General features: G+C 71.6%; 49 protein-coding genes and 3 pseudogenes (1 of these 52 running past the window's edge). 22 read left to right on the top strand and 30 right to left on the bottom strand.

Translation table 11 applies throughout. The features are described from left to right. Window positions 1–181 precede the first annotated feature (181 nt). The 3 genes from ACFVWW_RS12255 to ACFVWW_RS12265 form a co-directional block, all read right to left on the bottom strand. The gene (locus ACFVWW_RS12255; protein WP_384182212.1) at window positions 182–1,834 is read right to left on the bottom strand and encodes a phospho-sugar mutase; all 1,653 of its coding nucleotides are present in this window, start codon (window positions 1,832–1,834) and stop codon (window positions 182–184) included. Window positions 1,835–1,945: 111 nt separating this feature from the next. Then, complete coding sequence (locus tag ACFVWW_RS12260) at window positions 1,946–2,782, bottom strand: purine-nucleoside phosphorylase (RefSeq protein ID WP_384182462.1); 837 nt, start codon at window positions 2,780–2,782, stop codon at window positions 1,946–1,948. 106 nt (window positions 2,783–2,888) lie between these two features. Continuing rightward, window positions 2,889–3,326, bottom strand: a complete 438-nt coding sequence (locus ACFVWW_RS12265) for a gamma-glutamylcyclotransferase (RefSeq protein WP_319684561.1) — start codon at window positions 3,324–3,326, stop codon at window positions 2,889–2,891. A gap of 201 nt (window positions 3,327–3,527) precedes the next feature. On the opposite strand from ACFVWW_RS12265, the gene ACFVWW_RS12270 reads away from it, so the two are divergent. Both ACFVWW_RS12270 and ACFVWW_RS12275 read left to right on the top strand, forming a co-directional pair. Beyond that, window positions 3,528–4,967 carry an NAD(P)H-quinone dehydrogenase gene (locus ACFVWW_RS12270; RefSeq protein WP_384182209.1) on the top strand — a complete coding sequence of 480 codons (1,440 nt, stop codon included), beginning with the start codon at window positions 3,528–3,530 and terminating at the stop codon, window positions 4,965–4,967. A 123-nt stretch (window positions 4,968–5,090) separates the two neighbouring features. Beyond that, window positions 5,091–6,053, top strand: a complete 963-nt coding sequence (locus tag ACFVWW_RS12275; RefSeq protein WP_386879495.1) for a DeoR/GlpR family DNA-binding transcription regulator — start codon at window positions 5,091–5,093, stop codon at window positions 6,051–6,053. Window positions 6,054–6,114: 61 nt separating this feature from the next. On the opposite strand, the gene ACFVWW_RS12280 is transcribed toward ACFVWW_RS12275, so the two are convergent. Then, the gene (locus ACFVWW_RS12280) at window positions 6,115–6,705 is read right to left on the bottom strand and encodes a TetR/AcrR family transcriptional regulator (protein WP_384182203.1); all 591 of its coding nucleotides are present in this window, start codon (window positions 6,703–6,705) and stop codon (window positions 6,115–6,117) included. Window positions 6,706–6,818: 113 nt separating this feature from the next. Then, the gene (locus tag ACFVWW_RS12285) at window positions 6,819–8,573 is read right to left on the bottom strand and encodes an acetyl/propionyl/methylcrotonyl-CoA carboxylase subunit alpha (RefSeq protein ID WP_384182200.1); all 1,755 of its coding nucleotides are present in this window, start codon (window positions 8,571–8,573) and stop codon (window positions 6,819–6,821) included. Between the two features lie 348 nt (window positions 8,574–8,921). Here ACFVWW_RS12285 and ACFVWW_RS12290 point away from each other — a divergent pair, with 348 nt between their 5' ends. Then, window positions 8,922–9,365, top strand: coding sequence for a hypothetical protein (locus ACFVWW_RS12290; RefSeq protein ID WP_384182197.1), 444 nt, complete (start codon window positions 8,922–8,924; stop codon window positions 9,363–9,365). A gap of 28 nt (window positions 9,366–9,393) precedes the next feature. On the opposite strand, the gene ACFVWW_RS12295 is transcribed toward ACFVWW_RS12290, so the two are convergent. The 4 genes from ACFVWW_RS12295 to ACFVWW_RS12310 form a co-directional block, all read right to left on the bottom strand. Beyond that, window positions 9,394–10,008, bottom strand: a complete 615-nt coding sequence (locus tag ACFVWW_RS12295; protein WP_386879494.1) for a Maf family protein — start codon at window positions 10,006–10,008, stop codon at window positions 9,394–9,396. 41 nt (window positions 10,009–10,049) lie between these two features. Then, a complete protein-coding gene (gene mmpB / locus ACFVWW_RS12300) occupies window positions 10,050–10,178 on the bottom strand; it encodes a morphogenic membrane protein MmpB (RefSeq protein ID WP_384182191.1) in 129 nt (42 codons plus the stop codon). A 75-nt stretch (window positions 10,179–10,253) separates the two neighbouring features. Beyond that, the gene (locus ACFVWW_RS12305) at window positions 10,254–10,460 is read right to left on the bottom strand and encodes an acyl-CoA carboxylase epsilon subunit (RefSeq protein WP_384182188.1); all 207 of its coding nucleotides are present in this window, start codon (window positions 10,458–10,460) and stop codon (window positions 10,254–10,256) included. A 35-nt stretch (window positions 10,461–10,495) separates the two neighbouring features. Then, window positions 10,496–12,112, bottom strand: coding sequence for an acyl-CoA carboxylase subunit beta (locus ACFVWW_RS12310; RefSeq protein ID WP_386879493.1), 1,617 nt, complete (start codon window positions 12,110–12,112; stop codon window positions 10,496–10,498). Window positions 12,113–12,252: 140 nt separating this feature from the next. Here ACFVWW_RS12310 and ACFVWW_RS12315 point away from each other — a divergent pair, with 140 nt between their 5' ends. The 5 genes from ACFVWW_RS12315 to hutH all read left to right on the top strand — a co-directional run bounded on the left by ACFVWW_RS12315 (window position 12,253) and on the right by hutH (window position 19,060). Beyond that, the gene (locus ACFVWW_RS12315) at window positions 12,253–13,110 is read left to right on the top strand and encodes a biotin--[acetyl-CoA-carboxylase] ligase (RefSeq protein ID WP_386879492.1); all 858 of its coding nucleotides are present in this window, start codon (window positions 12,253–12,255) and stop codon (window positions 13,108–13,110) included. Window positions 13,111–13,735: 625 nt separating this feature from the next. Then, window positions 13,736–14,887 (top strand): adenylate/guanylate cyclase domain-containing protein, encoded by a 1,152-nt coding sequence (locus ACFVWW_RS12320; protein WP_384182179.1) that lies wholly within the window; start codon window positions 13,736–13,738, stop codon window positions 14,885–14,887. 43 nt (window positions 14,888–14,930) lie between these two features. Continuing rightward, window positions 14,931–15,740: an enoyl-CoA hydratase/isomerase family protein gene (locus ACFVWW_RS12325; protein WP_386878489.1), complete on the top strand. Its 810-nt coding sequence runs from the start codon at window positions 14,931–14,933 to the stop codon at window positions 15,738–15,740. 50 nt (window positions 15,741–15,790) lie between these two features. Then, window positions 15,791–16,930, top strand: a complete 1,140-nt coding sequence (locus ACFVWW_RS12330) for a diguanylate cyclase domain-containing protein (RefSeq protein WP_384337689.1) — start codon at window positions 15,791–15,793, stop codon at window positions 16,928–16,930. 582 nt (window positions 16,931–17,512) lie between these two features. Further along, complete coding sequence (hutH, locus tag ACFVWW_RS12335) at window positions 17,513–19,060, top strand: histidine ammonia-lyase (RefSeq protein ID WP_386878488.1); 1,548 nt, start codon at window positions 17,513–17,515, stop codon at window positions 19,058–19,060. A gap of 75 nt (window positions 19,061–19,135) precedes the next feature. Here hutH and ACFVWW_RS12340 read toward each other — a convergent pair whose 3' ends face one another. Further along, window positions 19,136–19,426 carry a hypothetical protein gene (locus ACFVWW_RS12340; RefSeq protein ID WP_384337801.1) on the bottom strand — a complete coding sequence of 97 codons (291 nt, stop codon included), beginning with the start codon at window positions 19,424–19,426 and terminating at the stop codon, window positions 19,136–19,138. Between the two features lie 109 nt (window positions 19,427–19,535). On the opposite strand from ACFVWW_RS12340, the gene ACFVWW_RS12345 reads away from it, so the two are divergent. The 5 genes from ACFVWW_RS12345 (at window position 19,536) to ACFVWW_RS12365 (ending at window position 25,029) form a co-directional block, all read left to right on the top strand. Continuing rightward, on the top strand, window positions 19,536–19,925 hold the full coding sequence (locus tag ACFVWW_RS12345) for a hypothetical protein (protein ID WP_384180888.1): 390 nt from the start codon (window positions 19,536–19,538) through the stop codon (window positions 19,923–19,925). Between the two features lie 164 nt (window positions 19,926–20,089). Further along, window positions 20,090–21,361, top strand: a complete 1,272-nt coding sequence (locus ACFVWW_RS12350; protein ID WP_384181183.1) for an Ig-like domain-containing protein — start codon at window positions 20,090–20,092, stop codon at window positions 21,359–21,361. A gap of 218 nt (window positions 21,362–21,579) precedes the next feature. Further along, window positions 21,580–23,052, top strand: coding sequence for an ABC transporter permease (locus tag ACFVWW_RS12355; protein ID WP_386878487.1), 1,473 nt, complete (start codon window positions 21,580–21,582; stop codon window positions 23,050–23,052). 57 nt (window positions 23,053–23,109) lie between these two features. Beyond that, window positions 23,110–23,793: an ABC transporter ATP-binding protein gene (locus ACFVWW_RS12360; protein WP_384180892.1), complete on the top strand. Its 684-nt coding sequence runs from the start codon at window positions 23,110–23,112 to the stop codon at window positions 23,791–23,793. A 252-nt stretch (window positions 23,794–24,045) separates the two neighbouring features. Beyond that, window positions 24,046–25,029, top strand: a complete 984-nt coding sequence (locus tag ACFVWW_RS12365) for a GNAT family N-acetyltransferase (RefSeq protein WP_386878486.1) — start codon at window positions 24,046–24,048, stop codon at window positions 25,027–25,029. 84 nt (window positions 25,030–25,113) lie between these two features. On the opposite strand, the gene abc-f is transcribed toward ACFVWW_RS12365, so the two are convergent. The 7 genes from abc-f to ACFVWW_RS12400 form a co-directional block, all read right to left on the bottom strand. Continuing rightward, entirely contained in the window at window positions 25,114–26,790 is a 1,677-nt protein-coding gene (gene abc-f, locus ACFVWW_RS12370) for a ribosomal protection-like ABC-F family protein (protein WP_386878485.1), read from the bottom strand. A gap of 169 nt (window positions 26,791–26,959) precedes the next feature. Further along, window positions 26,960–28,393, bottom strand: coding sequence for a ParB/Srx family N-terminal domain-containing protein (locus ACFVWW_RS12375; protein WP_386878484.1), 1,434 nt, complete (start codon window positions 28,391–28,393; stop codon window positions 26,960–26,962). Between the two features lie 254 nt (window positions 28,394–28,647). Continuing rightward, the gene (locus ACFVWW_RS12380) at window positions 28,648–29,217 is read right to left on the bottom strand and encodes a hypothetical protein (RefSeq protein ID WP_384336130.1); all 570 of its coding nucleotides are present in this window, start codon (window positions 29,215–29,217) and stop codon (window positions 28,648–28,650) included. Continuing rightward, window positions 29,214–30,671 carry a hypothetical protein gene (locus ACFVWW_RS12385; RefSeq protein WP_384180902.1) on the bottom strand — a complete coding sequence of 486 codons (1,458 nt, stop codon included), beginning with the start codon at window positions 30,669–30,671 and terminating at the stop codon, window positions 29,214–29,216. Before ACFVWW_RS12385 ends, ACFVWW_RS12380 begins: the two co-directional genes overlap by 4 nt. A gap of 5 nt (window positions 30,672–30,676) precedes the next feature. Further along, window positions 30,677–31,486 carry an ABC transporter ATP-binding protein gene (locus tag ACFVWW_RS12390; protein ID WP_384180904.1) on the bottom strand — a complete coding sequence of 270 codons (810 nt, stop codon included), beginning with the start codon at window positions 31,484–31,486 and terminating at the stop codon, window positions 30,677–30,679. A 116-nt stretch (window positions 31,487–31,602) separates the two neighbouring features. Beyond that, a complete protein-coding gene (locus tag ACFVWW_RS12395; protein ID WP_386878483.1) occupies window positions 31,603–32,436 on the bottom strand; it encodes a zf-HC2 domain-containing protein in 834 nt (277 codons plus the stop codon). Continuing rightward, window positions 32,433–32,939, bottom strand: a complete 507-nt coding sequence (locus ACFVWW_RS12400; RefSeq protein ID WP_386878506.1) for an RNA polymerase sigma factor — start codon at window positions 32,937–32,939, stop codon at window positions 32,433–32,435. The genes ACFVWW_RS12395 and ACFVWW_RS12400 overlap by 4 nt, the downstream gene beginning before the upstream one ends. Window positions 32,940–33,679: 740 nt before the next feature. Between ACFVWW_RS12400 and ACFVWW_RS12405 the strand changes: the two genes are divergently transcribed. Continuing rightward, on the top strand, window positions 33,680–35,593 hold the full coding sequence (locus ACFVWW_RS12405) for a glycosyl hydrolase family 28-related protein (RefSeq protein ID WP_386878482.1): 1,914 nt from the start codon (window positions 33,680–33,682) through the stop codon (window positions 35,591–35,593). A gap of 679 nt (window positions 35,594–36,272) precedes the next feature. Further along, window positions 36,273–36,605: pseudogene (locus ACFVWW_RS12410) on the top strand (ABC transporter permease); the annotation flags it as partial. A gap of 111 nt (window positions 36,606–36,716) precedes the next feature. Here ACFVWW_RS12410 and msrA read toward each other — a convergent pair. From msrA to ACFVWW_RS12435, 5 genes and pseudogenes are all read right to left on the bottom strand, one after another. Continuing rightward, complete coding sequence (gene msrA, locus ACFVWW_RS12415) at window positions 36,717–37,379, bottom strand: peptide-methionine (S)-S-oxide reductase MsrA (RefSeq protein WP_384336145.1); 663 nt, start codon at window positions 37,377–37,379, stop codon at window positions 36,717–36,719. Window positions 37,380–37,459: 80 nt separating this feature from the next. Next, entirely contained in the window at window positions 37,460–38,521 is a 1,062-nt protein-coding gene (locus ACFVWW_RS12420; RefSeq protein ID WP_386878481.1) for a hypothetical protein, read from the bottom strand. 100 nt (window positions 38,522–38,621) lie between these two features. Continuing rightward, a pseudogene (locus ACFVWW_RS12425) lies at window positions 38,622–38,675 on the bottom strand (hypothetical protein); the annotation flags it as partial. 21 nt (window positions 38,676–38,696) lie between these two features. Further along, complete coding sequence (locus ACFVWW_RS12430; protein WP_386878480.1) at window positions 38,697–40,283, bottom strand: M48 family metallopeptidase; 1,587 nt, start codon at window positions 40,281–40,283, stop codon at window positions 38,697–38,699. A 123-nt stretch (window positions 40,284–40,406) separates the two neighbouring features. Further along, complete coding sequence (locus ACFVWW_RS12435) at window positions 40,407–41,510, bottom strand: hypothetical protein (RefSeq protein WP_386878479.1); 1,104 nt, start codon at window positions 41,508–41,510, stop codon at window positions 40,407–40,409. Between the two features lie 79 nt (window positions 41,511–41,589). On the opposite strand from ACFVWW_RS12435, the gene ACFVWW_RS12440 reads away from it, so the two are divergent. Then, window positions 41,590–42,750, top strand: coding sequence for a cystathionine gamma-synthase (locus ACFVWW_RS12440; RefSeq protein ID WP_386878478.1), 1,161 nt, complete (start codon window positions 41,590–41,592; stop codon window positions 42,748–42,750). A gap of 49 nt (window positions 42,751–42,799) precedes the next feature. Here ACFVWW_RS12440 and ACFVWW_RS12445 read toward each other — a convergent pair whose 3' ends face one another. The 3 genes and pseudogenes from ACFVWW_RS12445 to ACFVWW_RS12455 form a co-directional block, all read right to left on the bottom strand. Continuing rightward, on the bottom strand, window positions 42,800–43,051 hold the full coding sequence (locus tag ACFVWW_RS12445) for a hypothetical protein (protein ID WP_386878477.1): 252 nt from the start codon (window positions 43,049–43,051) through the stop codon (window positions 42,800–42,802). Beyond that, entirely contained in the window at window positions 43,044–43,562 is a 519-nt protein-coding gene (locus tag ACFVWW_RS12450) for a sigma factor-like helix-turn-helix DNA-binding protein (protein ID WP_386878476.1), read from the bottom strand. Before ACFVWW_RS12450 ends, ACFVWW_RS12445 begins: the two co-directional genes overlap by 8 nt. 164 nt (window positions 43,563–43,726) lie before the next feature. After that, window positions 43,727–44,236 (bottom strand): annotated as a pseudogene (locus ACFVWW_RS12455) (MarR family winged helix-turn-helix transcriptional regulator); the annotation flags it as partial. A gap of 145 nt (window positions 44,237–44,381) precedes the next feature. Between ACFVWW_RS12455 and ilvA the strand changes: the two are divergent. The 3 genes from ilvA (at window position 44,382) to ACFVWW_RS12470 (ending at window position 47,617) form a co-directional block, all read left to right on the top strand. Beyond that, complete coding sequence (gene ilvA, locus ACFVWW_RS12460; protein ID WP_386878475.1) at window positions 44,382–45,611, top strand: threonine ammonia-lyase; 1,230 nt, start codon at window positions 44,382–44,384, stop codon at window positions 45,609–45,611. A 186-nt stretch (window positions 45,612–45,797) separates the two neighbouring features. Next, window positions 45,798–46,772 carry an ATP-binding cassette domain-containing protein gene (locus tag ACFVWW_RS12465; protein ID WP_386878474.1) on the top strand — a complete coding sequence of 325 codons (975 nt, stop codon included), beginning with the start codon at window positions 45,798–45,800 and terminating at the stop codon, window positions 46,770–46,772. Beyond that, a complete protein-coding gene (locus ACFVWW_RS12470) occupies window positions 46,769–47,617 on the top strand; it encodes an ABC transporter permease (protein WP_384180928.1) in 849 nt (282 codons plus the stop codon). Before ACFVWW_RS12465 ends, ACFVWW_RS12470 begins: the two co-directional genes overlap by 4 nt. 89 nt (window positions 47,618–47,706) lie before the next feature. On the opposite strand, the gene greA is transcribed toward ACFVWW_RS12470, so the two are convergent. Then, on the bottom strand, window positions 47,707–48,204 hold the full coding sequence (greA, locus tag ACFVWW_RS12475) for a transcription elongation factor GreA (RefSeq protein ID WP_384180929.1): 498 nt from the start codon (window positions 48,202–48,204) through the stop codon (window positions 47,707–47,709). Window positions 48,205–48,453: 249 nt separating this feature from the next. Next, window positions 48,454–48,855 carry a DUF4307 domain-containing protein gene (locus tag ACFVWW_RS12480; RefSeq protein WP_386878473.1) on the bottom strand — a complete coding sequence of 134 codons (402 nt, stop codon included), beginning with the start codon at window positions 48,853–48,855 and terminating at the stop codon, window positions 48,454–48,456. A 98-nt stretch (window positions 48,856–48,953) separates the two neighbouring features. Between ACFVWW_RS12480 and mca the strand changes: the two genes are divergently transcribed. Together mca and ACFVWW_RS12490 are read left to right on the top strand one after the other, a co-directional pair. Beyond that, entirely contained in the window at window positions 48,954–49,835 is an 882-nt protein-coding gene (gene mca, locus ACFVWW_RS12485) for a mycothiol conjugate amidase Mca (protein WP_386878472.1), read from the top strand. Between the two features lies 1 nt (window position 49,836). Next, entirely contained in the window at window positions 49,837–50,070 is a 234-nt protein-coding gene (locus ACFVWW_RS12490; protein WP_384180935.1) for a hypothetical protein, read from the top strand. 77 nt (window positions 50,071–50,147) lie between these two features. Here the strand turns inward: ACFVWW_RS12490 and ACFVWW_RS12495 are convergent, their stop codons facing one another. After that, window positions 50,148–53,396 (bottom strand): tetratricopeptide repeat protein, encoded by a 3,249-nt coding sequence (locus ACFVWW_RS12495; RefSeq protein WP_386878471.1) that lies wholly within the window; start codon window positions 53,394–53,396, stop codon window positions 50,148–50,150. Window positions 53,397–53,620: 224 nt separating this feature from the next. Between ACFVWW_RS12495 and ACFVWW_RS12500 the strand changes: the two genes are divergently transcribed. After that, the gene (locus ACFVWW_RS12500) at window positions 53,621–55,297 is read left to right on the top strand and encodes a phosphodiester glycosidase family protein (RefSeq protein WP_386878470.1); all 1,677 of its coding nucleotides are present in this window, start codon (window positions 53,621–53,623) and stop codon (window positions 55,295–55,297) included. 34 nt (window positions 55,298–55,331) lie between these two features. Here ACFVWW_RS12500 and ACFVWW_RS12505 read toward each other — a convergent pair whose 3' ends face one another. Further along, complete coding sequence (locus ACFVWW_RS12505; RefSeq protein WP_384336163.1) at window positions 55,332–55,691, bottom strand: hypothetical protein; 360 nt, start codon at window positions 55,689–55,691, stop codon at window positions 55,332–55,334. Window positions 55,692–55,782: 91 nt separating this feature from the next. Next, window positions 55,783–56,054, bottom strand: the end of a protein-coding gene (locus tag ACFVWW_RS12510) for a Uma2 family endonuclease (RefSeq protein ID WP_386878469.1). It continues 295 nt past the right edge of the window; the window shows 272 of its 567 coding nt (coding positions 296–567); its start codon lies off the right edge, out of view; the stop codon is at window positions 55,783–55,785.

Here is a 56,054-nt window from a genome sequence, read left to right on the forward strand (position 1 = left end):
CAAACCCGCACCCGGGATCCGGTCCGCACGCGCCGTAAATCATGCAGTCCAGGACACCACCCCTGCCCGGCACCCGGCGACAACCCGCACCCGAACACCGGCCCCCGCCCAAGACCACCCGTACCCGGCCAACCGCCGGACGGCGAAACGCCGGACGGCGGCCCCGGCCAAGACAACGGGTTCAGATGCCCGCCGCGACCGACAAGTCTCGCTTCAGTGCCGCCAGTACCTCCGTGCCGGCCGCGCGCGCCGTGGACAGGGCCGTCGCGTCCGCCACCGGGATCACGACCTCCAGGTAGCACTTGAGCTTGGGCTCCGTGCCGCTCGGGCGGACGATGACGCGGGCGCCGTACGCGCCCTCCAGGCGGTAGCGCAGGCCGTCCGTCGGCGGGAGGGCGTCCGTGCCCCGCGTCAGGTCCTCCGCGGAGGTGACGGTCAGACCGGCCAGCACCGTCGGCGGGTGCGCGCGCAGCCGGTGCATCGCGTCCGCGATCAGCGACAGGTCCTTGACGCGGACCGAGAGCTGGTCCGTGGCGTGCAGGCCGTGGGTGACGGCGAGATCGTCGAGGAGGTCGGTGAGCGTACGGTCGTGCGCCTTCAGCTCCGAGGCCAGTTCGGCGACGAGCAGCGCGGCCGTGATGCCGTCCTTGTCGCGTACGCCGTCCGGGTCGACGCAGTAGCCGAGCGCCTCCTCGTACCCGTACCGCAGACCCTCGACGCGGGCGATCCACTTGAAGCCGGTCAGCGTCTCCTCGTAGCCCAGCTCCGCCGCCTCGGCGATCCGGCCCAGCAGCGAGGACGAGACGATCGACTCGGCGAAGGTGCCCGTCGCGCCCTTGTGGACGAGGTGGGCGGCGAGCAGCGCGCCGACCTCGTCGCCGCGCAGCATCCGCCAGCCGCCGTCGGCCGCGTCGTCGGGGACGGCCACCGCGCAGCGGTCGGCGTCCGGGTCGTTGGCGATGATGAGGTCGGGCTGGACGCGCCGGGCCGTGGCGAAGGCGAGATCCATCGCGCCCGGCTCCTCCGGGTTGGGGAACGCGACCGTCGGGAAGGCCGGATCGGGCTCAGCCTGCTCCGCCACCAGGACGGGCGCGGGGAAGCCGGCCCGTGCGAAGGCCGCGGTGAGGGTTTCCGTGCCGACGCCGTGCAGGGCGGTGTGGACGACCCGCGCGGTCCGCGGCGTACCGGGTGTCAGGACGGTGTCCGTACGCTCCAGATAGGCGGCCAGGACCTCGTCCCCGAGGATCTCCCAGCCGTCGTCGGGGCGCTCCACGGTCTTCAGCGGGCCGATCGCGTCGATCGCGGCCGCGATCTCGCCGTCGGCGGGCGGCACGATCTGCGAGCCGCCGCCGAGATAGACCTTGTAGCCGTTGTCCCGGGGCGGGTTGTGGCTGGCGGTGACCTCGACGCCGGCGACGGCGCCCAGATGCCGGATGGCGAAGGCCAGTACGGGCGTGGGCAGGGGCCGTGGCAGCACGGCGGCGCGCAGTCCCGCGCCGGTCATCACGGCCGCGGTGTCCCGGGCGAAGTCCGCGGACTTGTAGCGGGCGTCGTATCCGATGACGACCAGGCCGTCGCCGTCGCCCTGGGCCTTCAGATACGCGGCGAGACCCGCCGCCGCCCGGATGACCACGGCGCGGTTCATCCGCATGGGGCCGGGGCCCAGCTCCCCGCGCAGTCCGGCCGTGCCGAACTGCAGCGTGCCGGAGAACATCTCGGCGAGGGTGCCGGGATCCCCGGCATCGATGATCTTGCCGAGTTCTTCGCGGGTGTCGCTGTCGGGGTCCTCGGCCAGCCAGGCCTTGGCTCGCGCGACGATGTCCTGCTGCTGCACGGTGGGGGGCACCTCCTCGCGCCGATGCCGGCGCCGCTCGGGATTGCTCGATCAGTGGTTGCCGCGGTACCGGGTCAGGGTGGAGTGCCCGGGCCTGATGTCATTCCCGGCTCAGATGCGCTCAAGCACCTGAGCCAGCAGGGCACCCATCTGCGTCGCCGAGTCGCGGCCGGCCTGGAGGACCTCCTCGTGGTTGAGGGGTTCGCCCGACAGGCCCGCGGCGAGGTTGGTGACCAGCGAGATGCCGAGCACCTCGGCGCCGGCCTCGCGGGCCGCGATGGCTTCCAGGACCGTGGACATGCCGACCAGGTCGCCGCCCATGACGCGGACCATGTTGATCTCGGCCGGGGTCTCGTAGTGCGGGCCGGGGAACTGGACGTACACGCCCTCTTCGAGGGCCGGGTCGATCTCCTTGCACAGCGCGCGCAGCCGCGGCGAGTACAGGTCCGTCAGGTCCACGAAGTTCGCGCCCACGATCGGGGAGACGGCCGTCAGATTGATGTGGTCGCTGATCAGCACGGGCTGGCCGGGGCGCATGCCCTGGCGCAGTCCGCCGCAGCCGTTGGTCAGGACGATGGTCTTGCAGCCGGCGGCGACCGCGGTACGTACGCCGTGGGCGACGGCGGCGACGCCGCGGCCCTCGTAATAGTGCGTACGGCCCAGGAAGACCAGCGCGCGCTTTTCGGCGATCTTGTACGAGCGGATCCGGCCGCCGTGGCCGGGCACGGCGGCCGGCGGGAACCCGGGGAGCTCGGTCACCGCGAACTCCGCCTCGGGGGCACCGAGGGCGTCGACGGCGGGAGCCCACCCTGAGCCCATCACAATAGCGACGTCGTGGGACTCGGAGCCGGTGAGCTCGCGCAGGCGAGCCGCGGCGGCGTCGGCGGCGGCAAGGGGGTCGGCGGATCCGTCGGCGTTGGCCGGGATAACAGATGCGTTCACGCGGATGAGGGTAGCCGGTAATGCCCTACGCGCGTAGATGATGTGCATACACGCTTGACATCGTTGTGCTGTCGTTTCCGACGAAACGCCCGGTCCGAGGGGCGGGTGCGGCTCAGCAGGGGCGCTTGCGCAGTTCCATCACATAGTCGTGCGGGGCGCCGGCCGATTCCGCCGCGTCGGCCAGCTCGCCCAGGTAGCGGGCGGAGGGCAGACCGCCCTCGTAACCGTTCAGGACATACATCCAGGCCGGCTCCTCGCCGTCCAGGGTGTGCACCCGGACGCGCATCCGGCGGTAGATGTCGAGCCCGACGCCTTCCCAGCGGTCCATGGAGTCCTCGTCCATCGGAGCGATGTCGTACAGCGCGACGAAGACCTGCGAGCGCGGGGCCTCCACGACCGTGGCCAGCGCGCCCTCCCAGCCCATCTGCTCTCCGCCGAAGGTGAGCCGCCAGCCGTTGAGCCAGCCGGTGCCGCGCAACGGGGAGTGCGGGGCGCGGCGGGTCATCAGCCGCGCGTCGAGGTTGCCGGCGTACGCGGCGTAGAGCGACATGAGGTCGAGGGTACGGGAGGTGCGGGCGTGGCCGCCGGTGCACCGGCCCGTACCTACGGCTTCCCTCGGGGAGGGCCCCGGGGCGAAGCTGCTTGAAGCGTGCGGGACAATGGAGTACGTACTGCATCCCCCGGGGGACACCCCGGAACCCCGGCCGGGGTGGCAGACGGGCCGGGTTGACAACGCGAGGCGGACTTTTTCGTGACCCGGATCGTGATCATCGGTGGCGGACCCGGCGGCTACGAGGCTGCCCTGGTGGGCGCCCAGCTCGGCGCGGAGGTGACCGTCGTCGACTGCGACGGCCTCGGCGGCGCGTCGGTGCTCACCGACTGCGTGCCGTCGAAGACCCTCATCGCGACGGCCGAGGTGATGACCACCTTCGACTCCTCGTACGAGGAGCTGGGCATCATCGTCGCCGACGACACCCCGCCCCTCGAACAGGCGGCCCGCGTCGTCGGTGTCGATCTGGGCAAGGTCAACCGACGGGTGAAGCGGCTCGCCCTCGCCCAGTCCCACGACATCACCGCCTCCGTCACCCGGGCCGGCGCCCGCGTCATGCGCGGCCGCGCCCGGCTCCACGGGCAGCAGGCCATGGACGGCTCCCGCCAGGTGATCGTGACCACGGCGGACGGCAGCGAGGAGTCGCTCACCGCCGACGCCGTACTGATCGCCACCGGCGCGCACCCGCGCGAGATCCCGGACGCGCTGCCGGACGGCGAGCGCATCCTCAACTGGACCCAGGTGTACGACCTCACCGAGCTCCCCGAGGAGCTGATCGTGGTCGGCTCCGGTGTCACCGGTGCCGAGTTCGCCGGCGCGTACCAGGCACTGGGCTCGCGGGTCACGCTCGTCTCCTCGCGTGACCGGGTGCTGCCCGGCGAGGACCCGGACGCCGCCGCCGTGCTGGAGGACGTCTTCCGGCGCCGCGGCATGAACGTGATGTCGCGCTCCCGCGCCGAGGCCGCCAAGCGGGTGGACGACCGGGTCGAGGTCACCCTCTCCGACGGCCGGGTCATCACCGGTACGCACTGTCTGATGGCGGTCGGCGCGATCCCGAACACCGCGGGCATGGGCCTGGAGGAGGCCGGCGTCCTGGTCAAGGACTCGGGCCACATCAAGACCGACCGGGTCTCCCGTACCTCCGCGCCCGGCGTCTACGCCGCGGGCGACGTCACCGGGATCTTCGCGCTCGCCTCGGTCGCGGCCATGCAGGGCCGGATCGCGATGTACCACTTCCTGGGCGACGCGGTGGCGCCGCTCAATCTCAAGACCGTCTCGTCGAACGTCTTCACCGACCCGGAGATCGCCACCGTCGGCTTCAGCCAGGCGGATGTCGACGGCGGCAAGATCGACGCCCGCGTCGTCAAGCTGCCGCTGCTGCGTAACCCGCGCGCCAAGATGCAGGGCATCAGGGACGGCTTCGTCAAGATCTTCGCCCGTCCGGGTACCGGCATCGTGGTCGGCGGAGTGGTCGTCGCGCCGCGCGCGAGTGAGCTGATCCATCCGATCTCGCTCGCGGTCGACAACAATCTGACGGTCGAGCAGATCGCCAACGCCTTTACGGTGTACCCGTCCCTGTCGGGCTCGATCGCCGAGGTGGCACGGCAGTTGCACACCCGCAAGACGGCCGACGAGAGCTGACCAACCGGCCCGGATGACCGGTGAGATCGTTCTATACCACTTGGGACGCTCGTCTGTGTACAACTTCTGTTATTCGGCGCAAACTGCTGAAAGCAGACGGTCGTTGGGGTTACTGTCAGTTTCGTGTTCGCTGCAGAACGTCGCCAATTGATCCTCGAAATGGTGCGCGCCAACGGGGCCGTGTCGCTCCGTGAGCTCGCCCGCGTCGTCCAGACCTCCGAAGTGACCGTACGGCGGGACGTGCGGGCGCTGGAGGCAGAAGGACTCCTCGACCGCCGGCACGGCGGTGCGGTACTGCCGGGCGGATTCACGCGAGAATCCGGCTTTCCGCAAAAGTCCCATCTCGCAACGGCGGAGAAGACGGCCATCGCCGACCTCGCCGCGAGCTTCGTCGAAGAGGGCGATGCCGTGGTCGTCGGCGCCGGTACGACCACGCAGGAGCTGGCCCGCCGGCTCGCGCGGATCCCCGGGCTGACCGTCGTCACCAACTCGCTGCTGGTCGCACAGGCGCTGGCGCACGCCAACCGGGTCGAAGTCGTCATGACGGGCGGCACGCTGCGTGGCTCGAACTACGCGCTGGTCGGCAGCGGGGCCGAGCAGTCCCTCCAGGGGCTGCGGGTCACCCGTGCGTTCCTCTCCGGGAGCGGGCTCACGGCCGAGCGTGGGCTGTCCACGTCCAACATGCTCTCGGCGAGCGTCGACCGGGCGCTGGTGCAGGCCGCGGCGGAGGTCGTGGTGCTGGCCGACCACACCAAGCTCGGCACCGACACGATGTTCCAGACGGTGCCGACGGACCTGATCAGCCGGCTGGTCACCGACGAGCCGCCCGCGCACGACGACCGTGCGGCGACCGAGCTTCAGGCGCTCGCGGACCAAGGGGTGCAGATCGCGGTGGCGGGCGCGGCGGCCGGTTCCGGCGGCGACGCCGTTCCGCCCGGGCGCCAGGCCCGCCGGGATGTCCCGCTCCCGGGACAGCGCCGTACGCACGCGGCGGGTCCGGGGCCGACGCTGCGGAGCGCGGGGACACCGCTCGCCCCGCAGGAGCCGGGCGAGCGGGCGCGCGTGGCGGACCTGCGTCGCCGCTGACCGCGCCGCGGGCGGCTGCGGGGGGCTCAGGCCAAGGAGGGAGCTCGGCCGACGGGGGAGCTCAGGCCGACGGGGCTCGGAGGCCCGTCAGGGTCAGCGTCAGGAGGCGGTCGGCCAACTGCGGGTCGTCCGGTGTCTGTTCCGCGGCCAGGGCAATGGCGTTCGTGAGCTGCATCAGGTCGTCGATGGAGACGTCCGGCCGTACGTTGCCCGCCCGCTGCGCGCGTACGAGCAGCCGCTCGCCCGCCTCACGCATCGGCACGCTGCACTGCGACAGCGCCGAACTCGCGTCGTGCGAGGCCGACATGAGCGCCCGCGAGAGCCCGCGGTACTCACCCGCATGGGTGATGATGGCGCGCAGCCACTCCACCAGCGCGCCGCAAGGCCGGTCCGCCCCCGCGAGCTCGTGTGACCGCTCCAGCAGGGATGTGAGCGCCTCCTGGAAGACCGCGTTCATCAGCGCGTGCCGGTTGGGGAAGTGCCGGTAGAGCGTGCCGATGCCCACGCCCGCGCGCCGCGCCACGTCCTCCAGCGAGGCGTCCGTGCCGTGCTCCGCGAAGCTGATGCGGGCCTCGGTGAGCAGCCGCTCATAGTTGCGGCGTGCGTCGGCGCGCATGGGCCGCGGCGGTGCCTGTGCCGTACTCCTCGCCATGGCGCGGTCCCTTCTGTCTCCACCCGTGGCGTCAAGGATGCCATCGCGCGGCACGGCCGAGGCCCCGCCCGGATCAGACCGGGCGGGGCCTCGACGTACGGACGGCAGGGGTGTCAGTCCTTGATCTCGCAGATGGTGGCGCCGGAGGTGACGGACTCGCCGACGGCGGCGGCCAGGCCCTTGACGGTGCCGGAGCGGTGCGCGTTCAGCGGCTGTTCCATCTTCATGGCTTCCAGGACGACGACCAGATCGCCTTCCTTGACCTCCTGGCCCTCCTCGACGGCGACCTTGACGATCGTGCCCTGCATCGGGGAGGCGAGGGTGTCGCCGGAGGCCGCGGAGGCGGACTTCTTGGCGGCGCGGCGCTTGGGCTTGGCGCCGGCGGCGAGGCCGGTGCGGGCCAGCGACATGCCCAGGCTGATCGGCAGGGAGACCTCGAGGCGCTTGCCGCCGACCTCGACCACCACCGTCTCGCGGCCCGGCTCGTCGTCCGTGTCCACGTCGGTGGGGACGGCGAAGGCCGGGATGTCGTTGACGAACTCGGTCTCGATCCAGCGGGTGTGGATCTGGAACGGGTCGCTGGTGAACGCCGGGTCGGCAACCACCTTGCGGTGGAAGGGGATCGCGGTGGCCATGCCCTCGACGTCGAACTCCGCCAGCGCGCGGGCCGCGCGCTGCAGCGCCTGCTCGCGGGTCGCGCCGGTGACGATCAGCTTGGCGAGCAGGGAGTCCCACGCGGGGCCGATGACCGAGCCGGACTCGACGCCCGCGTCCAGCCGGACGCCGGGGCCGCTGGGCGGCGCGAAGGTGGTGACCGTACCGGGGGCGGGCAGGAAGCCGCGGCCCGGGTCCTCGCCGTTGATACGGAACTCGAAGGAGTGCCCGCGCACGGCCGGGTCGTCGTAGCCGAGCTGCTCGCCGTCGGCGATCCGGAACATCTCACGGACCAGGTCGAGGCCGGTGACCTCTTCGGTGACCGGGTGTTCCACCTGAAGGCGGGTGTTGACCTCCAGGAAGGAGATCGTGCCGTCCGTGCCGACGAGGAACTCGACGGTGCCGGCGCCGACGTAGCCGGCCTCCTTGAGGATCGCCTTCGACGCCGCGTACAGCTCGGCGTTCTGCGCCTCGGAGAGGAACGGCGCGGGGGCCTCCTCGACCAGCTTCTGGTGGCGGCGCTGGAGCGAGCAGTCACGCGTCGATACGACGACGACATTGCCGTGCGAGTCGGCCAGGCACTGGGTCTCCACGTGCCGGGGCCTGTCGAGGTAGCGCTCGACGAAGCACTCACCGCGGCCGAAGGCGGCCACGGCCTCGCGGACGGCGGAGTCGTAGAGCTCGGGGATCTCCTCCATCGTGCGGGCGACCTTGAGGCCGCGGCCGCCACCGCCGAAGGCGGCCTTGATGGCGATCGGCAGGCCGTGCTCCTGAGCGAACGTCACCACCTCGTCCGAGCCGGAGACCGGGTCGGGGGTGCCGGCGACGAGCGGGGCGCCGGCGCGCTGGGCGATATGGCGGGCGGCGACCTTGTCGCCCAGGTCGCGGATGGCCTGCGGGGGCGGGCCGATCCAGGTCAGGTCCGCGTCCAGGACGGCCTGGGCGAAGTCGGCGTTCTCCGAGAGGAAGCCGTATCCGGGATGGATGGCGTCCGCACCCGAATCCTTCGCGGCCTGAAGCACCTTGGCCATGTCCAGATAGCTGGCAGCCGGGGTGTCACCGCCCAGAGCGAATGCCTCGTCGGCCGCGCGGACATGCAGGGCATCCCGGTCCGGGTCGGCGTAGACGGCTACGCTCGCGATCCCGGCATCCCGGCAGGCACGGGCAACGCGGACAGCGATTTCGCCACGGTTGGCGATGAGCACCTTGCGCACGATGGCTCCCTCCTTGAGACAAGCTGAGTTTAGGGACTGCCGACACGCCCGCTCGACCCGTCCCGAGTGGTGAGCTTGCCCACACAGAGAGTGATCCGAGGCTCGCTCAGGTCGCGAAATCCCTTGTGACACCACGGTACGCCGGGATCCCCCGTCGCACAGTAGCGGTCGGATGTGGTCCAGCTCTCTGTCCGAGTGCCCCTCGGCCGATCGTGTTTCTTTGTCGAGTCCCTACGAATGGCCCAATGATTCTTTGCCCCTGCCCGGGCTCTTGTCCGCCGGTTTACCGATTAGTAGCGTGCGCGATGTCGTCTGTACTACCGGTAACAGGGGAAGAGGGTGGGTGCCGTGGCGCGCAGACCGGTGGCCTGGTTGGCCGCGATCGTGCTGCTGGTGGAAGGGCTGGGCATCGTCCTTGTCAACGGCGTGCTGGCCACGGTCGTGGACAATCAGCGGATGTCCCTGGCCGGGCTCGACCCTGATGCCATGTCGATCGGCACGTGGGTGATGGGCGGCGTCTTCGGTGTCTACCTCGCGCTGTGCGCGGGGATTCTGGTGCGTACGGCCGTCAAGGACCGCGCCCCGGGCCGCTTCGGCAGGATCGTGCTGATCGCCTGCGCGGTCGTGCACGGGGTGCTGGGCGCGGTGACGGTGGGCCTGGTGGGCTGGTCGGCCTTCGCGTTCATGATGGTAGTGGTGGGGCTGATCGTGCTGGTGCTGCTGGCGTACGGAAGCGAGCCGCAGCGCCGGGACACGGAGCCGGCGCCCGCGAACGGCCCGGCCGCCGCCTGAGCCCAACCATCCTGCGCGCAGGGCAGGTTCAGACCCACAGATCGGTGATCGCGACCCCCTGCTCGGCGAGCAGCCGGCGCAGCAGGGGCAGCGAGAGGCCGATGACATTGCCGTGATTGCCGTCGATCGACTCGACGAAGGGCGCGGAGCGGCCGTCCAGGGTGAAGGCGCCCGCGACATGGAGGGGTTCGCCGGACGCGACATAGGCGGCGATCTCGGCGTCCGTCGGGCTCCCGAAGGTGACCGTGGTCGAGGCGGTCTCGGAGGCGCGCTGGCCGGTCGCGGTGTCGATCACGCAGTGGCCCGTCCGCAGAATGCCCGCGCGGCCGCTCATCGACTTCCAGCGGGCGGTGGCCTCCTCGGCGTCGGCGGGCTTGCCGAACGCCTCGCCGTCGAGTTCGAGGACGGAGTCGCAGCCGACGACCAGAGCGCCGGCCGCGTCGGGCCGGCCGGCCACCGCGACGGCCTTGGCCTCGGCGAGAACACGCGCCAGTTCGGCGGGGGTCGGGGCGGACAGCGCGTCCTCGTCGACGCCGCTGACGATCACCTCGGGGGCGAGCCCGGCCTGCCGGAGCAGTCCGAGGCGGGCGGGGGAGGCGGAGGCGAGGACGAGCCGGCGGCGCTGATCAGTCATGCGGGACATCGTAGGTCGCGGGGTGGAGGCGGGGCCCCGGGTGGTTCCTCTCAGCGCAGGCCGAGCACGATCATCGCCAGAAAAACCGCGAGGGCGAGCAGGACGCCGGCGCGACGCATCATCGACTGCGTCTCGCGCAGTTCCTCGGGCGGTTCGTTCTCGGGCTCGGACCACAGCATGCAACCGATCCTCCGGCCGACGCGCCCGGAGCGCCTGAGTACCTGTACTCAGGCGCCGCGGCACGCACCAGGTCGTTATCCGGGCCAGTACGTACGCGCCCACGCCCGTGGCCCCGGGCGAGGGGTTCGATGCCGGGCGATCCGGGTGGGGGCCGACCACTCGGGGGGAGGCTCGGCCGCGCCCGACGGCGAGTTGGCCACCGCCGCCGCGCGGGCCTGGACCACCGCCAGTGCGGCGGCCAGTTCCTCCCGGGTCGGGTTTCCTCGTACGACCTTGATCATCGCCAGGTCCCTTCCTAGAAGCTGGGAACTACGGGCTAGAGAGGGATGTTGCCGTGCTTCTTGGGAGGCAGGCTCTCCCGCTTCGTACGCAGCTGGCGCAGGCCCTTCACGATGTGCCCCCGGGTGTCCGACGGCATGATCACCGCGTCGACGTAGCCGCGCTCCGCCGCCACATACGGGTTGAGCAGCGCGTCCTCGTACTCCTGGATCAGCGCGGCACGCGCCGCCTCCTGCGCCGCCTCGTCCCCGGCGGCGGCGATCGTACGGCGGTGCAGGATGTTCACCGCGCCCTGCGCGCCCATCACCGCGATCTGCGCGGTCGGCCACGCCACATTGAGGTCGGCGCCCAGGTGCTTGGAGCCCATGACGTCGTACGCGCCGCCGAAGGCCTTGCGGGTGATCACCGTGATCAGCGGGACGGTGGCCTCGGCGTACGCGTAGATCAGCTTCGCGCCGCGCCGGATGATGCCGCCGTACTCCTGGTCGACGCCCGGCAGGAAGCCCGGGACGTCCACGAACGTCAGCACCGGGACATTGAAGGCGTCGCACGTACGGACGAAACGCGCGGCCTTCTCCGAGGCGTTGATGTCCAGACAGCCCGCGAACTGCATCGGCTGGTTGGCGACGACACCGACCGGAAAGCCCTCGACCCGGCCGAAGCCGGTGATGATGTTGGGCGCGAACAGCGCCTGCGTCTCCAGGAATTCACCGTCGTCCAGCACATGCTCGATCGCCGTGTGCATGTCGTACGGCTGGTTCGCGGAGTCCGGGATCAGGGTGTCCAGCTCGCGGTCCTCGTCCGTCGGCTCCAGCAGGGCCTCCTCGGGGAAGGCGGGCGGCTCGGAGAGATTGTTCGACGGCAGGTACGACAGCAGGGACTTGACGTACTCGATGGCGTCCTTCTCGTCACCCGCCATGTGGTGCGCGACGCCCGAGGTGGTGTTGTGGGTACGCGCGCCGCCCAGCTCCTCGAAGCCCACGTCCTCGCCGGTCACCGTCTTGATGACGTCAGGGCCCGTGATGAACATGTGCGAGGTCTGGTCGACCATCACCGTGAAGTCGGTGATCGCCGGGGAGTAGACCGCGCCGCCCGCGCACGGGCCGACGATCAGGCTGATCTGCGGCACGACACCCGAGGCGTGCACATTGCGGCGGAAGATCTCGGCGAAGAGACCGAGGGCGGCCACGCCCTCCTGGATACGGGCGCCACCGCCGTCGTTGATGCCGACGATCGGGCAGCCCGTCTTGAGCGCGAAGTCCATGACCTTGACGATCTTCTCGCCGTAGACCTCGCCCAGCGAGCCGCCGAAGATCGTGAAGTCCTGGGAGTAGACGCAGACCGGGCGGCCGTCGACCGTGCCGTAACCGGTGACGACCCCGTCTCCGTACGGGCGGTTCTTCTCGATGCCGAAATTGGTGGAGCGGTGCCGGGCGAACTCGTCCAGCTCGACGAAGGACCCCTCGTCGAGCAGCAGGTCGATCCGCTCCCTGGCGGTCAGCTTGCCCTTCGCGTGCTGCTTCTCCACGGCGCGCGCGGACCCCGCGTGCGTGGCTTCCTCGATACGGCGCCGGAGATCCGCGATCTTGCCCGCGGTGGTGTGGCTGGCTTCGGCGCCGTGGGCGGTTCCGTGGGCGATTTCCGGCTCGGACATCGGGATGCGGCTCCCTGCGGGGTCACGGATGCGGGTTCAGGTGCGGGCTGGGACGTGAGGGGCGGTTGCTACTGATCCGTAGGGTATCGGCGCGGATACCGTTCGGCAGTGCGGTGTTTGCCACACCTAGGGTGGCTTGCATGACGGAGCCGAATGACCCTTCAAGCCGCTGGTCCGACCTCGAACGCCCCCCGCTGAACGTGCGCGCGCTGCGCCACGGGCTGATCCGGCCCGGCGGTCTGTGGACCTCGCTCGACGTGGTCACCGCCACCGGATCCACCAATTCCGATCTGGCGGCCCGGGCCGCGGCCGGAGTGGCCGAGGGCGCGGTGCTGGTCGCCGAGGAGCAGACGGCGGGGCGCGGACGGCTGGACCGGCGGTGGTCGGCGCCGGCGCGCTCGGGGCTCTTCTTCTCCGTACTGCTGCGGCCGGGGGCCGACGTGCCGGTGCACCGCCTCGGCTGGCTGCCGCTGCTGACCGGGGTGGCCGTCGCGACGGGGCTGGCGCGGGCGGCCGGCGTGGACACGTCCCTCAAATGGCCCAACGACCTGCTGGTGACCGTGGACGGTGAGGAGCGCAAGGCGGGCGGGATCCTCGCGGAGCGCGCGGGGGACGACGCGGTCGTCGTCGGCATCGGCCTGAACGTGTCCCTCCGGACCCCGGAGCTGCCGGTCCCGACGGCGGGCTCACTGGTGCTGGCGGACGCGGTGTCCCTGGACCGCGACACGCTGCTGCGGGCGGTGCTGCGGTCGCTGGAGCGGTGGTACGGGGAGTGGCGGGCGGCGGGGGGCGACCCGGGGGCGTCCGGGCTGCAGGAGGCGTACGCGGCGGGCTGCGCGACGCTGGGGCGCGTGGTGCGGGCGGAGCTGCCGGGGGACCGGGAGCTGGTGGGCGAGGCGGTGGCGATCGACGGGGACGGCCGTCTGGTGCTGAGGACGCCGGACGGCGAGAGGCACGGGGTGGGCGCGGGCGACATCGTGCACGTGCGGGGCGCGTAACGCCGTCCGGCGGGGGTGCGGTGGTCTTGGCCGGGGGCCGGTGTTCGGGTGCGGGTTGTCGCCGGGTGCGGTTCGCCGTCCGGCGGGGGTGCGGCTCGTCTTGGGCGGAGGCCGGTGTCCGTGTGCGGGTTGTCGCCGGGTGCCGGGTAGGGGTGGTGTCCTGGACTGCATGATTTACGGCGCGTGCGGACCGGATCCCGGGTGCGGGTTTGTCGAGCGCCACAAATCACGCTTTACGTCCTGGACACCACCCCTACCCGTCCCCCTTCACCTCCCGCACAGACCCCCGGGCCCCAGGCCCACGAGCCGCTTGGCGCGGGCCCACCGGCGGGAGGGGGTCGGGGGTGCAGGAGGTGCGTGTCCGGACGTAGAGCGTGATTTGTGGCGCGCGACGGCCCGCACCGTTCAACCGGTCCGCAGGGCGCCGTAAATCATGCAGTCCGGACACGCGCCTCCGGAACCCCCGGCACCCGCACCACGACGTACGGCCCGCACCCCCCGCCGGAAGGCGAAGCGCGCATACGCTGGTGGGTGGGACGTGAGCCAGGGCACATCTGCCGTATCGTTGAGGCGATCCACGACAGATCGGCAGGGCAGTGCGCAGGGAACGGGCAGGAGGCGGCTGGTGACCGTCGACGATTCGACTTCCGGCGAGGACGCGCAGCCGCCGTCGGACTCCTCCGGTTACCCGACCCCGCACCACGTCGTCGACCACACGGTAGAGCCGACCGACGACCCGCTCGCCATCCGCCTCGAACAGCTGATCCTCGGTGCGGAGCGCCGCTACACGCCCTTCCAGGCGGCCCGTACCGCCGGCGTCTCGATGGAGCTCGCCTCCCGCTTCTGGCGGGCCATGGGCTTCGCCGACATCGGCCAGGCCAAGGCCCTCACGGAGGCGGACGTCCTCGCGCTGCGGCGGCTGGCCGGTCTGGTGGAGGCCGGGCTGCTCAGTGAGCCGATGGCCGTGCAGGTCGCCCGGTCGACCGGGCAGACCACGGCCCGGTTGGCGGAGTGGCAGATCGACTCGTTCCTGGAGGGGCTGACCGAGCCGCCCGAGCCGGGAATGACCCGTACCGAAGTCACGTACCCCCTGGTGGAGCTGCTCCTGCCCGAGCTGGAGGAGTTCATCGTCTACGTCTGGCGGCGCCAGCTCGCCGCCGCGACCGGCCGTGTCGTGCAGGCCGCCGACGACGAGGAGATGGTCGACCGGCGGCTGGCCGTCGGCTTCGCCGACCTCGTCGGGTTCACCCGGCTGACCCGCCGGCTGGAGGAGGAGGAGCTCGGCGAGCTGGTCGAGTCGTTCGAGACGACCTGCGCCGACCTGGTCGCCGCTCACGGCGGCCGGCTGATCAAGACGCTCGGTGACGAAGTCCTGTTCGCGGCGGACGACGCCGGTACGGCCGCGGAGATAGCGCTGCGTCTCATAGAGACGATGACCCATGACGAGTCGATGCCGGCGCTGCGCGTCGGCATCGCCTTCGGCACGGTCACCACGCGGATGGGCGACGTGTTCGGTACGACGGTGAACCTCGCGAGCCGGCTCACGTCTATAGCCCCGAAGGACACGGTCCTGGTCGACGGCGCGTTCGCGGAGGACCTGATCCGTTCGGGCGAGGCCCCGGCCTCCGAGGCCCAGGCGTCGGAGGCAGCCGCGAAGGCGGAGAAGGAGGGCGAGGCGCCGCCCTCGTACCGCTTCGGGCTCCAGCCGATGTGGCAGCGGCCGGTGCGTGGTCTGGGCGTCGTGGAGCCATGGCTTCTGGCCCGCCGTACGACTTAGGATCGGCTCCCGGTGAACCATCGTTAACCGGGAGGGTGTGGTCATGGCCGAGGCCGAAGAGACTGAGCAGCGGTTCGGGGAGTTCGTTGTCGTACGGCGGCACGGTTTTGTCGCGGAGCTGGTCCTCGACCGCCCCAAGGCCATGAACGCCGTGTCCACGGAAATGGCCCGGTCCCTCGGGGCCGCGTGCGCGGCACTCGGCGCCGATCAGGGCGTACGGGTCACCGTGCTGACCTCCACCCATGCGCGGGCCTTCTGCGTCGGCGCGGACCTCAAGGAGCGGAACTCCTTCAGCGACGCCGAGCTGGTACGGCAGCGGCCGACCGCGCGGGGCGCGTACACCGGCGTACTGGAACTGCCGATGCCGACCATCGCCGCGGTGCACGGCTTCGCGCTGGGCGGCGGCTTCGAACTCGCGCTCGCCTGCGATCTGATCGTCGCCGACAGCACGGCGGTCGTCGGACTGCCGGAGGTGTCGGTCGGCGTGATCCCCGGCGGCGGCGGTACGCAGCTGCTGCCGCGCCGGGTCGGCGCCGCGCGCGCCGCCGAGCTGGTCTTCACCGCGCGGCGGGTGGCGGCCGCCGAGGCGCGGGAGCTGGGTCTCGTCGACCAGCTGGTGGACGAGGGCGCCGACCGGGAGGAGGCCCTCGCCCTGGCGGACCGTATCGCCGCGAACTCGCCCGTCGGCCTGCGGGCCGCCAAGCGCGCGCTGCGGCTCGGCCACGGACTCGACCTGCGCGCCGGTCTCGAGGTCGAGGACGCGGCCTGGCGCTCCGTCGCTTTCTCCGGCGACCGGGCCGAAGGTGTGGCCGCCTTCAACGAGAAGCGGAAGCCGGAGTGGCCCGGCGAGTAAACGCGGCATGATCGTGATCAAACCATCCCAATCCGCCCTAAGCTGGGGCAATGGGAGTGGATGGTCGACTGCGATCCGTGGTGGCACTGGCGCAGGCGATGGCGTCGGCCCACACACCACGTGATTCCTGGCGGGCCGCGGCGCAGGGCGCGTGCGAGGCGCTCGCGGGGAGCTTCGCGGCGCTGTCGGTGTGGGAGCGGGACGTCGGACGGCTCAAAGTGCTCGTGAACGCGGGGGAGCGGGCCGAAGGGGAGGACGAGTTCCCCGAGGACGAGGCGTACCCCGTCCACCAGTTCCCCGAGATCGCGGAGTTCCTCCATGAGCGGTGGGCGGGGGGCGGCGGCCCGAACGCCTGGGTCGAGACGGCGGCGGGCCCCGCCTCCGGGGATCCCGGCTACTGCCAGCAGCGCGTCGCCGCGCTGCGCCGGCGCGGCCGCGGCTGCTGCGTCGTCGCCCCGATCGTGCTGCACGGCCGGGCCTGGGGCGAGCTGTATGTGGCCCGGCGCCGGGGGGCGCCGGTCTTCGGCGCGGACGACGCGGACTTCGCGACCGTCGTCGCGTCCGTGGTGGCGTCCGGGATCGCCCAGACCGAGCGGCTCGAAGAGGTACGCCGCCTCGCCTTCACCGACCCGCTGACCGGGCTCGCGAACCGGCGCGCGGTCGATATGCGGCTCGACGAGGCGGTGGGGCGGCATCGGGAGGACGGGGCCGTCGTCAGCCTCGTCGTCTGCGATCTGAACGGCCTCAAGCGGGTCAACGACACGCATGGGCACGCGGTGGGTGACCGGCTGCTGGAACGGTTCGGCTCGGTGCTCTCGGTGTGCGGCGCGCGGCTTCCCGGCGCACTCGCGGCGCGGCTGGGCGGGGACGAGTTCTGTCTGCTGACGCTCGGGCCGACGGCGGACGAGGTGATCGCGGTGGCGGGCGAACTGTGCACGCGGGCGGCGGAGCTGGACCTGGGGGAGGGGGTGGCGTGCGGGATCGCCTCGACGGGGGATCCGATCGGGGAGGTCAGGTCGGCGCGGCGGCTGTTCCGGCTGGCGGACGCGGCCCAGTACCGGGCGAAGGCGGCGCGTTCACGGGAGCCGGTGGTGGCGGGGCGGGACGGCGCGGTGCTGCGGCTGGCGGACTCCCCGCCCCCCAGAACGGGCGACCGCCGACGCTTCCGCGACGCGCCCCCGTCGACGTGAGGCCGGCGGGCGGTGCGGGTCGCCGTCCGGCGGGGGGTGCGGGTCGCCTCCGGCGGGGGTGCGGGCTGTTCGTCGTGGTGCGGGTGCCGGGGGTTCCGGAGGCGCGTGTCCGGACTGCATGATTTACGGCGCCGTGCGGGTGCGTTGTCGGGTGACGGCTGATCGTGCGCCACAAATCACGCTTTACGTCCGGACACGCACCTCCTGCACCCCCGACCCCCTCCCGCCGGTGGGCCCGCGCCAGGCGGGTCGTGGGCTTGGGGCCGGGGGGTCTGTGCGGGTGGTGGAGGGGGACGGGTAGGGGTGGTGTCCAGGACGTAGAGCGTGATTTGTGGCGCTCGACAACCGGTCACGTGACTTCCGGTCCGCACGCGCCGTAAATCATGCAGTCCAGGACACCACCCCTACCCGGCCCCCGGCGACAACCCGCACCCGGACAACCGGCCCCCGCCGAAAACAACCCGCACCCCGCCGGACGGCGACCCGCAGCCGAAGACCGGCCCCCGCCCAAGACAACCCGCACCCCCGCCGGACGGCGACCCGGTAGTGACAGGTTGAGATTCAATCCGTACGCTCCTGAATATGGATATGCACACTGTCGTGGTGGGGACGTCCGGGACGACCGCCGAGGACGTCATCGCCGTGGCCCGCCGCCGCGCCCGGGTCGAGCTTTCCGCCGAGGCCGTCGCCGCGCTCGCCGCCTCGCGGGAGGTCGTGGAGGCGCTGGCCGCCAAGCCCGAGCCCGTGTACGGCGTCTCCACCGGGTTCGGCGCACTCGCGACCCGGCACATCGGCCAGGACCTCCGGGCCCAGCTGCAGCGCAACATCGTGCGGTCGCACGCCGCCGGCATGGGCCCGCACGTCGAGCGGGACGTCGTCCGCGCGCTGATGTTCCTGCGGCTCAAGACCGTCGCCTCCGGGCGCACCGGCGTACGCCCGCAGGTCGCGCAGACCATGGCCGACGTGCTGAACGCCGGGATCACGCCGGTCGTGCACGAGTTCGGCTCGCTCGGCTGCTCGGGCGACCTCGCGCCGCTCTCGCACTGCGCGCTGACTCTCATGGGCGAGGGCGACGCCGAGGGCCCCGACGGCGTCGTGCGGCCCGCCGGTGAGCTTCTCGCCGCGCACGGCATCGCCCCCGTCGAGCTGCGCGAGAAGGAGGGCCTCGCGCTGCTCAACGGCACCGACGGCATGCTCGGCATGCTGGTCATGGCCCTCGCCGACCTGCACCGCCTCTACACCTCCGCCGACATCACCGCCGCGCTGAGCCTGGAGGCCCTGCTCGGCACCGCCAAGGTCCTCGCGCCCGAGCTGCACGCGATCCGCCCGCACCCCGGCCAGGGCGCCAGCGCCGACAACATGCTGCGGGTGCTCGCCGGGTCCGGTCTCACCGGCCACTACCAGGAGGACGCCGCTCCCCGCGTCCAGGACGCGTACTCCGTACGCTGCGCCCCGCAGGTCGCCGGCGCGGGCCGGGACACGCTCGCGTACGCCAGGATCGTCGCCGACCGCGAGCTGGCCTCCGCCGTCGACAACCCCGTGGTCCTGCCCGACGGCCGCGTGGAGTCCAACGGCAACTTCCACGGCGCCCCCGTGGCGTACGTCCTGGACTTCCTGGCCATCGCCGCCGCCGACCTCGGCTCCATCGCGGAGCGCCGTACGGACCGGCTCCTCGACAAGAACCGGTCGCACGGGCTGCCGCCCTTCCTCGCCGACGACGCCGGTGTCGACTCGGGCCTGATGATCGCCCAGTACACCCAGGCCGCTCTGGTCAGCGAGATGAAGCGGCTGGCCGTGCCGGCCTCCGTCGACTCGATCCCGTCCTCCGCGATGCAGGAGGACCATGTCTCCATGGGCTGGTCGGCCGCGCGCAAGCTCAGGACGGCCGTCGACAACCTGACCCGCATCATCGCGGTGGAGCTGTACGCGGCGACGCGCGCGATCGAGCTGCGGGCCGGTCTGACGCCCGCGCCCGCCTCGCGGGCCGCCATCGACGCGCTGCGCGCCGCGGGCGTCCAGGGCCCGGGCCCCGACCGCTTCCTCGCCCCCGACCTGGCGGCGGCGGACGCGTTCGTACGCGCGGGCGGTCTGGTCGCGGCGGTGGAGCCGGTGACGGGACCGCTGGCCTGATGCGTACGGGAACGTGCGGAAGGGGCCGTCCGGCGTGCCGGACGGCCCCTTCCGTAGGGTCGGAGCGTGTGCGGGTCAGAGCGTGTGCGCACCTCTGCGGACCGAGTACGCGACGAATGCCGCGCCGAGCGCGAGGAAGGTGCTTCCGCCGATCAGATACGGCGTGGTGTCCACGCTGCCCGTCTCGGCAAGGGCCGGCTGTGCGCCGTCCGGCCCCTCGGTGGTGAAGCTCTGAGCGGATGCCGCTGGCTGCTGCCCCGGACCGCCCTGCTCGACGGTGGCGTTCGCGGACGGAACGAACCACAGTGCGCAGAGCAGTGTCCCGGCGGCGGTGGCTGTCAGCAGTGGCCGGCGTACGACGGACACGGAATCGATCCCCCTTGTGACGACGCCGAATTGGCTGGGTGGGCTGATGCTAGTGAAAGCAGCGGGTCGCAGGAAAGTCGAGAGGGTCCGGAGCCCTACGCTCCGTCGTATGACCACTTCAGAGACATCACGGTATGTACGGCTACGGGTGGAATTGGTGCTGGAGATCGACGACCCCGGAAAACTGGGCGGCGCGGCCCTCGCGCGCATCGTCGCGGACGAATCCCTGCCGGACGACGAGCGCGCGCTTGCCGAGTCGACGGTGCGGGAAGACGAGGCGGAGGCCCTCGCGTATCTCGTGGAACCGTTCGACCTGGTCAGAGAGGTTCCGGGGGTGGAGCTCGCGCAGGCCTCCTGGACCAGTGAGCAGATCGAGTACGACCCCGACGCGATGGAGTGGGACCTCGATGACGACGACGAGGACGACGCGTACGACGGCGACGAGGACGGCGAGAGCAGCGGTGAGAGCGGTGGTGGGGTCCGCGCTGGTCGGGTATAGCGAGCGAGCGTGACACTCTGGTAAGCCCCGGACCGCCGCAGCCGACGGGCCGGGGCTTACCCACGTGCAGTGGCTAGTGGTATGCACCACATCTTCGGCTGATGTGGAACCGGACGAACCAGTACGGGTGTTCTTAAAGGTTATCGGCAGGGTAATCGGCGATGATGGAGAAGCGTGTGATGACGGACAGCAAGCGGCGCAGGGGCCTCGTGGCCGCGTCCGCACTGCTCGGCGGCGTACTGGTGCTCACGGCTTGTTCGGAGGGCCAGGCCACCGACGGCGGTGGCGCCGACAGCTCGAAGAAACCGTCGTCGCAGGCCCAGGTCGATGAAGCGGCCGCCAAGGAGACCTCCGAGGCCCAGATAGCCATCGCGCCGAAGAACGGCGCGACGAATGTGGGCATCAACAACGACGCCAAGGTCTCGGTCACCAAGGGCAGCCTCACCAGCGTCACCATGACCACCGCGGACGGCACCGCCGTCCAGGGAACCCTGGCCGCCGACGCCAAGAGCTGGCAGCCCGACGGTCAGCTCCAGCGCTCCACCACGTACAAGATCGCCGCGACGGCGAAGGACACCAAGGGCCGCGAGGCCCATGAGAACGGCTCCTTCACCACCGTCTCGCCCACCAACAGCTTCATCGGGAATTTCACCCCCGAGGACGGCTCCACGGTCGGCGTCGGAATGCCGGTCTCGATCAACTTCGACAAGGCGATAACCAACCAGAAGGCCGTGCAGGACGGCATCACGGTCACGTCGAGCAGCGGCCAGCAGGTCGTCGGCCACTGGTTCAGCGGGCAGCGTCTCGACTTCCGTCCCGAGCAGTACTGGCAGGGCGGCTCGACGGTCACCCTCAAGCTGAACCTCGACGGGGTCGAGGGCGCCGGCGGCGTCTTCGGTGTCCAGCAGAAGACGGTCACGTTCAAGATCGGCCGCAACCAGGTCAGCACGGTGGACACCAAGGCCCACACCATGACCGTGGCGCAGGACGGCAAGACGATCAAGACCATCCCGATCTCCGCCGGTTCGCCCGACAACCCGACGTACAACGGTCAGATGGTGATCTCCGAGAAGTTCAAGGAGACCCGGATGAACGGTGCGACGGTCGGCTTCACGGACGACGACGGCAAGGGCGAGTACGACATCAAGGACGTCCCGCACGCCATGCGGCTGTCCACGTCGGGCACCTTCATCCACGGCAGCTACTGGGGCGGCTCGGCCTTCGGCAACACCAACACCAGCCACGGCTGTGTCGGCCTGCAGGACGTGAAGGGCGCGGGCGACCCCAACCAGCCGGCCGCGTGGTTCTACAACAACTCGCTCATCGGTGACGTGGTCGTCGTCAAGAACTCCCCCGACAAGACCATCAAGCCCGACAACGGTCTCAACGGCTGGAACCTGAACTGGGCCGACTGGCAGGCCGGCTCCGCCGTCTGACTCCGGCCCGCCCCACCCGATGTCGATACGGGTGCGGGGAGCGGTAACGGCCGCGGAAGCGGGTTGAGCCGAGCCGATTCGGCTCTCTCCCGCCCCGGCCCGTCCGATGCGTACGCGAACGGCGGCGGCACCCTCACGGTGCCGCCGCCGTTCGCGTTCTCATGCGGCTCTCACCGCAGCCTCAACTCCTCATCACGAGCGGTGCCTAGCTTCACCTCATGTTCTTCACCTACCTCCGGCGCGAGCTGCGCCGTCGCAGAAAGGCGGCGCTCGTCGTCGCCTCTGGGCTCGCCCTGGGCATCGCGCTGGTGATCGTCGTCAGCTCGGTCTCCGCCGGTATGAGCCAAGCGCAGGACAAGGTCCTGCAATCGTTGTACGGCCTCGGCACGGACATGACCGTCACCAAGGCCGCTGCCCCGCCCGGCGAAGGCGACACGACCCGCCGGCCCCGCTTCGAGTTCGACGCCAAGGGCGACGGCGACGCCGAACAGAGCAGTGACCGGGTGCTGGTGCAGGGCTTCCAGACCCTGGCCTCCTCGACCGTCACGAAGGTCGGCGACCAGAGCGGGGTCGCCGCCGCGGTCGGCGGGCTCAGCCTGAACGTGCTGAAGGTCAACGGCGAGTTCAAGCCCGGCGAGTTCACCCCGCCCGAGGGCGGCGCACGGACCGGCCAGGGCGGCGGTACGGGCGGCGGCGGAGGCGAAGTCCGGGGCGGCGGAGCCGCGTTCGACGTCAACTCCTACTCGGTGTACGGCACCGATGTCACCGCGCCCGCGCTCGGCCCGCTGACCTCCTCCAAGATCACCGACGGCCGTACGTTCGAGAGCACCGAGACCGACGCGGCGGTGGCGGTCGTGGACAGCGCGTACGCCAAGGAGAAGAGCCTCGCGGTCGGCAAGACCGTCACCATCTCCGGGACGAAGTTCAGCATCGTCGGGGTCGCCACCGCGGACAGCGGGGACTCCGCCGCCAACCTCTACATCCCGCTGAAGCGGGCCCAGACCCTGGCCGACTCCAAGGACAAGGTCACCACGGTCTACGTCAAGGCCGCCGACTCGCAGCGGATCGACAGCGTCAAGTCCGCCATCCAGAAGAACATCTCGGGCACGACGGTCACCACCTCGGCGGATCTCGCGGACACCGTCTCCGGCTCCCTGTCCACCGCGTCCGACCTCGCCGCGAACGTCGGCAAGTGGCTGTCCATCGCCGTGCTGATCGCCGCCTTCCTGGTGGCCGGCCTGCTCACCTCCTCCGCGGTCAGCCGCCGGGTACGGGAGTTCGGCACCCTCAAGGCGCTCGGCTGGAAGAGCGGCCGGGTCACCCGCCAGGTGGTCGGCGAGGCGCTGGTGAACGGACTGCTCGGCGGCGTACTCGGTATCGCGCTGGGCCTCGGCGGCGCCTATCTGGTCACGGCCATCAGCCCGACCCTCACGGCGCAGCTCGGCTCCACGGGCGGCGGCGGTGGCGGGGGTGGCGGCGGTGGCGGTTTCGCCGGGGCCATGGGAGGCGGCGGGCCGGCGCGGCAGACCGCGTCCAAGGGGCTCGACATCGCCCTCACCGCGCCCGTCTCCCTCACCACCATCGGCATCGCCGTGGCGCTCGCCGTCGCGGGTGGCCTGATCGCGGGCGGCTTCGGCGGCTGGCGCGCCTCCCGGCTGCGCCCCGCGGACGCGCTGCGCCGTGTCGAGTAGGACCGCCGGTCCATCTCGCGCGACCTCACCATCCTTGTGCACAGCAGGAGTTGAACCATGTACCAGCTCAGCGGCGTCACCAAGCGCTATATGCGCGGCAAGAAGACAGTCAACGCGCTCGCCGGGGTCGATCTGACCATCGAGGACGGCGGCAGGCTCGTCATCCAGGGCCCCACCGGCGGCGGAAAGTCCACCCTTCTCCAGATGCTCGGCGGCCTCGACCGGCCGACCGAGGGCAGTATCGAATTCGACGGGGTGGACCTGGCGAAGCTGCCCGAGGCCCGGCTCACCAAGGTCAGGGCCGAGAGCATCGGCTTCGTCTTCCAGAGCTTCAACCTCATCCCCACGCTGACCGCCCAGGAGAACGTCGAGACGGCGCTCGTGCCGCTCGGCCTCAAGGGCGCCGCCCGGCGCGCACGGGCGGCGGAGGCGCTGGACTCGGTCGGTCTCGGCGAGCGGCTCGGCCATGTGCCGGGTGAGCTCTCCGGTGGCCAGCAGCAGCGCGTCGCCATCGCCCGCGCCCTGGTGAAGCAGCCGAAGGTGCTGCTCGCCGATGAACCCACGGGAAACCTCGACGAGTCGATGCGTGACGAGATCATGGAGCTGCTGGAGGGCCTCTGGAAAGAGCACGGCCTGACCTTCATCATGGTCACGCACGACAGCTCGATCGCCCGCCGCGCCCCACGGCTCGCCACGATCCGGAAGGGACGGGTCACGGTCACCGAGAACGCGGCCGCCTGAGGCGCACCGCCGGCACGGGCCGCGCTGCCCGTCACACCTCGGTCGTAAGGGGTGCTTGTGCTCCGCGGGGCGTCTGTGGCTCCAGGGAGTCCGTGTGGCGCCCGGGAGCCCTAGTGGTACCCGGGAGTCTGCGTGGCGCCCGGGAGCCCGTGTGGCGCCTGGGGCGCAAGCATCCGGCCCGGTCCCGTCCGGCCGTCCGGACGTCCCCGTAACTCGGGGGCGTCACCACCCTCGTACGCGTAGGTTCGGTCCATGCTGATCACTCTGGGAAGCCCGCCCTCGGACGCCGAGACAGACGCCTGGCACGCGGTGATCATCGCGGCGCATGTGCTCGATCTGCCGGCCTCGGTGCCCGAGCCCGGCAAGGCGGAGACCGTGGGGAAGCTGCGGGTGCCGCCGGCCCACGGGAGAAACGTTCATCTCGCGGCCACGGCGCCGGACGGCTCGTACCAGGGCGTCGCCTCGCTGCTCCTCTCCACCGACGAGGAGAACCGGCACACGGCCTTCCTGGACGCCCTGGTGGTGCATCCCGACTTCCGGCGGCACGGCGTCGGCGCCGCGCTCTGGACCGCGATACGCCGCGAACTCGCGGCGCAGGGCCGGGCCTCGGTCTCGACGGTGCTCGAACTCGGCGGCGCGGGAGAGGCGTTCGTCGACAGTCTCGGCTTCTCGAACGTGCTTCAGCTCGGCTGGTACGTGCAGCGCGTCCGGCAGGCGATGGATGAGATCCCGCAGCCCGCGCTGCCCGACGGCCTCCGCTTCGTCCACTGGTCGGGCGTCGTCCCCGACGAATCCGCCGAGGCGCTCGCCGTGGCGCACGAGGCGATGCGGGACGCGCCGACCGGCGACATGGACGAGCGGCCGCCACGCTGGGACGCGCAGAGAATCCGGGCCGCGGCCCGGCTGATCGAGGACCGCGGCGGGGTGCTCCTGACCTCCGCGGTGCTCGACACCACGGACGGCGACGCCGTCGTCGCGTACACCGAGGTCGTCCTGCGCGACCCCGCGGACACCCGCGCGCTCCAGTACGACACGGTGGTCGTCCCCGCTCACCGGGGCCGCGGGCTGGGGCGCGCGGTCAAACGCCATCTGCTCGGGAGACTGAGCGAACTGCGTCCCGGCGTACGGGAGATCAGCACGACCGTCGCCGACGACAACACGGCGATGCTGGCCGTGAACGAAGGCCTGGGCTACCGGCGCGAACGCCCGGCCGGGGTCTTCCAGGTAAAGCTTTAGGGCGCGGCGGGGATCAGCCCTGGCTGCAGCCGTTCGTGTCCCGTGGTGTGTCCCGCCCGGGCGTCGGGCGGGACACACCGGGCCTTACCGGAGCCGCTGCCCCGCGTCGGTCGCGTCGGTCGTTTCGGGGACGACGTGGCCGGACCGCAGTTCCAGCCGGGCGCCGCGGAAGCCGGCGCGGAAGCGGCGGTCGTGGGAGACCACCACCACCGCTCCCTCGTACCCGGTCAGCGCCTCCTCCAGCTCCTCCACGAGGCTGAGCGCCACATGGTTCGTCGGCTCGTCGAGGACGAGCAGATCAGCGGGGCGGGTCACCAGCCTGGCCAGCTCCAGCCTGCGCCGCTGGCCGGCCGAGAGCGCCGCGACCGGTACGGCCAGGTCGTCCTGGCGGAAGAGGCCGAGGCCCAGCAGTTCGTCCGCGTACTCCTCCGGCAGGCCGGGACGCCCCGCCGCGAACGCCCGCAGCAGCGGGAGCCCGGACGGTGCGGCGGGCAGCTCCTGCGGCAGATAGCCGGTCAGGGCCGGACGGCGCACCGAGCCGCTGTCCGGCTCCAGTACACCGGCCAGGACCCGGAGCAGCGTGCTCTTGCCCGCCCCGTTGGGACCGGTCACCAGCAGCCGTTCGCCCGCCGTCACCCGCAGACCGGCCACCCGCAGCCGGCCCGCGACCACCACGTTCTCCAGCTCGGCCACCACGCCCGCGCCGAGAACGCACTCGGCGGCCGCTCCTTCCGCGCCGCCGGAGCGCAGCGTCGCCGAGAACCTCAGTGGCTCCGGAGGCGCCGGCACCGGCTCCTGACGCAGTCGCCACAGCCGCTGCCGCGCCGCCCTGACGTGCCCGGAGAGCTTCGCCTCATGTGACCGGCGGAACTTGCCGAAGCCCTCGCGCGGGTCCTTGCCGGTAGCCGCGAGCCGCTGTCCGGCCGCGCTGACCAGCTCTTCCGTACGGGCCACCTCGGCCAGCCACTCCTGGTGCTCCTGCTCCCGGCGGCGGCGCGCGGCGGCCTTCGCCGTCCGGTAGCCGAGCCAGCCGTCGCCGTACCGCGTCACCGTCCGGGTGTCCCGGTCGACATCGAGGATCGTCGTCGCGATCCGCTCCAGGAACGCACGGTCGTGGGTGACGGCCAGCACCGTCCCCCGATGCGCGATGAGCCGCTCCTCCAGCCAGCCGGTGGCCCGGAGATCGAGATGGTTGGTGGGCTCGTCGAGCAGCAGCAGCTCGGGCGCCGAGGCCAGCACGCACGCCAGCGCCAGCCGGGACTGCTCCCCGCCGGAGAGCGAGCCCAGCGGGCGGTCCCGTGCCACCCGGGCGAGCCCGAGTCCCTGGAGCGCGGCATCGACCCGGGCGTCGGCCCGGTAGCCGCCGCGCTCCTCGTACACCGTCAACAGATCGCCGTACGCGGCCAGTTCGTCGTCGCTCGCGGTGCCGAGTGCCGCTTCGGCCGCCCGCAGTCCGCGCTCCATCTCGCGCAGATCGGCGAGGGCCGCGTCGACGGCGTCCCGCACGGTGCACGCGGGATCGAGGTCGAGGGTCTGGGCGAGATGGCCGATGCCGCCGGGGAAACTGACGGTGATCTCACCGCTGTCCGGCCGCTCGGCCCCGGCCAGCAGCCGCAGCAGCGTCGACTTGCCGGAGCCGTTCTCCCCGATGATTCCGGCCTTCTCGCCGGGACGTACGGTCAGCGACACCTGGTCGAGAACCGACCGGTCGCCGTACGCCTTGGACACGTCCTTCATCGCCAATTGGGCGCGCTCGCGCATGCTTCTTCCTGGATTGTCACGCCCTGGTGCAGGGCTGGACCGACTCGGGCCTGAGGAGCGGGCCCGAAATCACAGGAAGTAGTAGTGAACGAACATGGCGACGAGTGTAGCCGCGCCCCGTCGCGGAGGCCCCTGGAAAGAGACCGGGCCTCCGCGGCGGGAATTGCCTCTATCGGGGATTTCCGACGAGCTGGACCGGGCCGTTCAGGGTGTTCGCGGTGCAGCCGGGGCCCGACAGGGTCAGCCGCTGCTTCGTGTTCACGATGGACAACGGACCGGTCAGCGAGGTGCCGCACAGCTGCACGGTGCCGGCGCCGACCGCCTGGACGGGCCCGGTGATGTCGGCGCCCTTCGCCACCAGGCCGGCGCCGGCGACGACCACGACAGGGCCGGTCAGCTTGGTGCGGTCCAGGCAGGTGACACCAGAGGAGACGACCAGCGGGCCGGTGTGCGTGCCGGTCAGCGTCTTCGTGCAGGCGGGCGTGGGCGCGACCCGGCCGCGGAAGTCCAGGGCGTAGGCGAGCTTGCCGGGCTTCGCGTCGGAGATCGGAGCGCTCAGCTTCCCGAACTCACCGCCGGTCGGCTTCTTCCCGTCGTTCCACTCGTCCATCCGGCCCAGCTCGTCGGCGGTGCGCCCGTCGGCGATGACGGTGTCACCGGCCACCCCGGACATGGCCTCGGAGGCGGTGCGGACGGCGCCGAGGTAGACGGCGGAGTCGTTCAGGTCGTACGTGCCGAGGTCCACGCGCTCGCGCAGCCAGGTGCCCCACAGGAACTCCAGGTACTCCGCCGCGTCGTCGGGAGCCTGGTAGCCGATGTCGCGCGTGAAGTAGACGAGGCTGCGGTAGCGGTCGTCGTGGAAGCTCGCCAGGCCGAGGCGGCGCGGGAGCTGGTCCGTGGTGATGGGGCGGTTGTTCTCGTCGCGCAGCCAGACCCACTTGCGGTCCTGCATGGTCTGCCAGAAGGCGGCGGGCGAGAGGTCGCTCAGATTGCCGGTGACCCGCAGCCGGATGTGCGTCGAGGGGCCGCCGTCGGACGTCTCCAGGAAGGACGTCAGGGTGTGGTGCCCGTCGGTGAGATACAGCTCGCCGCCGGGGCCGACAACGACCGTCTTCATCGCGGCCCGCGTCTCGTCGGTCTCCTCGCCGACCGGGACGGTGCAGGTGAAGCTGGCCGGGTCGGCGAGCGTGGCGCCGGCCTTCACCGTCGCCGCCTCCTCCTGGCCGTTCGTCTCGCACCAGTCGTCGAACCGCTTGTTGAAGTCGCCGTTCTGCTCGTCCTTGGCGCTGCCGTACCGGCCGAGCTTGTAGTAGATCTGGTCGAAGCCGATGGAGGGCTGGGTGGGGCGCAGCTGGTCCAGCGTGACGTCGAGCAGGTCGCCGGCCTGCGCGCAGAGCGCCGTGCCCTTCGCTCCGGAACAGTCGGGGCCGCTCGCCGCGGCGGCCGGGGCACCGCCCACGAGGACACTGCCCAGCGCGAGCGCGCCCGCGGCCAGCCCTGCCGCCAGGCCGCGCGCCGTGCCACGAGCGGCGCCGCCCGGCCGCCTGCCGGTCCGTATGGATTCCCTGCTCGGCAGGGGCTGCGTACGGGCTGAGCCGGTCATATACGGTCTCCACGTGGCGTGTCGGCGTAACCGCGCCGCCCGTACGAGCGGCGCGGTCGGGGGTCGTGCGTATCCACTCACCCCTCCCCGTCCCGCCCGGTGACTCCCGGCCGTCGGGAGGGTGGCAGCCAGGTGAACGCTGACACCCGACGGTGCTGTACGGCGGGGCGGGACGCAAGGACGCCTCCGGCAACCGGAGATGCTCCGGGGCACCCGGACGCCATGGGGACAAGGGGCCGCTCTCCGGGCCGAGTTCAGCGCCGGGGCCCGGCCAGCGCGTACGCCGGTCCGCCGACGGCCGCGAGGAGCAGCGCCGTCCAGGTGGCGGCGGCCGTGCCGGACGGCTGGAGCATCCAGGTCGCCACCTGCTCCGCCGCCCCGCCCGTCGACGGTACGAAGAGCGCGACCGCGCACCAGCCCAGCGGCAGGGTCCAGGCGGACCGGCCGCCCCACACCGTCGCCGCGAGCGCCGCGACCCCCGCCGTGCCCGCGCTGTTCCGTACCACCTGGCCGGTCGGCACCGGCCCGTCGACCGTGGTCAGCAGAGCCAGCAGCACGGCCCCGGCGAGCGCGCCGATGAGCAGCACATGCGCCGCGCGACGGGGTGCCCAGCGGATCGCCGCCGTACGGTCGAGGGCCAGGTCCTGCCCGCTCAGCCCGGTCGTGGCCGCCGCCACCGCCGTGGTCAGCAGCAGGGTGTGCACCCTCGGGTCGCCGGGCGTCGCGCCTTGGGCGAGCGGCCACGCCGCGAGGGTGCAGACCAGGACCGCGGCGAGCGAGGCGGGCACCTGACGGGAGCGCGCGTAGAGCGTCAGCCACCTCACCGAGGACCGCCGTCCGCCAGCACCGTCAGCAGGTCACCGTCGCAGGACAGGGCGGCCGTTCGCAGGGCGGCGATCCGTAGCCGCTGTTCGTCCGCGGGCAGCGCGCGCAGGGCGTTCCAGGCCGGACGGGTCAGTGCGTCGACGTCGGCGCGCAGCCACAGCGTGCCGGCCAGGGGCTTCAGATCCCCGGTGAACCAGGCGGCGGCCACGGTCCGCGCGGCCAGTTCGCGCACCACCCGCGTCTCGTCGTACGCACGCAGTTCCTCCTCGGTCGGGTCGGTCAACTCCGCTTCGAGACACGGCGCTGTTCCCGCGCCGCCCAGCAGAGTCCGGGTGGACTCGTCCCCTGTGGTGTGGTCGAGAGCCTGGGCTTCGAAGTCGACGGGTACGACGTCGGCGGTGCGCGGCCGCTTCGTGTCCCGGGGCCAGGCGTCGACGCTCTCGTGCACCGCCGACGGCGGGTCGGGCAGCCGGCCCAGCAGGCGCAGCGCTTCCTCGGCGGGACCGGTGAGCGCGGCCAGCCGTTGCTCGTGCAGCCGGGTGACACAGACCCGGCCGTCGCAGACCAGTTCCGCCGCCGCCGTGTCGACCACGTAGTTGCGCTCCGGATCCGAGGGCAGGACCGGCAGTGCGACCGCCGCGCCCAGCACCATCGGCAGCAGCGCGAGCAGCCGGGCCCGCGGCTTCCCGGCCACCAGCAGCAGGAATCCGGTGGCGGCCACCCCGAGGAGCCAGAGCGCCTGTCCGGCATTGACGCGCCAGGAGACGGTCAGGAACTCGCTGTGCACCAGGGACAACGACGGGGTGAGCAGCATGATCCCGTTGGGCACCACGTCCTTCAGCACCACGTCGCTGAGCAGGACCGAGGTCATCAGCGCCGCCACGGCGAGCACCGGAGGGGTGAGCGCGGACGGCAAAGTCCTGGTGACACCCATGCCCAGCCAGGCACCGGCGACCATCGCCAACGCCCCGACGAGCAGGATCGGCAGCCAACTGAGGCCGGTGTAACCGTCGTTGACGAGCGCCCGCACCCCGCCGTACCCGAACACCAGCAGATAGGCGACGGACAGCGTGAGCGCCGACGCGCCCGCCGTCCTGGCGGCGCGGTGCCACGGGGGCCGCGAGGTGGCCGAGAGGAGCTCGGACGTGCCGGAGCGGTGGTCCCGTAGCCCCTGCACCGCCCCGCCGGCCACCGCCAGAGGCCAAAGAATCACCAGCAGGAACCGCTCCCACCACGCGGTGGATGTCCACTGCGCCGTCCAGCTCTCGGCGCCCTTCGTCCACGGTCCGCTCATCAGCTCCAGACCGGCGAGCGAGCCCACCAGGAGCAGCCCGCCCAGCCACAGGGCGGTCGACCGGCGCAGCTCGGTCCGCAGGATCCGTGCCTTCGCCGGGGTCTTCCGGCCCACCGGAGCCACCGGGTTCCCGGGGGCCTCGGCCGTCTTCGTGGACACCGGGTTCACCAGGCACCCCTGTCCGGCCCGGAGCGCATGAGCAGCGCCGCGTAACCGCGCTCGATCGGGCTGTCGCCCGGGTCGTCCGGGCCCCCGGCGTCGGCGAGTTGGTCCGGGGTGCCCCGGAACACCAGCCGGCCGTCCGCCATCAGCACCACATCCGTACAGGCGGCCGCGACATCCTCCACGAGATGGGTGGAGACGACGACACAGCTGTCCGTGCCGAGTTGCTGCAACAGCCCGCGGAAGCGCAGCCGCTGCGCCGGGTCGAGACCGGCCGTCGGCTCGTCGAGCAGCAGAATCACCGGGTCGTTGACGATGGCCTGGGCGATCCCCACGCGCCGCACCATGCCACCGGAGAGGGTCTTCATCCGGTCGTCGGCCCGGTCCGCGAGGCCGACGCGCTCGACGGCGCGCTGGACCGCCGCCGGGATGTCCGCCCCGGGGACCTCCTTGAGCCACGCCATGTACTCGACGAACTCCCGGACGGTGAAGCGCCGGTAGTACCCGAACTCCTGCGGCAGATAGCCGATCCGGCGGCGCAGCTCGCGCCGGCCCTCCTGGGCCCCGGCGGCCGTGCCCAGCAGTTCGAGGGTTCCTCCGGCCGGGCGGAGGACCGTGGCGAGAGCCCGGATGAGGGTGGTCTTCCCGGCGCCGTTCGGCCCGAGCAGACCGTGCACGCCGGTCCCGAGGGTGAGATCCAGGCCGTCGACGGCCGTCTTGCGGCCGCCGGCCCCGACGGTCAGTCCCTCGGCCCGGATCTCCCAGGCGTAGGCCGTGGGCGCCACCTCGGCGGCGGTCACACCGCGCGTCATGTCGTCGTTCCTTCGGTCATCGGTGCGGGCCTCTCTTCTGCGTGTACGTGTCAGTGGTGGGCGCGTGTCAGCGGCGCGCTTGAGTGGTGAGCGCGCTTCAGCGCGGCGGGCGCGTGTCAGCGGTGAGCGGCCAGGAGGGTGTACGCGCCTCTGCGGGCGATCACGACCACCGTCCCCAGCGCGAAGAGAGCGCCCCACACGGGCAGGACGTCCGTCTCCAGGGCGAAGGACGTACGGCTCACGGCCAGGGTCGGCCCCACGATCACCGCCGCCCAGACCGCCACCAGCCCGAGCGCGGCGCGCGTCACCCCGATCAGCCCGCCGAGCGCGAGCGTGCCGGTGGTGAAGGCCAGACAGGGCAGCAGCCACTGCGCGACCGAGGTGCCGGTCAGCCACCCCGCCACCAGCAGCACGGAGATCACCAGCACGAGTACGGAGGTCGTACGCCGGAGCACCAGGTGCAGCCCGGCGCGCGGCGTCGCGGCGGTGAGTTCGTACGCGGGATCCAGCCCGCGCGCCCAGGAGGCGGCGACGCCCAGCACGGGCAGCACCGGAGCCAGCAGCACCACCACCGAGATGCCGTGGCCGGACTGCCCGGCGGACTGTCCGCTCGTCAGGTCGAGGAGCACGGCGAGTGCGATGACGACAGCGGTCATGCACAGCCACGGCACCATCACCGGCGACGCCCAGGTCGAGAGCGTCAGGGCCCACCGGCGCCGTGGCGGCATCGGGTGGACGCGTGGCAGCAGGGGTGCCAGCTCCGACCAGACACCGTCGACCAGCGCGGTCACCGCCGGCGCCCGCTCGCCGACGACGGCGGAGAGCCGGCCTCGGCACACCGCGCACGACTCCAGATGGGCTTCCAGCGCCCACACCTCGTCGCTCGCGATCCCCGTATCGCCGCGCGCATAGCGGCTGATGAGCCGTTCGGACGCATGTTCCACGCTCATGACAGCGCCTCCCGCATCGCTCTCCGTGCCCGCCGGGCGCGGGTCTTGACGGTGCCTTCCGGCAGCCCGAGCAGGACGGCGGTCTCCCGTACGGACAACCCGTCGAGGACCATGGCCCGCAGTACGTCCCGCAGTTCGGGAGCCAGCCGTCCCAGGGCGTCACCGACCTCACCGTCGACCCTGGCGGCGAGCATCTCGTCCTCGGCCGCCGGTGCGGCGGTCCTGGCCGGCTCGGCGGTCAGGGCGGCCGGCAGCCTGGCCTGGTGCGCGCGCCGGCGGAAGGCGTCGACGAGACGGCGGGCCGCGATCGTCCACAGCCAGCCGACGGCGGTCCCGCCGACCGCGGCCCCCGCGAACGCGCTCGCCGCGCGCCACACGGCCAGATACGTCTCCTGCATGACCTCGGCGACGATCTGCTCATCGGCGCAGCGCCGGCGCAACCGCACCGCCAGCCACGGCGCCGTACGCCGGTAGAGCTCCTCGAACGCGGCGCGGTCGCCCATGGCGACGAGCCGGACGAGTCTCTCCTCGTCCAGCTCCGCTGGTGTCTTCCTGCTTGCTCCCACACCCTCAAGACGCCCGGGCCCGCCGCCGGGTTTTCCTGCGGGTGTGTCCTGCGTCACAGTACGTGGACGGTGCCTGGATGGTGCCAGTGTCCCGTCTCAAGCGACCTGCTCCAATCTCAGCAAAGCTGATCCGATCCGGGCCGTGACCTTGGGTTTTCACGTGGTCGGGGCGGTCTTGGATGCGGGAACGATGGTGACCGCATCGGCGGGCGGGGTGACGGGCTGGGGCCAGGTGCGGTGGTGGGCGCGTTTAAGGCCCCAGTTGGGCATTTTGCGCTCGCTTGTCCCGTGCCGCATGGATCTCCGACACCGTCTCGGCCACCGTGCACGCCCCGGTGGCCGCGGCGAAGACCGCATGTGTGCCGCACTCCGCCAGGCCGGGCCCGCGCCCGGCCGGGCCAGGAGCGCGAATCGCGCTGTCCGGTGCGGCAAGTGGGAGCAGCGGGGGCGTGAGTTGACGGTGCGGCGCTCGGTAACCGGCGTGCGCACACTGTTGACAAACCGGTGACATGCTTGAAAACTCGCACTGCTCCACCGCATTACATGGACTGAACAGCTCAAATATGTGCGGTTCTTTTGCAAGATAACGGCAGGCTTGTCGTCCTGTTCATCTGCGACCCTGCCGCCCCCACCCCCACGGCAATCACTCTGTCGACCCCACGGAAACAGAGGACACCATGAAGTCGAAGCAATTGAGACGACGCCTGCTCGGCGGCGTACCCCTGGCCGGTCTGCTCGTCGTCGGGCTGCTGCCCGCCCCCGTCGCCGCGGCCGACATCACCCGCGGGACCGACAGCGCGTTCGCGCGCCCGGCTGCGGCCGAGCGCGGAGCGACGCTTCCGTACGTCGGGTACGAGGCCGAAGCCGGCCAGTACGAGGGCACGTTGCTGGAGGCCGACCCGGAGCGCACCTTCGGGCACACCAACTTCGCCAGCGAGTCGTCCGGGCGCAAGTCGGTACGGCTCAACAGCACAGGCGAATTCGTGGAGTTCACCTCCACCAACGCCGCCAACTCGATCGTCGTGCGCAATTCCATACCCGACGCGCCGGGCGGCGGCGGCATCGACGCCACCGTGAGCCTCTACGCGGACGGCGTCTTTGTGCAGAAGCTGGACCTGTCGTCCAAGCACAGTTGGCTGTACGGCAACACGGACGACCCCGAGTCGCTGACCAACACCCCCCAGGCCGACGCCCGCCGGCTCTTCGACGAGTCGCACGCGCTGCTCGACAAGAGCTATCCGGCGGGCACCACGTTCAAGGTGCAGCGCGACGCGGACGACACCGCGTCGTTCTACATCGTCGACCTGATCGATCTGGAGCAGGTGGCGCCCCCGGCGAGCAAGCCGGCCGAGTGCACCTCGATCACCGAGTACGGGGCGGTGCCCGACGACGGTCAGGACGACACGAAGGCCATCCAGGACGCCGTGACGGCGGACCAGAACGGCGACATCGAGTGCGTCTGGATCGGGCCGGGGCAGTGGCGCCAGGAGCAGAAGATCCTGACCGACGACCCGCTCAACCAGGGCCAGTACAACCAGATCGGCATCAGCGATGTGACGGTCCGGGGCGCCGGCATGTGGCACTCGCAGCTCTACACCCTGACCGAGCCGCAGAATGCGGGCGGGATCAACCACCCGCACGAGGGCAACTTCGGTTTCGACATCGACAAGAACACCCAGATCTCCGACATCGCCATCTTCGGCTCGGGCCGTATCCGTGGCGGCGGCGGCGCCGAGGGCGGAGTGGGGCTCAACGGACGCTTCGGCGAGGGCACCAAGATCTCCAACGTGTGGATCGAGCACGCGAATGTGGGTGTATGGGTCGGCCGTGACTACGACAACATCCAGTCGCTGTGGGGCCCGGCCGACGGACTTGAGTTCAGCGGGATGCGGATCCGCGACACGTACGCCGACGGCATCAACTTCACCAACGGCACCCGTAATTCGTCGGTGACCAACTCGTCCTTCCGCACCACCGGTGACGACTCGCTGGCCATCTGGGCCAACCGGTATGTGAAGGACCCGGCGGTCGATATCGCGCACGACAACTCGTTCACCAACAACACCATCCAACTGCCCTGGCGTGCCAACGGTGTCGCCATCTACGGCGGCTACGGCAACAAGGTCGAGAACAATCTGATCGCCGACACCGCGAACTACCCGGGCATCATGCTCGCGACCGACCACGACCCGCTGCCCTTCTCCGGCGAGACCCTGCTTGCGGGCAACGCGCTCCACCGCACCGGCGGCGCGTTCTGGGGCGAGGCGCAGGAGTTCGGTGCCATCACGATCTTCCCGGCGAGCCGGGACATCACCGGCGTCACCATCCGGGACACCGAGATCCTGGATTCGACCTACGACGGGATCCAGTTCAAGAACGGTGGCGGCAACGTACCTGACGTCAAGATCAGCAACGTGGAGATCGACAAGTCCAACAACGGCTCCGGCATCCTCGCGATGGGCGGCGCTCGCGGCAGCGCGACACTGACGGACATGACGATCACCAACTCGGCGCAGGGCGACGTGCTGATCGAGCCGGGATCGAGCTTCGTGATCACGGGCGGCCCCGGCACGAAGAAGGTGCCCGAGTAAGCCCGGAGCAGGCTTGATTCGGGATCGGTACCGCTCGGCGCCTTCCGTCTGTCCCAGGAGACAGCGGAAGGCGCCGAGTGCGTGAAGCGGGGATTCATGTGCTTCTCGGAGTCCGGTGATTTCCTGTGCTCCCCGCAGCCTGCCCCAATTGCTCCCGGAGGCCCGTCCCCTGCCTCGGAACCACCCCACACCGTCCCGGCGCACCGAGTCCCGCCGCGTCGTGAGCGCTACGGCCGGGAAACGGCGCCCTGCTTCGGCGCACCGCAGCGGGGCGCCGTGGCTGTGGCGGTCCCCGCCGGATCGGGCCGCCTGGGCGACCCGCACGGGGGCGCAGGTCGTGCAGGTGGCGCGACGCGCCCCCGGGAAGGCAGGCGTCCCCAGCCCGACGGACTGCCGCATGGGCGGGGACGTGACCTGAGCGTGGTCACCGCGGACAGCCACGCCGCAGTTCACACAGACCACGCTGCCGTGCGCGGCGAGAGCGCCGGCCGCGACTGTCCTCTTCACCCGCGCCAACGGCGCGCCCCGGGCTCCGCGCAGCTCACCACGTCCGGGGCAGAGCAGGTTCAACGAGACAGGACAGCCAGGCCGCGGCTGTGGAGCGGTGGCGCCAAAGAGATGCCCTCACCGGCCGCCCTCAGCTCGGCAACGCGGTCAACTCCCAGAAGGAGAAAGCCCGATGACCACCCTGTCCTACGCTGTCAGCGATTCGGCGACGATGCTGCGCCGCAACCTGAAGCACGCGCTGCGCTACCCCTCCATGACGGTCTCGGTCGTCGCGATGCCGGTGCTGATGCTTCTGCTCTTCAACTATGTCTTCGGCGGCGCCCTGGGCACCGGCATCGCCGGCACCTCCACCGGCGGCAACGACTACATCGACTACGTCACCCCCGGCATCATCCTGATGGCCGCGATGTCCGGAGCCGTGGTCACTGCGGTCGGCGTCTGCGTCGACATGACCGAAGGCATCGTCAACCGGTTCCGCACGATGGCGATCTCCCGGGCGTCGTTCCCCTCGCCTGGTGCACCGGTCTCAGCCTGCTCGGCTACCTCTGGGCACGAACAGCCTTCAACCGCGACGCCGACCGCTGACCGCGTCGGCGCCGGGCTGTGGCTGGTCTGCTCAGGCGGTCCTGGCGATGCCAATCGGGCACGAGACGCCGGTGCCGCCGATGCCGCAGTAGCCGCCCGGGTTCTTGTCCAGGTACTGCTGGTGATATGCCTCCGCGGGATAGAACGCGCGGCCCTCCGCCGGGAGGATCTCCGTGGTGATCATGGAGTGGCCGGAGTCCGTCAGGACCTGCTGGTAGGACTCGCGGGAGGATGCCGCGGCCGCGGCCTGGGCGGGGGAGTGGGTGTAGATCGCCGAGCGGTACTGGGTGCCCACGTCGTTGCCCTGGCGGAAGCCCTGGGTCGGGTTGTGGGACTCCCAGAAGATCTTCAGCAGCTCCGCATAGGAGACGATCTTGGGGTCGTAGACGACGCGGACCGCTTCCGTGTGGCCCGTGAGGCCCGAGCAGGCCTCCTCGTACGAGGGGTTCGGCGTGCTGCCGCCCTGGTAGCCGACGAGGGTCGTCCAGACGCCGTCCGTCTGCCAGAAGATGCGCTCGGCGCCCCAGAAACAGCCCATGCCGAAGTCGGCGATCTCCAGGCCTTCGGGGTACGGGCCGAGCAGGGGGTTGCCGAGGACCGTGTGACGGGAGGGCACCGAGAACTCGGGCTCGGGGCGGCCCGGCAAGGCCTGCTCGGGGGTGGGGAGCTCGGGGGTGCGGCGGGACAGGAACATTTCAGGTCTCCTCGGCTGTGGGGTCCTGATGGATGAACGTATGGACGGCACCGGTCATTCCGCCGCGCGGTCCCGCGCTCTCACCCCGCCTTGCGGACCGTGGCCTCGCGGGCGGCCACGTAGAAACGCTTCTCGTAGTAGCGCCACGGCAGCGCGTCCGTATAGCCGTCCACCAGCCGGAACTGCTCCAGCGCCGCGTCGTACCGGCCCTGCCTGTACAGGAAATACGCGAGCAGATGGCGCAGCTCCACCAGGCGCGGGTGGTCGGCGGGGGCGGCCGCCGCGTCCACGAGGGCCGCGTCGACCAGGGCGGTCAGCCCGGGGTCGCGGTACTCCGCGTCCTTCACCGAGTCGTTGAGACGGGCCTCGAACCACGCGATCAGCGGGAACGCCGACAGCAGGCTGCCGAGCGGGGCGTCCGCCGCCGCGCGGCCCGCGAACTCGCGGGCCTCCTCGTCCGAGCCGCACCACTTGGCGCACCAGTACTGGAGCGCCATGAAGTGGGCCTCGTAGTGGTGCGGCGCGCGGGCCGAGACCTCCGCCCACACGCGGTGCATCTCCTGGGGCGAGTAGCCGAAGCCGGTCGCCGTCGCGATCTCGGTGATGTACGGGGTCGGGTCCTGCGGATTCAGTTCCGCGGCCCGCGCGATCTCCTCGCGCGAGCGCGCCAGCGTGCGGTGGAAGGCGTCGAACTGTTCACCGCTCGTGTTCTTGGCCCAGTCGCCGCCGCGCAGCTCCCACGCCAGGACCACCGTGCTGCGGGCCCGTACGACCGCCGCGTCCGGGTCGTCGGGGCGGGCGCTCTCCCAGGCCAGGAGCCAGCCGTCGTCCTTGGCGGCGGCGGCGCCGAGGTCGTACGCGTACATCGAGCGCCGCTCCCAGTCCTGGCCCGTGTCGGCGAGGAGGGCGGCGGCCTGCTGCCAGTCACCGGCCCTGACCCCGGCGAGGGCGCGCTCCCGTTCGGGTATGGGAGGCCCGGCGTGCTGGTCGTCCAGCTGCTCCGGGGGCAGGAAGCCGAGTTCCGCGGAGCGTGCGGACCGTTTGAAGGGGTGGGCGTCGGTGAGCGAGGACGCGCTGCGGCGGCTCTTGAACCAGAAGTAGACGCCGGTCGCGATGATGATCAGCGGGAGGAGTCGGGCCATGGGGATTCCACCAGTTCGGTGTCGGGTGCCGGAGTGAAGTGTTCCGGAATGGGACGCTCCACAACAGAGCGTGCCGGAACAAAGCGCTCGTGAACAAAACGCCGGTGAACGAAGCGCTGGTGAACGAAGTGCTCGTGAACGAAGCGCTGGTGAACGAAGCGCGGCGGACGGCGGGTCATGCGGCGAGCAGCTTGCGCAGCGGCTCGCTGTCCGGCTGGTCGGCGACCGCCGCGTCCAGCGCCGCGCTCAGGGACTCCTCGTACCCCTCGGGCAGGCGCAGCCGCGCGGACTCCGTCCAGGAGAGCTGCCAGTGCGCGCGGCCGGCCCGCGTGAATTCGGTCGCCACCAGCTGGGACAGGCCGCGGCGCAGCGCCGGGCGGGCGAATTCGCGGGCCGCGCGGCCGGTGGCCGCCCGCGCCTCCTCCGACGCGGGCAGCTGCTCGGCGAGCTGCCAGAGCGCGCCCGCGTCGATCACGCCGAGCAGGGAGGACAGCGACGGGTCGCCGGTGACCGCGGCCGTCGCCCGGCGCAGCGGCTCCGCCGACCTGTTCGCGTAGGCGGTCATGGACTCGTGCACCAGCTCGGGCCAGTCGGCGCGGCGCATCCTCAGCGCTTCGGGGGTGAGGACGGCCAGTTCGAGCGCGGCGAGGGTCTGGTCGGGGGAGCTCAGCAGGCCGAGCGAGGGGTACGCCGGCTCGAAGGCGCGGCCGTCGTCGGGCAGTGCCTCGATACGGGCGACCCGCTCGGCGATCGGCGGATGCGAGTCGTACGGCGAGGAGCGTTCGGTCGGCAGGTCGCGCCGCATCGCGTCCAGTTCCTCGTGGCGCGCCGCCAGCAGACGCCGGATGCCGCCGAAGACCTCGCCCCGAGGGGGCAGCAGTCCCGCGTCGACGCCGAGCGTGGCGTACGCGTTCATGTAGAAGCCGTGCGCGGCGTCGAGGACGGGGATCTCACGCAGCGCGGAGGCCGTCGCGTCGCGCCCCGCGATCCTGGCGGCGGCCCGGTCGGCCGCCAGCTCCTGGCGGCGGGAACCCGACTCGGTGGCGCGGATGTAGACCTTCGCGTACGCGGTGTAGATCCCGGCCATCGCGCGGTAGGTGATACCGGCGCCCGCGGTGTCGACCTCCTTGGCCGACTTGCCCCTGGCCAGGGCCTTCGCGGCCTTCTTCTCCTGCCGGGCCCGCTCCTTGGCGGCCGTCTTCCCGGCCTTCTCCTCGAAGTGGGCGACGGTGCGCAGTACCTGGATCCGGCCGCGCACGGTGATGGCGGACAGCCGGGTGTCGGCGTTGCTGTAGTGGCCGAGTTCATGGGCGAGTACGGCCCGCAGCTGCGCCTCCGTCAGCCCGGCCATGAGCGGCAGGCCGAGGTAGAGGCGGCGCCTGCCGCCGCGCAGGCCCAGGAAACGGGCCTCCTCGCTGACCGCCGCGTTGGCGTCGCCGAACAGGATGATCTCGTCGGGGGCGCGGGTGCCGACCTGGTCGGCGAGGGTGCGTACGGTCTGCCACAGCCGCGGCTCCTGCGCGTCGGTGACCGGCAGGCCGGAGAGCCCGTCGTCCTTCGGCGTACGGAGCAGCAACATGCCGTGCACGATGGGGATCGCGAGGAGCGCGGTGATGAAGTAGAGCTTCAGATAGACGCTGCCGGGGGTCCAGAGCGTCGCGGTCCAGTCGGCGACGGCGAGAGCGCCGAGCATGACGAGACCGAGCAGATAGAAGCCGGCAAGCAGGACGAGGGCGCGCAGCGCGCGCAGAGTAGCGCCCATCGGACAGTTTCCCCCCACAGGAAATGGACATCATGATCGGCCGTGGGGGGGAGGTGGAGTATCCCCTACCGCGGGTAACGAGGGCAATGCCCGCGCGGGATCGACGCCGTGACGCCGCCGGTGTCAGTGCGGCAGCGTCGCCGGGCTGCCGCCGTTCGCCTCGTAGCCCGCCACCGCCAGCGCCCGGTACACCGTGTACTCCGCCGCCGGATCCCCGTTGTACGTCCACGGCAGCGCCCCGACGTGGCCGTCCACCCGCAGCAGCTGGTTCATGGCCTCCGCCCAGCGCTCCGACCGTACGAGGAAGAGGATCAGCAGATGCCGTACGTGCGGGAGCATCGGGTCGTCCTGGCGTGCGGCGTGGACCGCGAAGAGCGCGCCCTCCACCGCCTTGGTGACCACCGCGCTCCGGTAGAAGCCCTGCACGAGATTGATCTCGGGCAGATGCTCGTACACCGCGAACAGCGGCAGCGCCGCCAGCAGCGACCCCTGCGGGGCGCGCGCCGCGGCCGTCGTCGCGACGTGGTCGGCCTCCTCGCGGGAGCCGTGCCACTTCTCGCACCAGTAGTGCAGCGCGGCCAGATGCGCCCCCATGTGCGCCGGGGCGCGGTCGATCACCTTCGCCCACAGCTGGTCGAACCGCTCCGGCGGATAGCCGAGTCCGCGCCCGATGGCCAGCTCGGTGATGTAGGGGACGGGGTCGCCGGGCGCCAGCAGGGCCGCCTGACCGCAGACCGCGAGGGCCTCCTCCAGGATGATCCGGAAGTCGTCGGTCCCGGCGGCCGAGGACCGCCACGCCTGCTGCACCAGGAACTCCGCGTGCACGGCCGCCCCGCCCGCGTCCTTCGGCGACTCCGACCGCCACGCCCGCAGCCATCCGCCGCCGACGCCGGGCCGCTGCTGGAGTTCCAGTGAGGCCGCCCCGGCGAAGGCCTGGACGCGCTGCCAGCGCACCTCGCCGTCCTTGCCGGTGCCGGCGAGCAGCTGCGCGGCGGCCCGCCAGTCCTGGCCGCGCTGGACGACATCGAGCACGTCGAGGAGGTCCTGATCGGGTCCTGGCAGCCGGATGTCCAGCTCCTCCTGCCGTACGAAGCCGTAGTCGGCCGGGTCGGCGGCGTCCGGCGAGCCGGGGGCGACCTGGTGGACACCGCCGCGGCGGCGCCTGACGTACGGGCCGATGACCGCGGCCAGCAGGCCCATCGCGATCAGGAACCAGAGAATCTCCATGGCCCCATTGTCCCGGACGGCCCATCGCCCGGTGCCGCCCGGTCCCGCCGGTCTGTGAGCGGCGCTACGCTCTGGCCTCATGAGCCACCAGCACAGCAGCGAGCAGCACCACTTCGAGACTCTCGCCATCCACGCGGGCAATACCGCGGACCCGCTCACCGGCGCGGTCGTCCCCCCGATCTATCAGGTCTCCACGTACAAGCAGGACGGCGTGGGCGGCCTGCGCGGCGGTTACGAGTACAGCCGCAGCGCCAACCCCACCCGTACCGCGCTCGAGGAGAACCTGGCGGCCCTGGAGGGCGGCCGGCGCGGGCTCGCCTTCGCGTCGGGGCTGGCGGCCGAGGACTGCCTGCTGCGTACGCTGCTGGCGCCCGGCGACCATGTGGTGATCCCCAACGACGCCTACGGCGGTACCTACCGGCTGTTCGCGAAGGTCGTCTCCCGCTGGGGCGTGGAGTGGTCGGTCGCGGACACCTCGGACCCGGCGGCGGTCCGCGCCGCGCTCACCCCCCGTACGAAGGCGATCTGGGTCGAGACCCCGTCGAACCCGCTCCTCAACATCACCGACATCGCGGGCCTCGCGGGCATCGCGCGCGCGGCCGGCGTGAAGCTCGTCGTGGACAACACCTTCGCCAGCCCGTATCTGCAGCAGCCGCTCGCGCTGGGCGCGGATGTCGTCGTCCACTCGACGACGAAGTACATGGGCGGGCACTCGGACGTGGTCGGTGGCGCGCTGATCGTCGACGACGCCGGGCTGGCCGAGGAACTGGTGTACCACCAGAACGCGATGGGCGCGGTCGCCGGACCGTTCGACGCGTGGCTGGTGCTGCGCGGGATCAAGACGCTCGCGGTCCGGATGGACCGGCACAGCGAGAACGCGACGCGGATCGCGGAGATGCTCACCCGGCACCCCCGTGTCTCCAAGGTTCTCTACCCGGGCCTGCCCGGGCACCCGGGCCACGAGGTCGCCGCCAAGCAGATGAAGGCGTTCGGCGGGATGATCTCCTTCCAGGTCGCGGATGGCGAGGAGGCCGCGGTCGCGGTCTGCGACCGCGCGAAGCTGTTCACGCTGGGCGAGTCCCTGGGCGGCGTCGAGTCCCTGATCGAGCACCCCGGCCGGATGACGCACGCCTCGGCGGCGGGTTCGGCGCTGGAGGTGCCGTCCGACCTGGTCAGGCTCTCCGTGGGCATCGAGTCGGGCGACGACCTGCTGGCGGACCTGAAGCAGGCGCTGGGCTAGGTCTTCCTGTCGTTCTCTACGCCGCCGGTGGATCATCGGCGGCGTAGGACTACCAGCCCTCCAGCGGTGGCGTCGTCTCCGTCGGCGGCGCGGACCACGGGTCCGTGGCCGACGCCCAGACGGTGAACACGATCACCGCGGCGACCAGCAGCATCCACAGCACGCGATGCGCGGTGCGGCGGCGGTTCAGCAGCCGGGTGCCGCGTTCCGTGGCCCGCAGTACGAGATCGGCCGGTACGACCGGATGCGGCAGATCCAGCATCCGCCGGACCTCGGCCTCCTTGCGGTCGGCGCTATTCATGAGCGGGCCTCTCGGCGGCCGCGCCGCCGCCGGAGGCAGCCCGCGTCCCACCCGCCGCCGGCCGGCCCGTCGGGGACTCCCGCATCATCGTGACCGCCCGGGCGCAGATCGCGCGGACCCGTTCCACCGGGAGGCCGATCAGTGCCGCGGTCTGCTCCTCGGCCACGCCCTCGTACAGCCGCAGCACCAGGACGAGGCGTTCCTGCGGGCCGAGCCCGGGCAGGACACCGCCCGCCCGGCGGCCACGGCGGCTGTGCCAGGCCCCACGGGCGAAACGCAGGGCCAGTTCCTGGCGGGTGCGGTCGTACGGATCCTCGCCGCGCAGCCGGTCCCAGTCCGCGTACGTACGGGCCAGCGCGTCGGTCAGCAGCCGCTGGGCGCGCGGGGTGGCGTCGGCCGGTTCGCCCGTCAGCAGCGCGGCCGCATGCAGAAGCCGGCCGGCCGCACCCGCTACGAACGCCTCGAACTCCCGGGCCCGCCGGCGATCCGTGACCACCTGCCGCTGTCGCACGACCTCATATGAGGCCAGTCAGGGGGCCAGGGTCAAGAGGGCGTCCCCGGTTCCGTCCCCGGTTCCGTCCCCGGTTCCGTTTCCGTGCCCTTCTCCGCGCCAACCGTCTTCTCCGCGCCGGCCGTCCCGTCCGTCTCGTCCGGCCCCGCGTCCGCGGCCGCCGGAGCGGCGGCCCGTGCCGACAGCGCGCCGTTGAAGCGGGTGAGCAGGGTGGCGAAAGAGTTCCGCTCCTCCTCCGTCCAGCCGTCCGTGACCTGCGCCATCAGCTCCCGCCGCGACGAGCGGACCTCTTCGAGCCTGGCCAGTCCGCGCGCCGACAGCTGGAGCACGACCGCGCGGCCGTCCTCCGGATGCGAGGTGCGCTTGACCAGACCGGTGTCGACGAGCGGCGCGACCTGCCGGGTGACGGTCGAGGAGTCGATGCCCATCCCGGCGGCCAGCGCCTTGACGCCCATCGGGCCTTCCAGGTCGAGCCGGTTGAGCAGCAGATAGGCGGCGCGGTCCATCGAGTTGCGGACCTGGCCGACACCGCCGAGCCGGGTCTGTTCGGCCCGCCGGGCGAAGACGGCCACCTGGTGCTGGAGGGCGTCGAGGAGACGGGCGCCGTCCGAAGGTTCGGAGGCCGTCTCCGCGGAGGCCGACGCAGCGGAAGTCATGTCCTGAATGGGGGGCATGGCTGGGGGCTCTCTCGTGCGGTGGTCGGTTGGTGGGGGACAGAGTACGCGGCAACGACCCGGCCCGTACCGGCGCTGAGCAAACCAGTGGCCAGGGCTTGGACAGCCACCGCCGCCGGGCCCGTGAGCTGCGAGACTTGCGGTCATGAGCTTCGGTACGTCCCGCCCCGCGCGTTCCCTGATCCTCGATGACATCCGAGGGGCGCAGAAGATGCTCTCCGGCGTGGCGAGGATGACCGCGATGGAGGGGAGCCGGTATCTGACCCAGCTGGTCGGCGCCCCGGTCCATCTGAAGTGCGAGAACCTCCAGCGGACCGGTTCGTTCAAGCTGCGCGGGGCGTACGTGCGGATCGCGGGCCTGTCCCCGGAGGAGCGCGCGGCGGGTGTCGTGGCGGCCAGCGCGGGCAACCACGCGCAGGGTGTCGCGCTCGCCTCCACCCTGCTGGGTGTCCGCTCGACGGTGTTCATGCCGGTCGGGGCGCCACTGCCCAAGGTCGCGGCGACCCGGGACTACGGCGCCGAGGTGCGGCTGCACGGACAGGTCGTGGACGAGACGCTGGCCGCCGCGCAGGAGTACGCGCGCGACACGGGCGCGGTCTTCATCCACCCCTTCGACCACCCGGACATCATCGCCGGCCAGGGCACGGTCGGTCTGGAGATCCTGGAGCAGTGCCCGGAGGTGAGGACGATCGTCGTCGGCATCGGCGGCGGCGGGCTGGCCGCGGGCATCGCCCTCGCGGTGAAGTCGGTACGGCCCGATGTGCGGCTGGTCGGGGTGCAGGCGGAGGGCGCGGCGGCGTATCCGCCCTCGCTCAGGGCGGGCCGGCCGATGGTGATCGAGGCGCCGCAGACGATGGCGGACGGCATCAAGGTGGGCCGCCCCGGCGACGTACCGTTCGAGCTGATCCAGGAGCTGGTCGACGAGGTACGTACGGTCTCCGAGGACGACCTGTCCAGCGCCCTGCTGCTCTGTCTCGAACGGGCGAAGCTGGTCGTGGAACCGGCGGGGGCGAGCCCGGTGGCCGCGCTGCTGAGAGATCCCGGGGCCTTCCGCGGTCCGGTGGTCGCGGTGCTGTCGGGCGGCAATGTGGATCCGGTGCTGATGCAGCGGATCCTGCGGCACGGCATGGCGGCGGCGGGGCGCTATCTGAGCCTGCGGCTGCGGGTGACGGACCGGCCGGGGGCGCTCGCCACGATGCTCGGGGTGCTGTCGGTGGCCGACGCCAATGTGCTCGATGTGAGCCATGTGCGGACCGATCCGCGGCTCGGTCTCGCGGAGGCGGATGTGGAAGTGCACCTGGAGACGAAGGGCCCGGCCCACTGCGCGGAGGTCGAGGCGGCGCTGCGGGAGGCGGGCTACACGATCCTCGGCTGAGGCCGCGCCGGAAGGATCCGGTGTATCCCTTTCTTATCCCTTGTGGGTCGCGATGTATCGCGTTACCGTTCCGCTCCTGGCTTGCCACGACCGGGCTTTCGCAGATGCCGGTCGTCGGCGGTCGGCAAACCTAGGCTCTGCGTGCGCAGCGCACCGACAGCAAGTCGCCACCCTTGGAGAACCCACATGCCAGGCGCCATCTATGCCGAAGGCCTGGTGAAGACCTTCGGTGAGGTAAGGGCTCTGGACGGCGTCGATCTCGATGTACCCGAAGGCACGGTCCTCGGGCTTCTCGGACCCAACGGCGCCGGCAAGACCACCGCCGTACGGGTCCTGACCACCCTGCTCCAGCCCGACAGCGGCACCGCGGTGGTCGCGGGAATCGACGTCCTCAAGAACCCCGACGAAGTACGCCGCTCCATCGGCCTCTCCGGCCAGTTCGCGGCGGTCGACGAATATCTGACCGGCCGGGAGAACCTCCGGATGGTCGGCCGGCTCTACCAGATGAGCGGGCGCGACGCGAAGGCGCGCGCGGACCAGCTGCTGGAGCGCTTCCATCTCTCCGACGCGGCGGACCGTACGGCCAAGACCTACTCCGGCGGGATGCGCCGCAGGCTCGACCTCGCCGCGGCGCTCGTCGTCTCCCCGCCCGTGATGTTCATGGACGAGCCGACGACGGGCCTCGACCCGCGCAACCGCCAGCAGCTGTGGGGGATCATCCAGGAGCTGGTGGCCGGGGGTACGACCCTGCTGCTCACCACCCAGTATCTGGAGGAGGCCGACCACCTGGCCCATGACATCTGCGTCGTGGACCACGGCCGGGTCATCGCCCGCGGCACCGCCGACCAGCTCAAGGCGCAGATCGGCGGCGAGCGCGTCGAGGTCGTCGTCCACGAACGCGAGCAGATCGAGCCCACCCGCGGGGTGCTGGCCGGCTTCGGCAAGGGCGGCGAGGTGTCGGTCGCCGAGCACACCCGCAAGCTGACCGTCCCGGTCAGCGGCGGCGCCAAACTGCTCGCCGAGGTCATCAGGGAGCTGGACAGCCGCGGTGTCGAGATCGACGACATCGGTCTGCGCCGCCCCACCCTCGACGACGTGTTCATCTCGCTGACCGGCCACGCGGCCGAGGACGCGGCCGAGTCGAAGGAGGACAGGCAGTGACCGTCACGGAAGCCACCGGGGTCGCGGCCCCCAGACCCCGCGGCGGACTCGTCCAGTCGGTGGGCGACTCGCTGGTCGTCGCGAGACGCAATCTGATCCGTATGACCCGGATCCCCGAAGTGGTCCTCTTCGGACTGATCCAGCCGATCATGTTCGTGGTGCTGTTCAGCTATGTCTTCGGCGGCTCTCTGGAGGTCGGCGGCAGCACCAGCGCCGACGTCTACCGCAACTTCCTGATGGCCGGCATCTTCGCCCAGACCGTCACCTTCGCCACGGCGGGCGCGGGCGCCGGAATCGCCGACGACATGCACAAGGGCCTCATCGACCGGTTCCGCTCCCTGCCCATGGCGCGCGGGGCCGTCCTCACCGGCCGTACGCTCGCCGACCTCGTGCAGACCGCGCTCACGGTCGTGGTGCTCGCGATCGTCGCCGTACTCGTCGGCTGGCGTATCCACGAGGGTGTGCCGAAGGCGCTCGGCGCGTTCGGGCTGCTGCTCCTGCTCGGTTACGCCTTCTCCTGGATCGGCGCGCTGATCGGCCTCTCCGTCAGGACGCCGGAGGCCGCCACCTCGGGCGGGCTGATCTGGCTCTTCCCGGTGACGTTCGTCTCGAACGCCTTCGTGGACACCAGCAAGATGACTCCGTGGCTGCGGCATGTCGCCGAGTGGAATCCGTTCAGCGCCACCGTGCAGGCGAGCCGGGTGCTGTTCGGCAACCCCGGGGTCTCCCAGTCCGACGCCTGGCCGATGCAGCATCCGGTGTGGGCCTCGCTGCTCTGGTCGATCCTGATCATCGTGGTCTTCCGGACCCTGGCGGTCCGCAAGTACCGCTCGGCCACGGCCTGACGCCTGACGCCCGGCACCGGAAGCCGCCGGGTCTGTGGACAGAAGAGGGCCGCGGGGGAGCTCCCCCGCGGCCCTCGCCGAAGTGTGGCTCAGCCCGTGTAGGGCTTGGCCGCGAGGATCTTCACCGCGGCCTTCTTCCCGTTCGGCAGCTCGTACTCCGCGTCGTCGCCGACCTTCTTGCCGTTCACGCCGGAGCCAAGAGGGGACTGCGGGGAGTACGTCTCGATGTCGGAGCTCGCGTACTCGCGTGAGGCCAGCAGGAAGGCGAGGGTGTCGTCCTCGTCCCCGTCGAACGCGATGGTCACGACCATGCCCGGCTCGACGACGCCGTCGTCCGCCGGGGCCTCGCCGACCTTCGCGCTCTGCAGGAGCTGGGTCAGCTGCCGGACCCGGAGCTCCTGCTTGCCCTGCTCCTCCTTGGCCGCGTGGTACCCGCCGTTCTCCCGCAGGTCGCCCTCCTCACGGGCCGCCGCGATCTTCGTGGAGATCTCCGTGCGGGCGGGACCAGACAGGTATTCCAGCTCGGCCTTCAGCTGGTTGTACGCCTCCTGGGTAAGCCAGGTGACGTTCTCGCTGGTCTGGGTCACAGCTGCTCCTCGTAGGTACTGGGATAACAAAGCAACGCCCTACCCAGAAGGATGTGCCTTCTCGGGTGGGCGAAACCACGAGCCTAACAATTTCGTGGCGCGAGGGGGAGGACGAATGCCGTCAGAATTACATCGGCGCAGGTCAGCGAGGAGACGTGCGGTCGGAGGGACGGCGGGTCCAGCGGCAGCCGGGCAGGGTAGGCCGGGCGGAGACAGTCCGGCGTACGGCCCGGCGGTGGCCGGCCGGGGTCAGTCCGACGTACAGCCCAGCAGCTCGGTGCTGGTCGCGCTCTGCGTCGTACGCAGCGTGACGACGCGGTCGATCCGGGTCTCGCCGGGACCGAAGCGGACATCCTTGCGGCCGACCTCGGCGCCGCTCTCGGCGAGGGAGCGCAGCGTGCAGATGCCGGTGGCATCCCGGTCCTTGCGGACCTCGAGATGCGCCTCGACCGAGGTGGCGGACACCCTCTTGAACTTGATGAGTTCTCCGGAGACACTCCGGTCCACCACATAGTGGTAGCCGAACCAGCCGATCATGGCGATCAACGCGACGCCGAGAACCGCGCCCACGATCTTGAGCTTGTGGTCCGCGCGCTCGTCCGCCGAGCGGCCGTAGCGGCCCGGGGGAAGCTCCTCGCGTACCACGGCCATGATCGTTCCTCTCGGATTCGGGCAGCCGGAATTTTCCGCCCCCCGATATCCGTCACTATAGAAGCCGTCTGATGCGACAAATCACTGAGGATCGAGTCTTGACTGAGCAGCTGCGATTGATGGCCGTTCACGCCCACCCCGACGACGAGTCGAGCAAGGGCGCGGCCACCATGGCCAAGTACGTGTCCGAGGGGGTGGACGTGCTGGTCGTGACCTGCACGGGAGGCGAGCGCGGCTCCATCCTCAACCCCAGACTCCAGGGTGACGCCTATATCGAGGAGAACATCCACGAGGTCCGCAAAAAGGAGATGGATGAGGCGCGCGAGATCCTCGGCGTCGACCAGGAGTGGCTGGGCTTCGTCGACTCCGGGCTGCCCGAGGGCGACCCGCTGCCGCCGCTGCCCGAGGGCTGCTTCGCGCTGGAGGACATCGACGAGGCGGCCGGTCGGCTCGTACGGTCGATCCGCTCGTTCCGCCCGCAGGTCATCACGACGTACGACGAGAACGGCGGGTATCCGCACCCCGACCACATCATGACCCACAAGATCTCGATGGTGGCGTTCGAGGCGGCGGCCGACAAGGAGAAGTACCCGGAGGACGAGTTCGGGCCGGTCTGGCAGCCGCAGAAGCTCTACTACAACCAGGGCTTCAACCGGCCGCGCACGGTCGCGCTGCACGAAGCGCTGCTGGCGCGCGGACTGGAGTCCCCGTACGGGGACTGGCTGGAGCGCTGGAAGGAGTTCGTCCGCGCGGAGCGGACGCTGACCACGCATGTCCCGTGCGCGGACTTCTTCGAGATCCGCGACAAGGCCCTGATCGCGCACGCCACGCAGATCGACCCGGACGGCGGCTGGTTCAAGGTGCCGATGGACATCCAGCGGGACGTCTGGCCCACCGAGGAGTACGAGCTGGCGAAGTCCCTCGTCGATACGTCCCTCCCCGAGAGCGACCTCTTCGCGGGCATCCGCGACAATGCCTGATATGTATGCGACCCAGGCACTGACGCACGTGATTCCGCTCGCCAAGGAGCTCGACGAGAACAAGGTGACACCCGGACTTCTCGGGTTCGTCGTGTTCGCGGTGATGGCGGGCGGCGTGTGGCTGCTGATGAAGTCGATGAACCGCCATATGGCCAAGGTCGACTTCGAGGAGTCCCCCGCCTCGGAGAAGGTGTCCGCCGCTCCCGCGGCGGCCGCTGCTCCGCACGGCGAGTAGCGCGTCCCGCACCCCGCACCCCGCGTCCCGTACCCCGGCCGCCCCCTCGGGGCAGCCGGGATACCGGGCCCGGGCGGTCAGGAAGGCGTGGCGCCCACCGGGACGCCCATGACCTCGCGCGCGTGCCGGTTCGGGACCATGCCGAGCTGCCAGGCCTGCCAGCCGTCCTCCAGCGTGACGCCGCGGGCCAGCATGACCGAGAACGCTTCCACGCAGTCCTCCAGCTTGCCGTCGCGGGAGGCGTGGCGGGCGGCGGCGAGATCCGACAGCTCCTGTTCCGCCACCACCGAGCCCACCTCGATGCCGCCCGCCGAGGCGTACGGCAGCAGGGTGCAGCGCAGAAAGCGGGACCAGTCGGCGCCGCGCCGGTCGCCGTACGAGGCGAAGAGCGCCGTCGCCTCGTCGCACAGCGGCAGCGCCTGCGCCGGGCGGCTGTTGCCCGCCTCGATGATGGCGAGCTCCAGACAGGTCCACGCCTCCCCGTGCGCCACCCCGATACGGCGGAAGTCCGCGCGGGCGTCGACCAGCAGTTGCCGCGCGAAGCCCGAGTTGCGGAGATTGCCGGTCTGGGCGGCGCGCTGGTCGCGGGTGACCCGGCCCGAGTGGTGCCGGGCGCAGGCCAGACCGTACACATCGCGCATCCGCGAGAACATCGTGCGCGCCCGCTCCAGCTCCCGTACCGCCTGGTCGCGGTCGCCGCGCTCCTCCAGGGCCTGGCCCAGGTAGTAGAGCGTCCACGCCTCGCCGCGCGCGTCCTCGTTCTCCCGGTGGCGGGCGAGCGCCTCGCTGAGCTGGTCGACCGCCGGGGCCGGCTCGCCGTCCACCAGCCGCGCCCGCCCCAGCTGCGTCATCGCCCAGGCCTCACCGCGGCCGTCGCGGGTCCTGCCGTACAGATCGAGGGCCGCGCGCAGCTCCCCCTCCGCCCGTGGCACGTCGCCCATGCGCAGACACACCTGGCCCAGCTGGAAGTGCGTCCAGGCCTCGCCGTGCACGGACTCGCTCTCGCGGTGCAGCACCAGCGCCGTGGAGAGCAGCGTGTGCGCCTCGTCGAGATGGGCGCGGTCGCGCTCGACCGCGGCCAGCGCGTGCAGCGTCCAGGCCCGGTCCGCCGCCAGCTCCTGCGACGACTGGAGCTCGATCGCCTCGCGCAGCTTCGCCGACGCCTCGGTCAGATTGCCCTGGTGGTGCAGCGTGATGCCCAGCGAACACAGCGCGCGGGCCGCCCCCGCGTCGTGCTGCGCCTCCCGGTACAGGTCGACCACCGAGGTCAGGGTCGTACGCGCCTTGTCCAGCTCACCGAGCTGCCGGGCCGCGATGCCCGTACGCCACTGGACCGAGCGGACCAGCAGCCCCTGCCCCACCGCCTGCGTCAGATCGTTGATCTCGCCCAGCCGGTAGAGGTCCCCGCGCAGCAGGCAGTAGTCGCAGAGCGCGCCCAGCAGGTTCAGTACGGCCTGCTGGTCGACGCCCTCGGCATGGCGCAGCGCGGCCGTGATGAAGCTCGACTCGTCGTCCAGCCAGCGCAGCGCGGCGTCCAGCGAGGAGAAGCCGTGCGCGCCCGCCGCGCTCTTGAACAGATCCGCGCGGGTGGACGTCTTGCCGTCGACCAGCCGGATCACGGAGTCGGCCAGCTCGGCGTAGTTCTGGATCAGCCGCTCCTGCGCGGCCGTACGGTCCGCCGCCTCCTCCTCGTCCAGCAGCCGTGCCTGCGCGAAGGTCCGCACGGCGTCGTGCAGCCGGTAGCGGCTCGCCCGCACATGGTCGATCAGCCCGGCCCGCGACAGCGTGGCGAGCAGCCGCCCCGCCTCCTGCTCGTCCGTCGCCAGCAGCGCCGCCGCCGCGGCCGCGCCCAGCGACGCGCGACCGGCGAGCGCCAGCCGGCGCAGCAGCCGGCGGGCCTGGTCGCTCTGGTCGGTGTAGCGCAGCCACAGCGCGCGCTCGACCGGGTCCACCGGGCCGTAGGAGGCGAGATCCGAGGCCAGCTGATGGGCCGTACGGACGCCCAGCGAGGACCCCGCGACCCGCAGCGCGAGCGGCAGACCGCCGCACAACTCCCGTACCTCGTCGGCCGCCTGGGCGTCGTACGGGCCCGCCGCCGACTCCGCCGACTGCGCGGCCACCGCCCGCAGCAGCTCCTCGGCGCCCGCCCCGTCCAGCGCCTCCACCGGCAGCTGGTGCACCCACGCCGGGACATCGGCCGGCAGCTCCATGGGGCGCCGCGCCGTCACCAGCACCAGACTGTCCGACCGCTCGGGCACCAGCGTCCTGACCTGCTCGGGGTCGGACGCGTCGTCCAGGACGACCGTCACCGGAAGACCCGTCAGATGCTGGTGGTACAGCTCGCTCAGCCGCCGTACCTGCTGCTCGGGGGACGACCGCTCGCGGAACAGCAGCTGCTCGCGCGGCGCACCCAGCCGGTTCAGCAGATGCAGCAGCGCGTCCCGCGTCGACAGCGGCGGCTCACCCGCCCCGCCGCCGCGCAGATCGACGACGCACGCGCCGCGGAACTGGTCCTTGAGCTGGTGCGCGGCCCGTACGGCCAGCGTCGTACGCCCGGAGCCCGGGTCGCCGTACAGCACGACCACCGTCGGCTTCGTCTCCGTCGACGCGCGGGCCGCGTGCACCCACTGCGCGATCCGGGCCAGTTGCCCACGACGGCCCACGAACGGCCCGGCCGGCTGCGGCAGATGACCGAAGGACTGCTCCAGCACACTGCGCCGGCGCGCGGCCGCGCTGCGGTCCCCGCCGCGCAACTGCGGGACGACGGAGGACTTCTTCGCGGTGCGCCGGGTCGCGGATGTCAGCACCCGCTGCTGGTCGAGGAACGGGCGGATGCCCCGTACCTCCAGCGCCGTCAGCCACTGCAACCGCAGCTGCTCGGCGCCGCCCGGGCGGCCCGCGGCGCCCGCTCTGCGGTGCGCGGCCGGCCAGTGGGACGCGGTGACCTTGGCGACGGTGGTCGCGGCCCCGGCGACGGCGACGACCGCCCCGGCGCCGAGCGCGGTGCCCGGCGCCGTACCCAGCGCGACATCCGCGCCGATCGCCGCGACGGTGGCAACGGCCGTGACCAGGACGGGCGTTCCGAGGGACTGCTTGCTGAACCGACCGGACAGCGGCTGCTGTTCCGCCTCCGCCGCGTCCAGCGCCTGTACGTAGGCGGCGTACTCCTCGCCCGCGCCGCCAGCGCCGGCCGCCATGGCGTCCAGGGCGCTCCGCCCGCGCGCCAGCAGCGCGTTCCCTTCGGTCCGTCCGCCGGAGCGCCGTACCTCTTCCTCGACGGCGCGTACCAACAGCCTCTCCGCTTCGGCCCGGTGGCTTTCCCGCATGTGCGTCCCCCTCCGAGAGCTTCGGGTGAGGGGACATTGTCCTGCGCGCGGAGCGTGAACGCGAGGGAGCCCGCCGCGTGTACAGGACGGAGTGGACCCGCACGTCCGTTCCCGACGTCCTTCACCGGGCCTTCCGCGCGCCGTCCCCCGCCGTTACTGTTCCGGACCCCGGACGGGGCTGGACTGGCGTCCGCACCGTGGCCGACGCGACCCAAGGGGAGACCATGCACGACGAAGACGGCGGAGTGCCGCGCCGAGGCGGCCTGGCCGGTCGCGGTATCCGGATACGGATCGCGCTGGGTACGGCCGTGGTGCTCGCGGCCGTCAACCCCTGGACCGTCTCGGACGTGGCGCAGGCCGCCGCTCCGGCGGCGCCGGTCTCCGTCTCCGCCCCGACCTCCGCTTCCGGTTCCGGCTCGGCTTCGGTGCGGTGGACGACGGAGCGCGTGGCTCCCGGCGTACAGGTGCGCACCGGCGTCATCCGGAACACGGGTGTCACGCCGGTCTGGACGGTCACCGTCCAGGCGCCCGCCGTCAACCGGCTGACGGGCGCCCCGACATGGGCCCCGCTGTCCGACCGGACCTGGGCCGACACCACCGCGCGGCAGCTGACCGACGCCGGTTTCCGGCCGCGCGTGGAGCGGGTGCCGTGGGAGGGCTACGCGGACACGCCGCGCGGCACCATGGGATGGCAGGTGCGGGTGGGCTCGTACGCCACCCAGGCCGAGGCGCAGAGCGCGAGCCAGGCGGTCACCGCGGGCGGGTTCCGGGTGGCGGTGGAGTGGACGGGCTACGACGGCCGGCAGGCCGCCGACCGGCAGAGCGTCCATGTGGCGGTCATCGACCCCGCCGCCTTCCGCGGCACCGTCGAGTCCACCCACGACAGCAGTGTCGCGGACCGTGAGACGACTTCCGCGGTCGCCGCGAGGACCGGCTCCCTGGTCGCCGTCAACGGCGGCTTCTTCATCACCGCCGACGCCGACGGAGTGCAGGGCACGAACGCCGGTCTCGCCGCCTACGACGGCACGCTGGAGTCGATGGCCTCCGGTACGCGGGCCGCGCTGATCCTCGCGGACGGCGGGCGGCGCCCCCGTATCGCCGACCTGTCCACCACGGTCACCGCGCGGGCGGGATCGTCCAGCTACGCGGTACAGGGCATCAACCGGGTACCGGGCAAGGTGCGCAACTGCGGCCGCCCCGGCGCCACCCCCACCGAGCTTCCCCGCCACGACCTCACCTGCGCGGAGGCCGACGACCTGGTGAAGTTCACCCCGAGGTTCCGTGCCGCCCTGCCCGAGGGGGCCGGCACCCAGGTCGTGCTCGACGCCACGCACCACGTGGTCTCCGCCGGCCCACGTGGCGGCACGGTCCCGGCCGGCGGCTCGGTACTCCAGGGCATCGGCGCCGCGGCCGACTGGCTGTCGGCGCACAGCCGGAAGGGCGAGCGGATCTCCGTGCGCGAGGACATCCGCGACACCGCCGGCCGACGGGTCGAGCTCGGCTCCCGCGACAGCATCGTCAGCGCCGCGCCGACCCTGGTGAAGAACGGCCGGGCCGACATCGACGCCACCGCCGAGGGGACGCTCGACCCCCTCGACCTCTCCTTCGGCTTCGCCTGGTCGAACGTACGCCAGCCCCGCACCATGGCCGGCATCGACCGACGGGGACGCCTGCTCCTGGTCACGGTGGACGGGCGACAGCCCGGCGTCAGCGAGGGATTCACCCTGGCCGAGGGCGCGACCTTCATGCGCTCCCTGGGAGCGGAACAGGCCCTCAACCTGGACGGCGGCGGCTCCAGCGCGATGGTCGTCGGCGGCAAACTCGTCAACATCACCTCCGACGCCACGGGCGAACGCCCGGTGGGCGACACGATCCAGGTCCTCCCACCCCACCACGACTGATCCAGCGGCCTTTCCTAAGGCGCCGCAGCGACACTCACCCGGGCCAGGCGGCGACGACGTCGCGAGGTCCCCACACCAGGTCGACACGATCGGTTCCCGTGATGCCCGTGGTGCCGCTGAGGGTGGCGACGACCAGGCCGCCGGTGTCCGGGGCGAATCCCAGCATCTGGGCCGCGCCCTGCTCCAGGGCGGCCAGGTCGTGGTGGTCGAAGGGGCGGCCCAGCCATTTGACCGAACCGGCGAAGAAGAGGGTCCGAGCCACCGGCGCGCGGTCGCCGCCGATCAGGTCGATCTCCGGGCTGAACCGGCGGTTCCACCAGCCCCCCACGACCTCGGTCTCCGGCCAGGGGAAGTCGCCCGCGGCAGCGGCGAGTTCGAGCGATTCGCGGATCAACGGCTCGACGGAGCGGCCCCGCCAGGCCGCCCAGCGCCGTATTTCCGCTTTCCCTTGTGCTCAGTCATGAGGGAATAATCTTCCAGCGCTGTCAGATGGCTCCCAGGTCGACGGTGACGGAGAAGGGCGCGGCAGCCTTGATCATGCCGGTGAACATCTCTCCGTCCCTGTAGGCCTTGGTGGCGGGGTCGAGAACGTAGGTGTAGACGATCGGGACACCGGTGGCAGCCTGTTCGACCCGCCAGTAGAAGGGGATGCCGGCCTTGGCGTACTGGTCCACCTTCACGATCCGGTCGGTGGTCTCCGAGCCGGGCGACACGACCTCGACGACCAGGAGTACGTGTTCGGGGCGGGTGGGCGTGA

It is taken from the genome of Streptomyces sp. NPDC058198 (genome assembly GCF_042882605.1).
Lineage (GTDB): Bacteria > Actinomycetota > Actinomycetes > Streptomycetales > Streptomycetaceae > Streptomyces.

What these genes read in the sequence shown, in the direction of transcription:
- ACFVWW_RS12295 (WP_386879494.1), bottom strand. Translation starts at nt 10,008, where the DNA reads ATGTCCCGCATGACTGATCAGCGCCGCCGGCTCGTCCTCGCCTCCGCC.
- ACFVWW_RS12430 (WP_386878480.1), bottom strand. Translation starts at nt 40,283, where the DNA reads ATGGGCGCTACTCTGCGCGCGCTGCGCGCCCTCGTCCTGCTTGCCGGC.
- ACFVWW_RS12480 (WP_386878473.1), bottom strand. Translation starts at nt 48,855, where the DNA reads ATGGCCGTGGTACGCGAGGAGCTTCCCCCGGGCCGCTACGGCCGCTCG.
- ACFVWW_RS12490 (WP_384180935.1), top strand. Translation starts at nt 49,837, where the DNA reads ATGTATGCGACCCAGGCACTGACGCACGTGATTCCGCTCGCCAAGGAG.
- ACFVWW_RS12265 (WP_319684561.1), bottom strand. Translation starts at nt 3,326, where the DNA reads ATGTCGCTCTACGCCGCGTACGCCGGCAACCTCGACGCGCGGCTGATG.
- hutH (WP_386878488.1), top strand. Translation starts at nt 17,513, where the DNA reads ATGGATATGCACACTGTCGTGGTGGGGACGTCCGGGACGACCGCCGAG.
- ACFVWW_RS12435 (WP_386878479.1), bottom strand. Translation starts at nt 41,510, where the DNA reads ATGGAGATTCTCTGGTTCCTGATCGCGATGGGCCTGCTGGCCGCGGTC.
- ACFVWW_RS12305 (WP_384182188.1), bottom strand. Translation starts at nt 10,460, where the DNA reads ATGATCAAGGTCGTACGAGGAAACCCGACCCGGGAGGAACTGGCCGCC.
- abc-f (WP_386878485.1), bottom strand. Translation starts at nt 26,790, where the DNA reads ATGCGCGAGCGCGCCCAATTGGCGATGAAGGACGTGTCCAAGGCGTAC.
- ACFVWW_RS12330 (WP_384337689.1), top strand. Translation starts at nt 15,791, where the DNA reads ATGGGAGTGGATGGTCGACTGCGATCCGTGGTGGCACTGGCGCAGGCG.
- ACFVWW_RS12355 (WP_386878487.1), top strand. Translation starts at nt 21,580, where the DNA reads ATGTTCTTCACCTACCTCCGGCGCGAGCTGCGCCGTCGCAGAAAGGCG.
- ACFVWW_RS12315 (WP_386879492.1), top strand. Translation starts at nt 12,253, where the DNA reads ATGACGGAGCCGAATGACCCTTCAAGCCGCTGGTCCGACCTCGAACGC.
- ACFVWW_RS12395 (WP_386878483.1), bottom strand. Translation starts at nt 32,436, where the DNA reads ATGAGCGTGGAACATGCGTCCGAACGGCTCATCAGCCGCTATGCGCGC.
- ACFVWW_RS12375 (WP_386878484.1), bottom strand. Translation starts at nt 28,393, where the DNA reads ATGACCGGCTCAGCCCGTACGCAGCCCCTGCCGAGCAGGGAATCCATA.
- ACFVWW_RS12440 (WP_386878478.1), top strand. Translation starts at nt 41,590, where the DNA reads ATGAGCCACCAGCACAGCAGCGAGCAGCACCACTTCGAGACTCTCGCC.
- ACFVWW_RS12495 (WP_386878471.1), bottom strand. Translation starts at nt 53,396, where the DNA reads ATGCGGGAAAGCCACCGGGCCGAAGCGGAGAGGCTGTTGGTACGCGCC.
- ilvA (WP_386878475.1), top strand. Translation starts at nt 44,382, where the DNA reads ATGAGCTTCGGTACGTCCCGCCCCGCGCGTTCCCTGATCCTCGATGAC.
- ACFVWW_RS12500 (WP_386878470.1), top strand. Translation starts at nt 53,621, where the DNA reads ATGCACGACGAAGACGGCGGAGTGCCGCGCCGAGGCGGCCTGGCCGGT.
- ACFVWW_RS12390 (WP_384180904.1), bottom strand. Translation starts at nt 31,486, where the DNA reads ATGACGCGCGGTGTGACCGCCGCCGAGGTGGCGCCCACGGCCTACGCC.
- ACFVWW_RS12325 (WP_386878489.1), top strand. Translation starts at nt 14,931, where the DNA reads ATGGCCGAGGCCGAAGAGACTGAGCAGCGGTTCGGGGAGTTCGTTGTC.
- ACFVWW_RS12365 (WP_386878486.1), top strand. Translation starts at nt 24,046, where the DNA reads ATGCTGATCACTCTGGGAAGCCCGCCCTCGGACGCCGAGACAGACGCC.
- ACFVWW_RS12405 (WP_386878482.1), top strand. Translation starts at nt 33,680, where the DNA reads ATGAAGTCGAAGCAATTGAGACGACGCCTGCTCGGCGGCGTACCCCTG.
- msrA (WP_384336145.1), bottom strand. Translation starts at nt 37,379, where the DNA reads ATGTTCCTGTCCCGCCGCACCCCCGAGCTCCCCACCCCCGAGCAGGCC.
- ACFVWW_RS12280 (WP_384182203.1), bottom strand. Translation starts at nt 6,705, where the DNA reads ATGGCGAGGAGTACGGCACAGGCACCGCCGCGGCCCATGCGCGCCGAC.
- ACFVWW_RS12465 (WP_386878474.1), top strand. Translation starts at nt 45,798, where the DNA reads ATGCCAGGCGCCATCTATGCCGAAGGCCTGGTGAAGACCTTCGGTGAG.
- ACFVWW_RS12360 (WP_384180892.1), top strand. Translation starts at nt 23,110, where the DNA reads ATGTACCAGCTCAGCGGCGTCACCAAGCGCTATATGCGCGGCAAGAAG.
- ACFVWW_RS12310 (WP_386879493.1), bottom strand. Translation starts at nt 12,112, where the DNA reads ATGTCCGAGCCGGAAATCGCCCACGGAACCGCCCACGGCGCCGAAGCC.
- mmpB (WP_384182191.1), bottom strand. Translation starts at nt 10,178, where the DNA reads ATGCTGTGGTCCGAGCCCGAGAACGAACCGCCCGAGGAACTGCGCGAG.
- ACFVWW_RS12400 (WP_386878506.1), bottom strand. Translation starts at nt 32,939, where the DNA reads ATGGGCGACCGCGCCGCGTTCGAGGAGCTCTACCGGCGTACGGCGCCG.
- ACFVWW_RS12350 (WP_384181183.1), top strand. Translation starts at nt 20,090, where the DNA reads ATGGAGAAGCGTGTGATGACGGACAGCAAGCGGCGCAGGGGCCTCGTG.
- ACFVWW_RS12420 (WP_386878481.1), bottom strand. Translation starts at nt 38,521, where the DNA reads ATGGCCCGACTCCTCCCGCTGATCATCATCGCGACCGGCGTCTACTTC.
- ACFVWW_RS12445 (WP_386878477.1), bottom strand. Translation starts at nt 43,051, where the DNA reads ATGAATAGCGCCGACCGCAAGGAGGCCGAGGTCCGGCGGATGCTGGAT.
- ACFVWW_RS12345 (WP_384180888.1), top strand. Translation starts at nt 19,536, where the DNA reads ATGACCACTTCAGAGACATCACGGTATGTACGGCTACGGGTGGAATTG.